Consider the following 57,671-nt stretch of genomic DNA (forward strand, 5'->3'; position numbering starts at 1 on the left):
CAAACTATTGTGAATGATGCGATTAAGGCAATTGGCATTAAACAACATTTTGACCTTATTTTATATGAAGGAATCGCCTATACCAATAACCGTATAGATGTGACTGAAGATGTACTTAAGCACCTAGAAACGGTCAGCGACAAGCAACGTTCAGAATTCAATAAATAGAACGAGTCATCACTGTGCAATTAAGTTATATCATCAATCAACTTGAGTCTTTTGGTGTTCAAGTTGATTTCGTAGGGTCTGGGCAGACTGAAATTCTGCAAGTAGCTGGTCTTGATCATGCTCAGCCGAACCATATCTCATTTTTAAATGACAAAAAATACCTTTCCTCCTTACGGGACACTCATGCAGGCGCTGTGATTCTAAGTCCCACCTATCGCGATAATTGCACAGTTGCACGTTTAATCGTGGACAATCCCTACTATGTTTATGCGTTAGTTGCGCAAATATTGAACCCTAACCCAATTGAAATTGGAATACATTGTGACTCTACAGTGGATAGCACGGCTGTGATTGCGGAAACGGCCTGTGTCAAAGCACAGGCTGTCGTGCAGTCAGGTGTTGTAATCGGTCAATCCACTTTGATTGGTAGTGGTGCGGTTATCGAGCATAACGTACAGATTGGTGAGCATTGTCGTATTGGTTCGAATGTTGTCATTTGTCATCATTGCATAATAGGCGATGGGGTGATTATTGAAGCAGGCGCGGTTATCGGTGGTGATGGGTTCGGTTGGGCCAGTCATCAAGGTAAATGGCATAAAATTCCTCAAGTTGGCCGAGTCATTATTGGTCATCATGTCTCTATTGGCAATAACGTATGTATTGATCGCGGCGCTATAGAAGATACTGTGATTGCTGATAATTGTATTATCGATAACCTGGTTCACATTGCACATAACGTTAAAATTGGTGAAGGCTCAGCGATCGCTGGTCAATCCGGTTTTGCCGGGAGTACCTCTTTGGGTGCTCACTGCACTGTCGCAGGTCAAGTTGGTTTTGCGGGACACTTGAATATTGCAGATAACATACATTTTCTCGCCAAAGCGGGTGTGACACATAATCTTGATAAGCCCGGTGCTTACGCTGGTTTTCCTGCAATACCCGTATTGGATTGGCAAAAAAACAGCGTCAGAGCACGTAATTTAGATAAAATGTCTAAACAGATTAAACGGCTACAAAAACAGCTGGATGCACTCTCTAAAGCATAAGTGCTCTTTGGACGGATTAGAGAGCAGTTGAACACGTTTCAACGAAAACTATACATTAATATTAAAAAGCAACATAAGAACTGGATTAAACCTACATGATGGACGTTAAAGATATTTTCGATTATTTACCACACCGCTATCCTTTTTTATTGGTGGATAGAGTGACTGAGTTTGAATCCGGTAAAATGTTAAAAGGCTTTAAAAACGTCACCTTCAACGAACCACAGTTCACCGGCCACTTCCCTGGAAATCCAATTATGCCGGGCGTGATGATTATAGAAGCCATGGCTCAATGTACCGGGATTCTAGCGTTTCGCAGCCAAGGTGAAAAGCCGGATGGTAGCTCATTGTATTATTTGGCCGCGGTAGACAATTGTCGCTTCAGACAGCCAGCAGTGCCGGGTGATCGTCTTGACTTTGAAGTCATTGCGTTAGGTCATAAACGAGGGATTTGGAAGTTTTCTTGTACGACTAAAATTGATGGTAAGGTGATTGCCTCAGCCGATTTGATGTGTGCTGAGAGAAAGGTTTGATATCTTGATTCACTCTACTGCCATTATTGATCCTAATGCTCATATTGCACCGGATGTTACCATTGGTGCTTACTGTGTAATTGAAGGTGATGTCACCATTGGTGCAGGTTCTACTGTCGCTCCACATGTTATTATTCAAGGTCCAACGGTGATTGGAAACAATAACCATTTTTTTCAATTTGGTTCGATAGGGGCTGCTCCCCAAGATAAAAAATATGATGGTGAGCCTACGCTATTAGTCATTGGCAATGATAATACCTTTAGAGAAAATGTCACCATTAACCGCGGTACGATTCAGGATATTGGTAAAACGGTTATCGGTAATGATAACTGGGTGATGGCTGGCGTACATATTGCCCATGATTGTATTATTGGTAATCATTGTATTTTAGCGAATGCAACGGCACTTGCAGGTCATGTTATTGTTCACGACTGGGCGATTCTAGGAGGCTATACCTTAGTTCACCAATTCTGCCAGATTGGCGAACATAGCTTTTGTGGTATGGGCAGTGTTATCAATCAAGATGTCCCTAATTTTGTGGTCGTTTCCGGCAACTTAGCCAGTCCCAGGGGGATCAATCTAGAAGGTTTAAAGCGTCGTGGTTATAGTCGTGAGCAACTTAATCTTGTCAAAAAAGCCTATCGAGTTTTGTACCGAACGGGTAATAGACTTGAACAAGCTCTTCATGAACTTGAATTATTAAACGACGATTTAGGTACCCTAGATTCTTTAAACCTTTTTCTTAAGAACTCGGAACGCGGTATTGTTAGATAAGATAGCTTTACATTCTCAGGCCAAGCTGACGATTGCAATGGTCGCTGGCGAGGCATCGGGTGATACCCTCGGTTCTGATCTCATTCTAAGTTTACAAGCACGTTATCCCAATGCACGATTTGTCGGCATTGGCGGCCCCAAGATGCTGTCTTTGGGTTTCGAGAGTTGGTTTCCAATGGAAAAACTCTCTGTAATGGGGTTTTTTGAGGTCTTAAAGCACCTTTTCGAACTGCTCAGAATCCGTAAATCTCTTATTCAAAAACTACTCAGCCTTAATCCGGATGTCTTTATTGGTATTGATGCGCCGGACTTTAACTTTAAAGTTGAGTCCGAACTTAAAAAGCATAATATCACGACGGTGCATTATGTTGGTCCTTCTGTTTGGGCATGGCGTGAAAAGCGTCTAGAGAAAGTTCGATATTCCGTTGATGGTGTCTTGGTGTTGTTTCCGTTTGAGCCTGACTACTATCATCGTTACCAAATTCCAGTTAAGTTTGTTGGTCATCCTTTAGCCAATCAATTCCCAGAAAAGCCGAACACTCATCAAGCCAGAGAAACTCTTGGTTTAAACATTGATGATTCCATTACGGCTATCTTACCTGGCTCACGCATGAGTGAGATTGAACGTATGGCGGATATTTATGTTCAAACGGCAAAGATTCTTTCCGAACTCTATCCGAGGATGATTTTTGTGATTCCATGTGTAAATGATAGGGCCCGACAGCGAATTCAGCAGGCCGTGGATCAATTTGGATCTCGTGTTAGTATACAGTTAGTGGATGGTCAGTCGCGCACTGTCCTTGAAGCATGTGATCAAGCTTTGGTTACCTCGGGCACCGCTACATTAGAGGCCGCATTGTTGAAAAAGCCGTTGGTGTTAGCGATTCAGGTTCATCCACTTTCCTATTGGATTATGAAACGTCTGGCCACGACAAAATGGATAGGTTTGCCGAATATATTAGCGAATGAATCGCTGGTTTCTGAGCTTATTCAACATCAAGCTACGCCCCAAAACATCGCTATTCAGATGGGGTGTTTGATTGCAGACAGCAATCTTAGAAAAAAACAAATAGAGGCTTTTGAGTTGCAATATAAGGCACTTAAGCAAAATGCTTCTGAGTTAGCGGCGGATGCAATTACTGAATGGGCGCACTTGAATGAACGTTAAGCAACAGCCGAACTTGTTTTCTGAAGCGACGACAACCCTATATAGGTCACTTACAGGTGAAACGGTTGGCGTGGATGAGGTGGGCCGTGGCCCTCTTATTGGGGATGTCGTTGCTGCTGCGGTCATCTTACCTGCAGGCTGTAGTTTACCGCTTCGAGATTCAAAAAAACTCTCGGAAGCAAAGCGTGAGACGCTGGCTATTCTAATAAAGGAGCAGGCCGTCGCCTATGCGATTGCAGTTGCCACGCCTCAAGAAATAGATGACATTAATATTTTGCAAGCAACGATGCTCGCTATGCGACGTGCAGTACAGCAATTGCAAGACAAGAGTGCCAAGATTTCATACCTCTACGTAGACGGCAACCGTTGTCCAAAATTGAGTTGTCCTTGTGAAGCGGTCATAAAAGGTGATGATAAAATCATGGAAATAAGTGCTGCTTCCATTTTGGCGAAGGTTTATAGAGATCAGCAAATGCGAGAATTACATGAATATTACCCGCAATATGGGTTTAATCAGCATAAAGGGTACCCTACAGTTAAACACTTGGCTGCAATTAAAGAGTTTGGCATGATTACTGGTTATAGAAAGTCCTTTAAACCCATTAAACAAATGTTACAAGCAAATTGAGTGTTCAATTTGACCAGGCCTGGTCAAATTGCTTCATTGGTGGATTATTTCTTAAGTGATTTATTTTGAGTTAAAATCAATCATCAAATGAATCTGTTAGGGTTTAAATGATGAATTTACGCATTAGATAGATAACGAGTTAAGGCGATAACAATGAGTACTACTTTAGAGCAGGCTGAAAAAACCGCACAGTTAAGTAAAAATAACCAAATGAGTTTGATGATATTTCAAGTTCAGTTTCCAAAAGAGAGTGTTCAACCGCCTTATTATGGAATGAATGTCTTTAAGGTTCGTGAAGTTCTGGAGGCGTGTGCTTATGAAATTGCGCCTATGCCGGACACGAATCCTTTGATTGAAGGAATGATTGAGTTGCGCGGTGTGTATCTCCCTGTTATTGATCTGCCTAAGTGGATGGGCTTTGAGATGTCGGCAGAAGAGCGAGAAAAATCGATTATCATCGTGTCGGATTTTAGTCGTAATTTTATCGGTTTACGCGTTTCTTATATCCATGGTGTAGAAGAAAAAAATTGGTCCGATATTCATCCTGCTGGAAACTATAATGTAGACGTTAACTCGAATCAGATTGTTAACCATACTTATTTGGAAAACAGCGAAACCTTATGTTTTATTCTTGATATAGAAAAGCTGTTAATTGAAGCCATGCCAGCTGTTGCCGAAAAGATTTTTGCCTCCGCTAATGAGGTTGCAAAAGAGGGCCACGTATTCAGTAGTGAAATGTATACAAAAACCATTTTATTTGCTGAAGACAGTAAAGCAATTCAAAAATACATGAGCATGGTTTTTACCCAACTTGGTTTAAAATCTCAAGGTTTTGATGATGGCCGGCAGTTACTTAATTACATTGAAGGGCTTGAATCCCTTGAAGACATTTCTATGGTGTTCACAGATTTAGAGATGCCTGTCGCGTCAGGGCATACGGTCATTCAAGAATTACGTGCGAATCCTCGTACTAAAAAGATGCCTATCATTGTGCATACATCAATGACGAGTGATAATAACAGTCGAGAAGTGTTAGGTATGGGGGCCGATTATTTTATTGGTAAGGTCGATACAGATTTGATTGTCGACACGATTCAAAAAGTTGAAAAGCTCATTACAAAATGATTTAGAAACAGGCTTAGATTTTAATAAAAAGTAGGTATAAAAAAAGGCGCCTGATCAGGGCGCCTTTTTTGTTACTGCTGTAAATCTAAATTAACGCTGACGCGCTTTAAATTTAGGATTTGTTTTACAGATAACATAAACTTTTCCACGACGCTTAACGATTTGACAATCTTTATGACGTGCTTTAGCTGATTTTAATGATGATAAGATTTTCATAGGATATATCCATTTATTGGGCCGAATATTTAAAACCAATTCGACTTAAGTTCAAATTTGAAGTGGCGGATTATAAAGGTTTCTAAATCAACTGTCTAGCCAAGAGGGTTAAAAAAACGTTTGTTTTACTCTATTTGATGAAATTTAAATCTAAACAGGCATTCTGCTACAGGATATTGTGTTTCATTCACGTATAATGCATCACACCTTTTTATATGAATGGACTTCTTTTTTATCATGACAGAAAGTACCACACACACTAAGACCGTCCAAAAGCCACTACTGACCATTGACGATGTGATGGGAGCTGAAGGTAAGCTTGCCGAGTTAGTTGATGGTTATCGACCAAGACAATCACAAATAGATATGTCTTATGAGATACAGGGGCTTATCGAAAAAGAGGGTACCTTATTAGCTGAAGCAGGAACGGGTACAGGCAAAACATTTGCCTACTTAGTGCCATCGTTACTGTCTGGTAAAAAAATTATTGTCTCTACGGCGACGAAAACATTACAAGAACAATTAGTACAAAAAGATTTACCGATTCTTTTTAAAGCTTGTGGGATCCCAGGTAAGGCAAAGATTCTGAAAGGGCGTGACAATTATGTCTGTCCCCAACGTCTTGAAATTACCGAAACGGCAGAGCAACACAGTCGTGAAGATTGGAAAAAGTTAGCACTGATTCGCGAATGGGTCGAGGGGAAAAGTCTCACTGGGGATAAGGCCGAGTTAGATGCTGTGGCGGAAGATGACCCGATATGGAAAAAAGTGTGTGCACGTTTAGAATTTTGTCAGGCCGCAGAATGTAATGTTGATTCAGGTTGTTTCTACCCAAAGGTGAAACAGCAAGCTTCAGAGGCACTCGTATTGGTCGTAAATCATCATCTTTTTTGTGCAGACTTATCGTTGCGTGAACAAGGGTTTGGTGAGTTATTACCAAATGCAGACGTTTACATCTTTGATGAAGCACATCGATTACCGGATATTGCTGCGCAGTTTTTGGGCTTTTCCATTACGCGAAGTCAATTAGATGAATTGGTTCGCGATGTTAAACAGGCGCAGAAAATTGAGTCGCCCGAATCTAAATCTATTTCAGATCAAGCGACACATTTGGCAGAACAAATTAAACTTCTAAATGAATCTCTCGGCAAGTGGGAAAAGCGTTGGACATGGGAGCAACTCGAATCTGAAAAAGCTTTTCATTTAGTCATGAAGCGCTTTCTGGATAGTTTATCTTTTTTGGTTGAAAACTTAAAAGCAGTGGCGGAGCGCGGTAAACAAATAACGGCAGTTTATAAAAGAGCCAAGGACTTTGAATCACAATTTAAAGACTGGTTGAACAGCAAGTCTGAGAATAAAATTCGTTGGATTGAATCTTCTCAGGCACGGTTTAAACTAAATTTAACCCCGTTAAGCGTCGCTGATCCCTTTAGTCGTCAAAGAGAGTTAATAGGCGGCAGTTGGTTATTTACTTCAGCAACATTAAGTGTACACAATAACTTCAGTTACTTTGCAAATCGCCTAGGGTTAGGAGAGTCGCAAACGAGTCACTGGGACAGTCCTTTTGATTATCCAACACAAGGGGTCGTTTATCACCCCATTGGCCTACCTGAACCTCGTAGTGAAGATTATGTAAAAGTTTGTTTGCGTGCAGCCTGGCCACTTCTAAAAGCAAGTAAAGGTTGTGCCTTTATGTTGTTTACCAGTCATAGAGCCTTGCAGGAAGCCCGTGCCATTATGGAACGACATTGGGAAGGGACGTTATTAGTCCAAGGAGATTTACCTAAATTAACGCTTTTGGAACGTTTTAAAACCACCGATAATGCGGTTCTATTAGGAACCAGCAGTTTTTGGGAGGGTGTTGATGTTAAAGGGGATGCTTTAAAATTGGTGATGATTGACCGCATTCCATTTGCTCCTCCTGATGATCCAATCGTTCAAGCCAGAGAGGCCTTTTTAAAAGAAAAGGGCTTAAATGGGTTTGCGCACTTTCAATTGCCAGAGGCGGTTATGGCTATGAAACAGGGGTCCGGCCGATTGATTCGCGATGTGACTGATAAAGGGGTTTTGATGTTGTGTGATCCTCGATTGTCATCCAAAAGTTATGGGAAGACGATTCGAGACAGTTTGCCAGATTTTCCTTGGGTGTATGATGTTGAATCAGCCATCGATAAACTAAAGTAATAATGATCAATACCTTATGACTGTTTGTTATAAAGCTCTCATAGTGCAATGAAGACCATGGTTCGATTAACATTGGAATAAAAGAATGTCAAAAACGATTTTAGCAGTAGAAACATCCACTGCGGCTTGCTCGGTAGCTTTAATTTATCAATCAAAGCTTTATCAACGCTATGAGGTATTGCCACAGAAACATGCACATCGCTTACTGGAGATGGTCAGTGAGGTGATGGATGAATCTAAGCTTAATGGCTCTTCGATCGATCTATTAGCGTATGGAGAGGGTCCAGGAGCTTTTACGGGTGTTCGCATTGCTGCTGGTGTTATACAAGGGTTAGCCCTTGGTTGGGATAAGGCGGTTGTGGCAGTCTCTTCATTGGAAGCGATGGCTGAAAGTGTCTTAACGACTCAGCGGCAGGTTTTTTTGGAAAATGGCGACCACGACAATGTCGGGCAACCTGAGATAACTTGGTGTGCCATTATGGATGCTCGAATGAAGGAAGTTTATCTGCAATCAGGTGTTTATAATAGCCAGACAGGCTATCTTAAGTCCGACTCGATTGAATTGCTCTCACCAGAAGCGGCTGAGGCACGTATTGTCGATCTTGGTGCTGAATGTATTGGGTTGGGCGATGTACAAAAAGAGTATCCAGGCCTGGTAGAATTGTTTTCAGATTGGACGGATACTTTGCCTTCTGCGACATCGATTGCAAAATTAGCTTTGAACTCTCAGCAAGAGGCTAAACATCTCGCTGAGAAAGTGCCTGTTCCACTTTATCTACGTAATCATGTTGCAGACACCATTGCGGAAAGAAAACTTAAAAGAGTTAATAATGCAGTCGAACAGTAAATATTCATTCTTTGTAAAGAGAGTGAGTACTTCTTTTAAAAGTTTAAAACAGCATTGATTCTAAACATTTCAGACGAGTTGCTTAAAAAACAAGCAGAGTAAGAGAAGCGTAAGACTTTGTTAGCTTTTTTTAAGTTAAACTTTTATTACACACAATTTTATCCACACCTTTTGTGCATAAAATGACTCATCATTACGTTATATTTGGAGCGAATACATGGCAACTTACAAGCATATTTTGATCGCGATAGATTTTTCAGAGAACAGTGATCGAGCTTTAAAGAAGGCATTGCAGTTAGCGGCTGAATCTCAAGCTAAAATAGAACTTATTCATGTAGTTGATATTCCAATATATCCAGTATTGGAAGACTTGGCGGTGATGGGGATGCCAGGACTTTGGGATGATGAAATTGCCACGAAATTAATGGCGCTTTCAACAGATAAACTAAAACAGATAGCAGATGAATATGGTATTACCAATTATAAAACGGTTGAAGGAATACCCAGTTCTGAAATAACGGTAATTGCTAACTTGAATAAAGCCGATTTGATTGTGATGGGGTTTCATGGATTGTCTGGTTTAAGGACATTAATCGGTTCTACGACCCATTCGGTTATCAATAATGCACCCTGTGATGTCTTGGCCATTAAGTTGGATTGTTAGGGTTTATTGACGTTATATTTTAAATTAATCAACAAGATTAAGTGTTTGAGAAGTTTAATATTAAATAGGAATCACTCTTTTGAAAATACAATTAGTCACCACTCAAATTTTATTAAAAGCGTTGCTGGTCATGAGCTTGACTCTTCTTTCTAATCAAGCTTTCGCCGACTCATTTAGAGTCGGTGAAACCGTATTTATTGCCTATCCTGCTGGCAACATTAAGGACGATGCTTTTATTATAGGTAAGATTCAAGGTATCAACGATGATGGCGATTATCAGATATCTGTGCTTGATTTTGTAGAGGGGCATGATTATGGTCTTTCTTGTGTGCCCATGATTAAAAAAGAAAACTCGCAAGCTGTCGTCTCTGAATATGGGCAGGGTTGGGATCTATGGCAGGATACGACAACCTTAGAAAAAGAAAAATTAGACTATTTGGTTTCTAAAGCCGATGTCATGAAGCTCGGCAAAGGTAAGCGCTTATTTATTGAACGTAATAATCTGTATATTGTTTTTGGGCGTTGGAAATCAGATGCCCCTATGTTAACGGTTGACCGGTTAACGAGGGCTGAGCAAGAAGCTGCGAGTAACCAGATGGAAGGGTTATTACCCGCACTGGCCTTGGTTAAGTTGCACAGATTGAGCTTTTATGATGAATATGGCCGTCCAAAACAACCATTTGAGACCATTGCACCATTAAACAAAGCATTGTCATCGGTGTTAGAGCTCTTTTCTAGAAATAAGATGTTGCAGCAGGTCTGGATGTCGCATGACCGAGATTGGACTAAAATTTCCAAAGATATGCAGACTTACTTTTTAGTTGAAGCGATTGATAAAATTGTTGCAGATGCAACGAAACAGCAGTATCAAGAGGGTGTTGAACAAGCTGGTGAGCATGCCTTAAACACCCTAAAGTCTTATTTGTCTCAATTGAAAAGAGATCCTGCTTGATGCTTGAATACACTTCGCAAAAAAAACGAGGATGGTATGGGATATCCAAGTCGATTCACTATGCCGTGTTTGAGTTAAATAAGGATAGAAGAAGTTATAAATGACTGCATTAAGGTAGGAGTAGCGCGAGATGAGTGAGAATCTCGCGAATCCGTTCAAGAACGTTGAAATGATTTATTTAGGGTGATGATAATAGGTATCATTTAGGTAGTCGGCCAACTGCTCAACTTCATCCTCAAACATTCCCGTATTGAGGTTGTCACTACAAAACTGCACCTTTTTGACTAGCTTAGGATAAGTATCCGTTACTTTAGGATTATATGGCTTGGCAGTATGGCAGCTCATACAATTTGCTGACTTGTGAAGTTCTGCACCTGGATGCTCTTCAGCTAATGCAACTTGCGAAGTCATTAGTAATGCGCCGGTGAGAGAGAATGTCAATTTTTTCATGGTGTCTCCTTAATAAAGTAGTTTATGAGAGTTACTTATTCATTTTACTGATTTTATTGGAAAATCTTAATCAAAAATCACATTGCTATCGTTGAATAAATTTATATAAGCAATGACTAATATTAATATAGGGTATTTTAAAATATGAGTGAGCTAACGTATATCAAAGGTAAGGATGCCTGTTTAGAAGCTTCTATTACAAATATGCAGACCATTTTACAGGCAGCAGGTTTTGATATTGTTGAAGCATCTTGGTTAAATCCTGTCGCCAATGTTTATTCTTTGCACATCCATGATGCACGTTGTCCTGGTTTGTTTACAAATGGTAAGGGTACTAGCCGTAAAGCCACCTTAGCAAGTGCTTTAGGTGAATATTTAGAGCGCCTTGCAACGAATTATTTTTTTTCAGATTACTGGTTAGAGACAGAGGTTGATCAGGCTAAAAATACCTGGCTCTATTACCCAGATGAAAAACAATTTTCAGAAGTAGACATTCGCGACTCTTTATCACCAGAATTATGGTCATTCTATGATGCTAACGATGAGCTTGAATTTGTTGATTTATTGAGCTTTAACGATAGTCAAAATGTAGCCCGTTCAGTGCGAATGAAAAATGTTCATACTGAAGAAAATGTTTATTTTCCGATGAATCTTTTCAGTAATTTATATGCCAGTAATGGTCTTTCTGCAGGTAACACAGCGACTGAAGCACAAGTGCAAGGATTGTCTGAAATTTTTGAACGTTGGGTCAAAAATAAGATCATGCGTGAAAATATCTGCCTGCCCGAAGTTCCAAACAGTGTTGTGCAAAGTTATCCTGAAATCGTCAAAATGATAGAAGGCTTAAAGCAAGAGGGCATTGCGGTTTCAATTAGAGACGGGTCCTTGGGCGGAGAATTTCCTGTCATCAGTGTGATTTTATTTGAACAGAGTTCAGGGCATTGTTTTGCCTCCTTTGGTGCCCATCCAATGTTTGAAGTGGCCTTAGAGCGCACTTTGACAGAATCGTTACAAGGTCGACAACTAGGTCATTTGGATGGCTTTCAAACCCCCGTTTTTGATGAATTTATCGTCGCAGAAGATGAGAATATTGAGAATCACTTTATTGATTCTAGTGGACTGATTCATGCACATTTTGTCTCCGATAATGCTGATTTTGATTTTGTGCATTGGGATTTTTCGGGCTCCACTGATGCTCAGTGGTCTCAGTTGTGTGACAAGGTTCAGGCGCAGGGCTGTTCCGTGTATGTGGCAAACTATAATCATTATGGTTTTGAGGCGTGCCGGATTGTGGTCCCAGGTATGTCAGAAATTTATCCAACGGATGAGTTAATTGAAAGTAATCAAAATACCGGTCGTTTATTACGGGAGCAGTTGCTGGCTTTACCAGAGACTTTAGACTACACCGCTTTGGTTGATTTGATTGATGATTTAGGCTTGAGTGATCATCAGGGAGTGGCCTCTTTAATTGGTTTAATGCCTGATCCTAAAAGCTTCTGGGCAGAATTGAAAATAATAGAATTGAAGTTTTGGTGCTATTTGGCAGCGAAAGATTATGTCATGGCATTGGAAAATCTTGAGGATGCTTTGTGTTTTGTCTCCCCGACCAATGCCTGGCTTGTGTCCTATAGAGCATTGCAGTTCGCGTTACAAATGACTGCTGAAGATGTGAAAAATAGGCATTCAATGGTTTGTTTATTTGGGGAAGCGTTAACTGACCAGGCCTGGTCGAATATAGAAGGTTCCGAAGTTTTCTGGGGTCAACCTCTAGGACTGGCGATCTTTCTGTCAAGTCAAAGACATCAGGCCTTATTACAGATATATCAGCAGACTCAAGCTGTGAAGCGCAAAGCCTTTAGTCAGTAATGTTTTTTAGCGCCTTTTTTGTAAAGGCGTTAGCTGACTGAAATGCTTTAGTGCTTGATGACTCTGATGGCTTTATTTTAAGGGGTATTAAAAGTCATAGATCAACGTTAAAAGAGTTTGAGTATCGGTCTTTTTTGCTCCCGTTGCTGGGCTATCGTTATGTCGGTACTTATAACTCGCTTTAAGGTTCATATGGTCAGCAACCTTAACTTTGAATCCAGTATTGCTTTCAATGGTGGTTTGCTGAGTACCTTTTAAGTAGGTAATGTCTTGTAGAAATGCCACTTGAGCATTGATTTGATGCGTTAAATCAACCTTTAAACGCAAGGCTGTTTGGCTCTGATCATTCTCAATGACATCATTAGTATAACTTGTAGTCTGTTGGGCTATACCTGCTTCACCAATCAACTTGGTGGATTCATTTTTAAAGAGCTGTTTACCTAAACCTAACGAAAGAATGCTTTCTAACTCAATGCCGGCAAAACGATTTTTTTCGAGTTTCCCGCCCACAAAACTGTAATAGTTACGCTCCGGATTGTAATAACGATTGTACTGAACATCGATTAAATAACGCTCTTCTGTTTGCACCTTGTTTTCAGATTTATAGTTGGCTTCAAATTTAGATTGAAGTTCATAATGGGTTTGGTTGTAGTTAAGTTTCAGTGCAGTAAAGAGGCTTGTGCTTGTAGTATTCCCACTATTGTCTGTAAATCCAAGCTCTCCTGATCCATTAAGCCCTAACGCCGGATCTGCTGCTAGGCTAGTGAATGAGGTTAGCGAAACGCTGATGAGGGTGAATGTTTTGAGTAGGGTCTTGGCTTGCATGGACATTTCCTTTCTTGTAAGGGGTTGATGTTAAGTCTTTCAGTGGTAAGGTTCGAATCACGTACAGCAAGGCATTTAGACACTCTATAGAATAGAGTTAAGCGTATTCTCAAAAAATACGGTAACGTTTCAAATTAGCCAGAATTAAAATTTCATAATGGTGGCAAATTCACGTTACTTTGAATGTCTTCAGAATTCATTGTTGGTATCTAAATGAAAGGACATGAGACGAGACCGTTTCAATAAAAGCTTAGTTTAATAAATTTATAGTGAAAAAACATGCCATTTTATACACAACAAACACAAGTTTGCTAAAATAGACTTAATTTTTCACTCAATACAATACAATACAATGGAAGACGGAAGCAGAATGAAACTTGATTTTTTAGATTTTGAACAACCCATTGCGGAACTAGAAGCGAAAATTGATGAGTTACGTCATTTAGATGGTGGAGATATGAATCTTTTACAGGACATTGCATCACTTGAAGAGAAGCGCAAGAATCTAACTGAGTCGACATTTAAAAAGCTAACCGATGTTCAAATTGCAAAAGTCTCACGTCACCCACAACGCCCTTATGCTTTAGACTACATTGCAGAGGTTTTTACCGACTTTAAAGAGTTGCATGGCGATAGGGCTTTTGCAGATGATGAAGCCATCGTTGCTGGTTTAGCACGTTTAGAGGGGCAAGCTGTTATGGTCATCTCTCAACAAAAAGGCCGCGATACGAAAGAAAAAATTCGCCGTAATTTTGGTATGCCGCGACCAGAAGGCTATCGTAAAGCTCTGCGTTTGATGAAGATGGCGGAGCGTTTTGGTTTACCGGTCGTTACTTTTATTGATACGCCGGGTGCGTACCCTGGAATCAATGCAGAGGAACGTGGACAGAGTGAAGCGATTGCGAGAAATTTGATTGAGATGGCCGAGTTAAAAGTGCCTATTATCTGTACAGTCATTGGGGAAGGTGGCTCTGGTGGCGCTTTAGCCATTGGTGTGGGTGATGTGACCATGATTATGGAATATGGTACCTACTCTGTTATTTCACCTGAAGGGTGTGCGTCTATTTTATGGAAAAATGCTGCGAATGCGGCCGATGCTGCTGAAGCCTTAGGGATTACAGCAAAACGCTTGAAAACTCTAGGGTTAGTGGATGAGATTATTCCTGAGCCATTGGGTGGTGCGCATAGAGACCATAAGCTTGCCGCCTCCAATTTAAAAGCATCACTGATTTCTCAAGTAAATCGTCTGAAAGATATACCTGTTGAAACCTTGGTGGAAACGCGTTATCAGCGTTATATGGACTACGGAAATTTCGAACTTTCTTAATCAAGTACGTCTTTTCATACTCTCTGCTCTAAAGACTGAATGTTTGAGTCTTTACGCGGAGATTAGCACGGAGTTTACAACTAGAATGCTTCGTGAATCTCTTATTGTTTCTCCTATCCAATGATTCCTGCCTCAATTTACTTACCAGAAGATTTAAGCGCTTTTACAGAGGCACTCGAATTCTTTCTAACTAAAGTAAACGCTGATACGACTGTGAGTATTGCCTTTAGTGGTGGTCTTGATTCCACTGTTTTATTACATCTTTTATCTCAGCATGAATTGGCTAAACCGTTAAAAAAACACCTTTACGCCCATTATATAGATCATGGTTTACAGGCCATATCTTTAGATTGGAAAGCGCATTGCCAGCAGATCTGTGAGTCATTCCAGGTACCTTTCAAGTCAAGTGTCATTGAAATCGAAACAAGACAAAGGCAAGGCATTGAGTCTGTCGCAAGAAAGCTTCGTTACCAGGCCCTGTCGGCACAACTACCTTGTACGGATGATGTTTTGGTAACGGGACATCATCAGCGTGACCAGGCGGAAACGCTGCTGCTTAATTTAGTGAGGGGGGCTGGCGTGGCCGGTCTATCAGCAATGCCTTATCAAAAAGAGATTGTCTCAATGCGGGGTCGTTTTCAGCATATTCGTCCTTTATTGACGGTTCCATATGAAAAATTAGTCGCTTATGCACATTACTTTCAACTGCATTGGGTCGAGGATCCTTCAAATGAATTGCTTAATTTTAAACGTAATGTGATGCGTCATGAGGTCTTACCTGTTCTGGAAGCGCATTGGCCGAATGTAGAAAAAACTATTGCTCGAAGTGCTCAGAATATGTCGGAAGCACGATTGTTATTAGATCGCATGGCAAATCGGCTTTTGCTGTCACATAAACAGTCAAACTATTTTCTGGATTTGAACTTATTTAGGGATTTGGATTGGTTAGAACAAAAGAATGTTATTCGTTCCTGGTTTTCTAAAACAGGGTCACAATCATTGACTTTAAAGCATTACGAATGGATTCGTACCGTGCTCTTCGCCAAAAGCATGAGTCGACAAAATGCATTCTCCTACCAATTGCCTCAGGGTGAATTGGCGTTCTTTAAAGACAGACTCTATTATTTACCTGAGCTGCCTAAACCTTTTACCGTTTATTTAGACGAATTTCTAAATACCATAGTGCGCTATAAAGTACAGCAGGGAGTAGGGGGTCGAATCCCATCAGAATATTCCGATATAACTCATGGTTATGAATTCATGATTAACAAAGAATTGCTATCGAAAAGTCATCTAATTGAAGTAAGAAGTCTTTCTCAAGCTGATGATTTTAATAGAAAGAAGCTTAAAGTTTTTTTTCAAAAGCACTCAATACCCGTGTGGGAAAGAAGAGTTTGGCCAGTGTTAGCCTTGCAAGGTGAATTGATTGGTGTATTAGGGTGCTCTAACTGTCTGAATTCCTTGTCAGAGCCCATTGTTGATTCTAACCAGAAGGTGATTGAAGAAGTCAAAATTAAAGTTCCTGAAGCATTGATTTGGCAACTGATGGGGTTAGTGGTCAGTATTCCTAAATGGAATGCATAAATACCGTAAAGCACTCCGCCATATCGTTAAAAGGGTGGCTGTCAAGAGAGTGTTTAACGAATAAATTACATTGCTGATAGGGCGGTTTTAGGCTATAATCTCCTCCCATTCTGATTACTCGAAATCCTCGGTTTCTAAACGTTCAATAAAGTGTGATAAATGACTAAATTTATTTTTGTAACAGGTGGCGTAGTTTCTTCTCTTGGTAAAGGAATTGCGGCTGCTTCTTTGGGTGCTCTGCTAGAGGCTAGAGGCCTTAAGGTCAGTATGCTTAAAATGGATCCGTATATTAACGTCGATCCAGGGACGATGAGCCCGCTTCAACATGGTGAAGTATTCGTAACAGATGACGGTGCGGAAACTGATTTGGACTTAGGTCATTATGAGCGTTTTGTGCAACGTCATTTTACCCGTCGAAATAGCTTTTCAGCTGGCCAGGTCTATGAAACCGTAATTCGTAACGAACGTCGTGGTGATTATTTGGGTGGAACTGTTCAAATTATTCCACATATTACCGATGAAATTAAAACTCGAATTTTAAATGCGGCCGCTGGTTTTGATGTGGTAATGGTAGAAGTAGGAGGAACGGTTGGTGATATTGAATCTTTGCCTTTCCTCGAAGCTATTCGCCAGTTAAGTTTAGAAGTAGGGCGTGATCGCTCTTTGTTTATGCATCTAACCTTATTACCTTATATCGCGGTCGCGGGTGAAGTTAAAACTAAACCAACACAGCACTCTGTTAAAGAGTTACGTTCAATTGGGATTCAACCTGATATTTTAGTTTGCCGTTCTGAAATTGCCTTGCAAGAAAGTGAAAAGCGTAAAATTTCACTTTTTACCAATGTGGAAGAGAAAGCTGTTATTAGCTCGTTAGACGCCGATACCATCTATTCAGTTCCTCGCATGCTGCATGAGCAGGGTCTGGATGACTTGGTCGTAAAGCGTTTTAATATTGAATGTACAGACATTGATCTGAGCGATTGGGATACGGTTGTTAAAGCACAACTTAATCCTGAGAAAACGGTTGAAATTGCCATGGTGGGTAAGTATGTCGATTTGACAGAAGCTTATAAGTCAGTGATTGAATCATTAATTCATGCCGGAATTCATACAAATACACGCGTTAATATTGATTATATTGATTCTGAATTGTTAGAAACGTCAGGCCTGGGTGCCATCGAAAATAAAGATGCAATTCTAGTGCCTGGTGGCTTCGGTGAACGGGGTGTTGAAGGTAAAATTTCTGCCATTCAATACGCACGAGAAAATAAAGTCCCTTACCTAGGTATTTGTTTGGGTATGCAAATGGCTGTGGTTGAATATGCTCGTCATGTGGCTGGCCTAGTCGATGCTCATAGCACTGAACTTAACCCAAACACTCCATATCCTGTCGTGGCTTTGATTACTGAGTGGACAGAAGCGAATGGTCTTAAAGTCGAGCGTGATGAAACGGCAGGCTTAGGCGGCACTATGCGTTTAGGTGGACAAAATTGTATCTTAACAGAAAGTTCTAAAATAAGAGCGGCCTATGGTGAAGCTGTTATTCGCGAACGCCATAGACATCGTTATGAAGTCAATAATGGGTATGTTGCTAGACTGGAAGCCGCAGGGCTTATTTTTTCAGGTCACTCTGAGGATGGAAGTTTAGTAGAGACCATTGAAATAGCAGACCACCCTTGGTTTGTAGCTTGTCAGTTTCACCCTGAATTTACCTCAACCCCGCGAAAGGGACATCCCCTGTTTACCGCATTTGTTGAAGCCGCAAACAGTTATAAAAAGCACTAAGGAGCGGGTATAAAATGAAATTATGTAATTTTAACGTTGGGATTGATCAGCCGCTGTTTTTAATAGCGGGTCCATGTGTCATTGAGTCGGAGCAGATGGCTCTTGATACTGCAGGTCAATTAAAAGAGATGACGGATGCTTTAGGCATTCCTTTTATCTATAAATCTTCTTACGACAAGGCCAACCGTTCTTCGACGGCAAGCTTCAGAGGTTTAGGCGTTGAAGAAGGCTTACGCATCTTGCAGAAAGTTAAAGATGAAATTGGCGTTTCTGTGTTAACGGATGTACATGAAGATTCCCCTTTAGATGAGGTTGCTTCGGTTGTCGATGTCATGCAGACGCCAGCATTTTTAGTACGTCAAACCAATTTTATTCAAAATGTGTGCCGTCAGGGGATTCCTGTGAATATCAAAAAGGGGCAGTTTCAAGCGCCTTGGGATATGGATCAAGTGGTTGCTAAGGCACGTGAAGTCGGTAATGAAAATATCATGGTGTGTGACCGTGGCACCTCATTCGGCTATAACACGCTTGTTTCAGATATGCGAGGACTGGCATCAATGCGTAGTACAGGCTGTCCTGTGGTCTTTGATGCAACGCACTCCGTACAGCAACCTGGAGGGAATGGAACCACGTCTGGTGGTCAGCGTGAAATGGTTCCCGTTTTAGCGCGTGCGGCTATCGCCGCAGGGATTTCAGGCCTGTTTATGGAAACCCACCCTAATCCGGGTAAAGCATTAAGTGATGGGCCAAATATGTGGCCATTAGGGAATCTCAAACCGTTATTGGAGACTCTTAAAGCACTTGACGACGTGGTTAAGCAGCACGGTTTTATTGAAGATACCTTAAGAGATTAAATGCTACGTATGCGTGATTTTTAATGTCACTGCGTTGTCATAATTTAACCGTAAAATAAACAGAATTTAAAATTTTAGCAATATAAGTTTAATAGGAAATAAAAGATGTCATCATTAATTAAAGATATTAAAGCTCGTGAAGTAATTGATTCTCGTGGTAATCCAACAGTTGAAGCGGATGTAATCCTTGAAGATGGTTCTTTAGGACGTGGTATTTCTCCATCAGGGGCTTCTACCGGTTCTCGTGAAGCTATCGAACTACGTGATGGTGATAAGTCTCGCTATGGTGGGAAAGGTGTTTTAACAGCGGTTAATAATATCAAAAATGACATTAAGGCTGCTTTAATCGGTCAAGATGCAACGAATCAAGCTGCAATCGATCAAATTATGATTGATCTTGATGGTACCCATAACAAAGCACGTTTAGGGGCTAACGCAATCCTAGCCGTGTCTATTGCAACAGCTCAAGCTGCTGCGGCATCAAAAGGTTTGCCTTTATTTGCCTATCTCAAGACAGATGATTATAAAATGCCCGTGCCTATGATGAATATCATCAATGGTGGTGAGCATGCTGATAACTCAGTTGATTTTCAAGAATTCATGATTGTACCTGTTGGTGCACCGACCATTTCTGAAGCCATTCGTTACGGTTCTGAAATTTTCCACGAACTTAAGTCTGTTTTAAGTAAGAAAGGGTATAACACGGCCGTTGGTGATGAAGGTGGTTTTGCTCCAGATCTTAAATCGAACGAAGAAGCGATCACGGTGATTCTTGAAGCGATTGAAAATGCAGGTTATGTTGCTGGTAAAGACATCATGATTGCCATGGATGCCGCATCCTCTGAACTTTATAAAGACGGAATGTACTACCTTGGTTCGGAAGACAAAAAATTAACATCTAAAGAGATGGTTGATCTATTATCTAGCTGGGTTGATAAATACCCAATTATCTCAATTGAAGACGGTTTAGACGAGTCTGATTGGGATGGTTTCAAATACCAAACTGAAAAAGATGGGCACCGTCTACAGATCGTAGGTGATGATTTATTTGTTACCAACCCTAAAATTCTACAAGAAGGGATTGATAAGAAGATTGGTAACTCTATCTTAATCAAAATCAACCAAATTGGTACTTTAACAGAGACCTTCGAAGCGATTCGTATGGCGAAAGAAGCAGGTTATACGGCCGTTATTTCTCACCGTTCTGGTGAAACAGAAGATACGGTTATTGCGGATATTGCCGTTGCAACAGGTGCTGGTCAAATCAAAACGGGTTCACTTTCTCGTACAGATCGTATTGCTAAATACAATCAGTTGATCCGTATTGAAGAAGCATTGGGTGCAGATGCGGTTTATCCTGGAATGGATGCCTTTTATAACTTGAAAAAGTAATTGCACAAGAAGAAGATTAAAAGGAAAATTCAGTGAAAAAGATTTATCTTGGATTGGCTTTTCTTATTTTGATTATACAAGCTCGTCTATTGTCCTCTGAAGGGGGGGTTGGCGAGCTTTTTGCGTTACATGAGCAGTTAAAAACATTAGAGATTTCACTAGAGGAGCAGAGGTTGGTTAATGCTCAACTGGGTCAGCAGGTTAAAGATTTACAGTCAGATACCGCTTCCGTTGAGACCATTGCTCGACAAACCCTCGGTATGGTTAAAAAAGGTGAGGTGTTTATTAACGTAATCGAACTTGATTCAGCGAAAGGGGGATGAGTTTTTATGATGAGTCTAACCAGGCCTGGTTGGTTCTTTATGATTTAACTTTGTAAATGTGACTTATCTTTTAGAAAAATTATGAAGTTATTTTTCAAAGAGTGATTGTGCTTTTAAGAAAATATTCACGGCACCTGTTCCTCCATTTCTAACGGGTGCACTGCTGAAAGCGAGAACGGCTTTGAGTGCTTTTAACTCTTGATTCACTAAGTTTTTAAGCACGGGATATTCATCTTTTGAGTTATAACCCTTGCCATGAATAATGCGAATGTAACGTTTTTTTAGGTGGTAAGCTTCTCTTATAAATTCATGCATTACCGTTTTGGCATCATCAAACGTTAAACCGTGAAGATCCAACTCGGCAGACACTTCAAAATCACCTTTTTTTAGTTTAGAGAGTTCTTGTAGACGGATGCCTTTTTGATGATATAAAAGCGTTTCAAAGGCACTAACAGGTTTTGAAAAAGCAACAGTTTGCCGTGTTTCAATGGCCGCGTGATCTTTTTGTGCACGTTGTCGTTTTCTGAGCTGATAAAGGGTTTCTTTAGTTTGTTGTTTAAGTTTTTTTTGGCTATATTGTGCCTTGATGTTGCCTTTTTTTATGGGAGTAACATCTGTCATGGCCGAGAGAAATGTGGATTTATCTTCTTCTGTCATCTTTGAGGCTTTATAATTCTTCAAATGGGTATGTAAATGTCAATTTTAACGCTTAATCTACAGTATAAATAAAACGCCAACGTCTGCGAAAGGTTCTATTCTACATGATGAAAATATTACTCTCCAATGATGATGGCTATTTTGCGCCTGGTATTCAACTTTTATTTACAACCCTTCAGCAAGAAATTCAATTTCAAAGTTTAGTTATTATGGCACCTGAGCGTAATCGCAGTGCTGCAAGTAACTCCTTATCCCTACTTGAACCACTGAGAGTACATTCACATTCAGTGCCTAATGGTGCATCAAACTGTCAGATCTACAGTGTCAATGGAACCCCAACAGATTGTGTGCATTTAGGTGTGAACGGCGGGTTGGGTTATCAGCCAGATATAGTGCTTTCTGGCATCAATGCTGGTGCGAATATGGGGGACGATGTCATTTACTCAGGGACGGTGGCTGCTGCTACTGAGGGGCGTTTTTTAGGTAAGCCTTCGATCGCGATTTCACTTTGTGGTGACCAACATTTTGCAACCGCTGCCCATGTTCTGGTTCATTTTTTAAAACAGATGCCAAGTATGACTTTGAGCCGTGATACGATTATCAATATCAACGTTCCTGATATTCCTCTAGAGTCTTTAAAGGGTGTGAAAGTGACACGCTTAGGCAAACGTCATGCTTCTGAACCCGTCGTGAAGCAGAACGACCCTAGAGGGTTGCCTATTTATTGGATAGGTCCCGCAGGCGAAGCCTCTGATGCAGGAGAAGGTACAGACTTCCATGCTGTTGAATCTGGTTATGCTTCAATCACACCGCTTAAAATCGATTTAACGCATTATGACATGATGAGCCAGTTATCTGACTGGGCTGACAACTATTAGAATTTTATGAAAGTGTCTATTGGAAACCATTCTTTATGACGGCCATTCAGCAAAAAGAACCCTTTTTAGTTTACCCGAATACGGCTTTTGAGCAGTATCAAGGGGTTGGAATGACCTCTCAGCGAACTCGTAACCGTCTAATTACTCGCTTAATTGAGCTTGGAGTGACCGATAAAACAGTTCTTGAAGTTATGCGAGTCGTGCCCAGGCATCTCTTCTTGGATGAGGCAATGTCCAGTCGGTCTTATGAAGATACCGCACTACCCATTGGTTATGGGCAAACCATTTCTCAGCCTTGGGTCGTCGGAAGAATGACGCAGTGGTTATTTGCAAATATAGAACAGCAACCCATTAAAACGGTGCTTGAAATTGGCACGGGGTCGGGGTATCAAACGGCTATTCTAGCTCTGCTGGCTAATGAGGTCTTTACGGTTGAACGAATAGCGCCACTGTCTAAACGAGCACAAGTCATTTTATCTCTACTTAAGTTATCTAATGTTCAATATGAAATCAGTGATGGTCACTGGGGATGGCCAAAACACCAAGCACAGGTGGGGTTCAGTCGTTCACAAGCCCCGCAGTTTGATGCGATTATTTCTGCCGCGTCGCCAGCAGAGTTGCCTCTGGAGCTTCTTCAGCAGTTAAAGATAGGCGGTCGTTTAGTCATCCCGCTGGGTGAAGAAAAACAGTTACTCTTTGGATTCGAAAAAACCACAGAGGGCATTCTTAAAACCTGTTTAGGTGAAGTGATGTTTGTCCCAATGAAACAAGGAATTGAAAGTTGAAATTATTTACAAGCCTCTACGATAAAGCGTTAATTTGGGCGAGACATCCGAAAGCAACTTGGTATTTAAGTGGGATGAGTTTTGCCGAGTCTTCCTTCTTTCCGATTCCTCCTGATGTTATGTTGATGCCAATGAGTTTGGCGACCCCTCAAAAAGCCTTTTATTATGCTTGGCTGACAACAATTTTCTCACTGTTAGGAGGGCTGTTAGGGTACGCAATTGGTTATTGGGCAATTGACTTAATACTCCCTTTCATTAACTCAATGGGTTACGCGCATAAAATGGAGCAGGTGCAGGCGTTCTTTACTGAGTACGGTGTTTGGGTTATTTTTATCGCTGGGTTCAGTCCAGTCCCTTACAAATTGTTTACCATTACCGCGGGGGCTACGAGTATGGCTTTGCTACCCTTTATGCTTGCTTCCTTTATCGGTCGCGGTGCCCGGTTTTATTTGGTCGCAGGACTCATGAAGTGGGGCGGTGCCAAAATGGAAGCTTCTATTCGTAAATGGGTCGACTGGTTAGGTTGGGGCTTTGTCCTGTTGTTGGTGATTTATCTTTTGAGCAAATATTACATGCAATAGTTTTCTCGTGAAACCGTCAGAAAGCCATCTCTGATTACATTACTCAATACATTAATTACATTAATTCAATAATAATGGAACCTATGAAACATTTATTTATCCTAACGGGTTCAAAACTCAATTTATTGCCTAAATATGGTTTACAGTTCAGCGGGACACTTTTAATAGGATGGTTGTTAACCAGTTGTAGCTCTCCAGTTAAATACGAAAGTCGAAATAATGCCTCCTACTCGCAAAATTCGGCTCAATGCATACCTTATTACACGGTTATCTCTGGCGATACATTGAGTGGTATTGCAGAACAATGCGGTGTTAACATGTACTCTTTAGCAAAACAAAATGATTTACGCCCACCTTATTTTATTTATGCTCGACAAGAGCTCAGCATGCCAGCGCCAACCCTTGCAAAAACACAGCAATCCAAACGGCAGCTTAAGTCAAGGACGAACTCTAAGGTGATGGCGCAATCAAAGGTTTCTGCGGCGCACGTGTCTAGCCCTAAGCACAAAACTAAAGCGAGCAAATGGCAGTGGCCAATGAATTCAAAGCTTGAATACCGCTTTATTCGCGATTCATCAGGCTTGTCAGTATTAGAAATTTACGGTATTCCTGGGCAGGAGATCCATACAGTCGCACCTGGTAAAGTCGTTTATGCTGGCAACGGTATTGTTAATTACGGTTGGATGGTTGTGATAAAACATGATGATGATTATATGTCTATCTATGCGCATAACAGGGCCTTACTGGTGAAAGAGGGGGCTAGAGTAAAGCGCGGTCAGAAGATAGCACTCATGGGCGCAACCGGTAATACGACAAAATCCAAGCTTTATTTAGAAGCGCGTTACCAGGGTAGAAAAATTGATATTCTCAAGGTTTTGAGAAAGTAGAATGAGTGAAGAGAGCGGTCACTCATTTTACAAGATATGATGAGTTTGATTCCGTAAGGTTTTACCACTCAGTGGCAACCATTATTTTGTCATAACCAGAGCAAGAACAACCTCTCTGTCTTCAGTCGTGAGTACATTATAGGTTCTACAAGCGGCATCGTTTGCCATCACCTCAAGCCCGACGCCTTTTGAGGCACAATAGGCAAATAATTTTGGTTCTGGAAATACTTGTTTGTCACCCGTCCCTAAAATAATCACTTCTGATTTGGTTGCTAACAGCTGGTCAAGATGGTCTGTATTGAGAGTTTCTATAGAATTGCAAGGCCATTCACTTTCCGTCGTAAACTGTGTAATAAAACAACTTTCCGTAAAGGTTAAGTTATTTACTTTCACCAGGCCTGGTTCATAATGTTTCACAGCAAATACGTTCGAATCTCGGTGTTCTGTAAATTTCATTAAAGATTATCCTTGTGTAGGAGTCTATCTTAACAAAGAGCCTACGCTTAAATGTAAAATTATCGCGCTATTAATGCGGTTTTTAGCCTCTTTTTCAATTGACGAAAAAATAGGATGCTGTATCATTATTCCTTTAATAAATCCCCCTTATATCTGTGTTCCCGAAGAGTAGATCGGTTTAGCGTTCGACTTAGGCAACACTGTAAAATTATTGAAGGCTTACCCATCGTGTCAGACGATTTTCAAAGAATAAACCGACTTCCTCCTTATGTGTTTAACATTGTGGGAGAGTTAAAAGCAGAAGCCCGTCGTAGAGGGGAAGATATTATTGATTTCGGAATGGGAAATCCAGATCAGGATACTCCTAAACACATCGTCGACAAGCTGATAGAAGTTGTCCAACGTGAAGGAACCCACCGTTATTCCGTCTCACAGGGTATTCCTCGTTTACGTAAAGCAATCTGTAACTGGTATAAAACCAAATTTGATGTGGAACTTGATTATGCAACGGAAGCGGTTGTAACCATCGGTTCTAAAGAAGGTTTAGCGCATCTCGCCATGGCGACGGTTGACAAAGGGGATACTGTTTTAGTACCTAATCCAGCGTATCCAATTCATCCTTTTGGATTTGTGATTGCCGGTGCCGATGTACGCCATGTTAAGATGACACCGGATGTTGATTTCTTTGAAGAGCTTGAGAAAGCCATTAAAGAGTCATGGCCTAAGCCAAAAATGTTAATTTTAAACTTTCCAGGTAATCCGACGACTCAAACCGTTGAGTTGGAGTTTTTTGAACGAGTGATTGCCATCGCTAAAGAACATAATATTTGGGTTATCCATGATTTAGCTTATGCTGATATTGTTTTTGATGGATACATCGCTCCCTCCATTCTTCAAGTGGAGGGCGCTAAAGACATCGCTGTTGAGTTTTATACCTTATCTAAAAGTTATAATATGCCTGGTTGGCGTGTCGGTTTTATGGTGGGTAATCCGACCTTAGTCAATGCTCTTAAACGCATTAAATCCTATCTGGATTACGGTACTTTCACCCCCATACAGGTTGCTGCTATCGCCGCTTTAGAAGGCCCACAAGAGTGTGTGCAAGAAATTTGTGATATGTATAAGCTCCGTCGCGATGTACTTTGTGAAGGATTAAATACGATTGGTTGGCCAGTGGTGCCACCGAAAGCAACGATGTTTATTTGGGCGCCTATCCCTAAAGAATATAAGGCGATGGGTTCAATTGAATTTTCTAAGAAGTTATTAACAGAAGCGAAAGTAGCGGTTTCACCTGGTATTGGATTTGGTGATTACGGGGATGACCATGTACGCTTTGGTTTAATCGAAAATGAACACCGTACTCGCCAAGCGATACGCGGTATTCGTGACATGTTTAGAAAAGATGGCTTAATCAACCAAGATTAAACAAAATTATAATCTGCTATCAAATGCATTGATAGTGAGTAGACGTTAGGAAATACCCAAATGAAAACAGTGAAAATCGGCTTATTAGGATTAGGAACTGTTGGTGGTGGTACCGTAGATATCATCAACAATACCATGCCAGAAATTCAGCGCCGCTTAGGTCAGAATATTGAAATCGTGATTATAGCCATGCGTGATTTAAATCGCTCTCGCTCTGCGGATACTACGGGCATTCAATTGACCGATATCCCAGCAGAAGTCGTCAATCATCCCGATGTGGAGATTGTGGTTGAGTTAATGGGGGGCACAGGCTTAGCGAAAGAATTGATCGAGACGGCTATTCAGAATGGCAAGCATGTCGTGACGGCCAATAAGGCATTGATTGCAGAACACGGTAACGGCTTGTTTGCATTGGCTAAAAAACATAACGTAATTGTTAATTATGAAGCCGCTGTTACGGGTGGAATTCCAGTCATTAAAGCGCTACGTGAAGGTTTGGCGGCCAATAAGATAGAATGGCTTGCAGGAATCATTAATGGTACGGGTAACTACATTCTGACAGAAATGAAAGAGCCCGGTGCTGATTTTGCCAAGGTTCTTCAGGTTGCTCAAGAGTTAGGTTATGCCGAAGCGGATCCCACTTTTGATGTAGAAGGTATCGATGCCGCCCATAAACTCACCATTCTAGCCTCCATTGCCTTTGGCATAAAGCTACAATTCGATAAAGTTTACACGGAAGGTATCAGTAAAGTATCTGCAGATGATATTCGTTTTGCAGAACAGTTGGGTTATGAGATCAAACACTTGGGCATGGCCAGTCGACTTGAAAATGGTTACTCATTACGTGTTCATCCTGCATTGGTGCCAAATACAGTCTTGATGGCCAATGTCAGTGGTGTTATGAATGCCGTCATGGCTTATGGTGACCATGTGGGAGCCACCATGTATTATGGCGCGGGTGCCGGAGCAGGGCCTACAGCGAGTTCGGTGGTTGCAGATATTATTGATGTCATTCGTTGGAAAGATCAGCCACTAGCGGATCAGGTTCCATCATTAGGTTTTGCACTCGATCAACTACAGTCAGCGCCAGTTGTTTCGGTTGAAGAGATTGAAACTTGTTATTACATACGCTGTTTTGTAAAGGATAATGCTGGTGTTTTGGTTAAAATCACCACGATCCTAGCCGACTCTAATATCAATATAGAACATCTGTACCAAGAACCTTCCACTCAAAAGCCGAGTGATGCAACCTTGGTGATGATTACGAATAAGGTAAAAGAATCGAAGCTGAATTTAGCTTTGTCAGCTTTATCGCAATTAAAAGAAGTCGATGGTGAAATCATGCGTATTCGTATTGAAACGCTTGGTTAACCAGTCAGCAAGGTTATTTTTGCAGAACAACAAAAGTCGGGCTTGCCCGACTTTTTTATAGTTGAAGATATGTGATTGGAGAGAGCAGTGACACACACCAAATCCGTTAAAACAGCTCAATCAGAGAAAACAGTGCCTGCCGTTACATTGTGGGTGCCTGATTTTTTAAATCCACTAAGAATTAAAGAGGCGTCTGATGCTTTAAGTTCTTTAAAATTACCGGTGTTACAGACTTTATTAGCCAAAGCAGATCGCTTTGAAGCCAAACCTCAGTCGCTAGATGAACAAGCCAGTTACCTTTTTCATCAACCCAAAGCGCTCGCTAAAGCCGCGATTATGGCTTCGGTAGCATTTGAAGATTACGATCCCTCAGTCTTTTGGTTACGGGTTGATCCGGTGCAGATGATTGCGGATAGAGACTCATTAGTATTGATTCCGGGAGCTGATATAGGCATTAGTGAAGCCGAATCTAGAGCCTTACTGGAAGCCTTTAACCAACATTTTGTACAGGATCAAGTCGTGCTTGAGTACGCCAGTGCAACGGCTTGGTACATGAGAATTAAGCAAGCGGTTGATATTAAAACGCATTCTATTGAATCAGTCGCTTATCAACCGGTCAATGAGCGCTATCCTTCCGGTAATGCAGCGAGTTATTGGCGTCAGCTACTCAATGAAACCCAAATGTTGTTCTATACACATCCTGTGAATGAAAGTCGCAGAGAGCAAGGGTACCCCGAGATTAACAGCGTGTGGGTTTGGGGTGAAGGCATTTTAGATCAATCTGCTGTGGTCACACGTAAAGAGGCCATGATTTGGTCTGAAGAACCTTATTTAAAAGGGTTAGCTAAGCTCTCTAAAGCACAGCAAAGTCCTTCGCCGCAAAGCTACCAGGCCTGGTTGGATGCGCAGGCACTCTTAGAACCTTCTAGTGCTCAGATAAAGCACCATTTGATTCGACTGGATAGCTTGAGTGATTCATTAGATCTGATGCAGCAAAGCGATTGGCTCTCAGCATTGCAAATCCTAGAAGAGGAGTGGTTAAAGCCTCTACAGCAAGCGCTTAAGAATCAGCAGATAGGCTCTTTATTGCTCGATTTTGGTTCTCACTATCGCTACCATCTCAAGCCTGGCCATGTACGACGTTTCTGGCGTCTTAAAATACCACTATCACAATTGTGAAGTGGCGATAATTCAATCAATTGAAAACGAATAGAGAACAATATTTCTGTATAATTTGCAGATTATTTAGATACATCACACATTTTAACAGACAGGTTCACCATGAATTTTATTGAAACGCGCGGCAATGATGGCCAAAAACCCAGTTCGATTACTTTTTCTCAAGCAATCCTAAGTCCGATGTCCTCTTTTGGTGGGGTTTATTCTCCTGAAAGGTTGCCGCAATTTGATGAAGGCTTTTTTAAAAGCCATGTAAATTCTGGCTATAAAAAACTTGCTAAAGATATCTTGGCGCTCTTTGAAGTGGATATCGCTGAATCCGTAATTGATGACGCACTCAGTTTATATGATAACTTTGATGATCCACGTAATCCTGTTCCGGTGGTTAAGGTCTATGACGACCTATATGTCAGTGAACTTTATCACGGTCCAACACGTGCCTTTAAGGATATGGCATTACAACCGTTTGGGAAGGTTTTATCGGCCGTAGCTCAAGAACGAAATGAAAAATATTTGATACTTGCCGCGACCAGTGGCGATACCGGGCCTGCTGCACTAGAAACCTTTAAAAACCGTGATAACGTGCAAGTGGTGTGTTTGTATCCAGACGGAGGTACTTCGGATGTGCAACGTCTACAAATGGTCACTGAAGATGCTAAAAACCTAAAAGTGATTGGTATTCATGGCGATTTTGATGATGCACAAACGGCACTCAAGCATCTATTAACGTCTGAGGCGTTTGCCAAAACCTTGCAGGAAAAAGATATCTCTTTATCGGCGGCAAACTCAGTCAATTTTGGACGCATTATTTTCCAGACGATATATCACATTTACAGCTATTTAGAGTTGGTTCGTCAACAAGCGATTGCACTGGGCGATAAGGTCTATCTAAATGTCCCTAGTGGAAATTTTGGTAATGCATTAGGTGGCTACTACGCTTATAAAATGGGTTTACCAGTCAAGCAGATCCATATCGCATCGAATAGTAACAATGTTTTAACAAAATTCATTACCACGGGTAAATATGACTTACGTAATGTGTCGGTTATTCCAACCACATCACCGGCAATGGATATTCTTAAGTCTTCCAATATTGAACGTATTTTGTTTGATCTTTTGGGTGCTGAAAGAACCAAAGAGCTGATGTTGCAATTAGATAATGATAAATTTTATGAGTTAAGTGCGGCAGAATTAGCCAAAGTGCAAATGATTTTTGCAGCAGACTTTTGTACGGATCAAGAAGGGCTTGATTATATTAAACAGGCGTTTGAGGTAGGTTACTTAATGTGTCCGCACACGGCGACCTGTTTTAAAGCTTATGAAACTTGTAGAGCTGATAAGTCAATTAAAACCATTGCGTACTCTACGGCAGAGTGGACTAAGTTCTCACCCGTGATTGCCAGCACCTTAACAGGGAAAGTCGTTAAACATGACCGTGAAGCCTTAGACATTATTGCCAAGAAAGCGAATGTGAAGATACCTGCACAAATTGCTGACCTGTTCTCTAAAGAGATATCTCAGAAAACCGTGATTGATAAAGAGGATATTGAAAAAGAGATTCTAAGCTTCTTGAAAGCATAAAATCTCTGCTTTCAACAACCCATCGTTTAATGTATCGTTATTTTAAAACAACCAGGCCTGGTCAAAGTTAATCTGACCCAGTCTGGTTGTTTTGTTTCTGGGCTCTAAAAAATGCTTCACTCTTCATGCCGGTGTTTATGCGACAACATTATGTGTCAAACGTGCTGAGCGGTCACTAATCTTAATTGTAGTGAGGTTCTGCCGTAGTAGGTATTCAAACTCGGTTGATAAACACACTCAATTAAATCACCTTTTGAAAAAGGGTCTAAGTCCAAGTCCGATTCTTTAGCATTAAAGTAAATTGCTGTAATGCGTTGATTATCATCTGTGAGCAACTTGAATGAGAGATGGGTTTTAGCTTGACCCACGGCTTTGATTTCACTTATTTTAAAGCGACCAGAAAACAAAGGTTTAGGCCACTCTCTACCATAGGGTTCTAATGTTTTTAATTCATCAATCAAGGCGGGAGTTAGCTGCCAACCTTGCAAGGGACCATCGGTTTCAATAACCGGTGTTGGGGCTTCATCGCCTAATTGGTTTTTAATTGCTTGTTCAAATAGCTCGGTAAACACCTCAAAATTTTCAACCGGAATCATGCAACCTGCTGCACCAGCATGACCGCCCATCGAGGCAAACAGGTCGGCATGTTGTTCAGACATCCATTGAAATGCTCCACGCAAATCAATGCTCGGAACAATGCCTCGACCACTACCAGCGATAAAGCCATCTTCCAAGTCGGTCATCGCCACGGTTGGTAAGCCGTACTGTTCGCCAATACGTGAAGCAATAATCCCTTGAATACCGGCATTGCCTTGCATTCGAACTGTCATGGTGTATTTTTCAGGATGATACAAAGAGTCGGCAATTTGTTTAGCTTGTTGTAACATGCCTTCTTGTTGAGCACGACGATTGATATTATCTGAATCCAATTGATCGAGATAGACTTGGGCTTGTTGCGCGGTCGGTGCCGTTAAGAAATGAAAGGCGGTGGTGACATCACTTACTCGACTGGCGGCATTGATGCGAGTTGCGACTTGAAACCCTAAAAATTCAGCATCATAAGGCTGTCCTTGATTATCATTTAAGAGTCGCATCGCTTGCCAAGCAGGGGACTGAAATTGATTAATAAACTGTAAGCCTGATTGAACGATTGCTCGGTTATTCGGGCTTTTAAGACTGACACTGTCGGCAACCGTCCCTAGAGCGACATTCAAGGCTAAAGCTTTTAAAGTGACACTATCAGCCGCTAGGTGACCCGCATCAATCAGGGCTTGTCTGACTTGAGACATGACAATAAAGATGACATAACACCCGGCAACGGTTTTATCATATTCACAGCCAGGTTGTTGGGGGTTGACGGTGATGGTAGCACTTTTAGGCGGTCCATCAAGTGGCATTTGATGGTGATCGGTTACACACACCTTGACGCCGGATGCTTTAAGACGTGCAATTCTCAACTCATCACTCGAGCCTTGATCAGCTGATATCACTAAAGCAATCGGTTTAGGGATATCTAAAATTCGTTCCACAACTTCGTCTGTAATGCCATAACCTGACTTACGCTCACCGATAATGTGCACCACACGAGATTCAGGGACGCCAAAATAGTTTACTAATGCGGTTTTCGCAACCCATGCTGAAGTCACGCCATCGGTATCATAATCGGTGGCCAAAACAATCACCCCGTCCTCTTGGATCGCTTGTGCAATTAGACGGGCGGCCGCTTCTGAGTTTTTTAAAGCACGAGGGTGTTGGATGTGTTTTAATTTAGGAAAAACAATTTTCTCTAAATCGGTTGTATCTTCGGTTCGATTTGCGACTAATTTAGCCTGTAAATCGGATAAACCCAAAGATTTTGCCGCTTTATAGACGGTTGGGTTTTCAGGACGTTGTACAATTTTAGGTATTTTTATCATCGTGGAATTTTAACAGAATGCAATCCGTTATATGCTTATATCTACACGGCTTTTTAAGCAGTGCAAACAGTCAAAAGGGGCGTTGGTTTGTTCGACAAGTTCAAACAGAGAATCATCAAATCTCCCACGCTTCAGAGACCTTTTTAGAGCAACCTGTCTTTACAGAAATCATTACAATGACCTACCCAATTTCGAGTCCCTTCGAGAGTGTTCAAAAAATAGAAGCTTTGTTGCAGAGACTACTGACTCGAAAAAATCAACCTATTGTCCTTATGGGGTCTTCAATGGGGGGCTTTTATGCACAATTTTTAGGACAAAAGCATAAGTTGCCCTATATTATGATTAATCCTGCTTTAAATCCTAAACCGATTTTTCGACAGAACTTAGGTGTAAGCACTAACCCTAATACAGGCGAAAAATTCATCATTGATGAAACCTATATTCAACAGTTGGACAGTTTTGATGTGGCCAAGCTTGATAAGAGCATTCCCACGCTGTTATTAATGGATGAAGGTGATGAGGTTATTGATGTGGCTACAGCCTTGATGAAGTACCAAAACAAAAACGATCTTAAAACAGACATTCATGTTTTTAAAGGTGGGGATCATGCCTTTCAACACTTGAGCGAGGCTTGGCCGCTGATTAAAACGTTTATTGACAGGTTAGATGATGGGGCAGTATATGGCTTTTAGGTTTATTAAGAACTTATATGTTATGCCCAGTTATCAAGCAATTGCCCAATCAATCCATCTTCCGTTTTAATGACTTTAGCAAGGCTTTGAATTTGAGTCGAAAGTTGTTGGTTATCAATTAAACTTGTCTCTAAACTGGTTGATGTGCTTTGTGAAGTCAATTTTTCCTCTGTCTTGAGTGAACTTGCAATGTTTTGACTGTTTTCAGACAATTTTTGAAAACCAGTCTGAATCCCTTGTATGGCTAATTGGGACGCTGAATTTGTAGGAATATTCATTAAGCTTGGCCACCTTTATCTTGTTTAGTGACCACAAAGGGGTCATTGATGTCGATGATGTACTCTATAAAAACATTGCCTAATTTTGTGCTGCCTTCTCGATCTATCTTTATGGTCACTTTATCATCTCGCCATGTGTATGCCGGATATTTTTGACTACCGCCCCAGCCTTTTTTTATCATTGACGTCGGTTGACCTACTTTCTGGATTAACTGTAGTGCAATATCTCGCGTTTGGATTTCATTGAAAGGGTGAACACTCTCTTGAGAGTAGGGACGGTACAAACGTTTGACGGAGGTAACCTTACCTGAGTTGTTATAACGAAACTGCACATAATAACTGTCTCGAATATTTGACCAGGCAAAAAACTTGTCTAGATTACGCTGTCTGACCGTGGTTCTGGCCTGTAAAAATCCACCGATATCCCAAAGATGACGACGGACAGTATCAAGATTTGCAGTGGCCAGTTCAAGTCCCAAGAACTTTATTTGGCTGATCGGTTTAACGGTTGGTTCAGCTGCTTGACTGATCTGAACGGAGGACACAAAAAACAGACACATCAAGAAAACTTGATGGCCTCGTTGAAGGGATAGACAAGCATTTTGAAAATGCTTTAAATCGTGTCTGGTTGTACGAGAGAGAGCTAGTAAATTCATTTGAGTGATAACGCCTTGATTGCATAATAGCGACTAATAAACCAAATCTTTACAGTCTACTAAGGGATTTCTATAGTTATGTCATCGGCCGTTTTTAAAAAATCTTTAACCAAGTCGGTTGGGAAAAAATCACGTAGCAGTTTGGCATTTAATTTCAGCGTGTTACCCCCCGACACTGAGGGTTGAATGGTGTTGAATTGCTGTTGCAGCACTTGTTGGTTAGCATCTGAGGGATTGTCGTTCAATTGCAGACGATTTTGAATCGCATATTGGCAGGTTTCCACTGAAGATTCAATATAGATAATGTATAAAGAACATTCAAGATCCTGTGCCAAGTTTATAAAAGGTTTTTGATGTTCTTTCTTTAAGAAAGTCGCGTCAACAATGACGTTCATTCCCTGGGATAAAATGGTTTGGCTCTGTTTTAATAGTGCTTGATAGGTCTTTCGATTCATTGAAGTCCCATAAAGCTGGGCTATTTCGGATTCGGGAACTCGATCAAGTGGGTCAATTCCGTACAGTTTCTTTCGGGTTCTATCTGAACTGATGATGATGGCATCAATAATATCGAGTAATGCATTTGCGAGATAGCTTTTACCGGAGCCTGAAACACCTTGCAAGAGAATGAGTTTAGGCTTTGAATTGCTCTGTGAATACTGACGAGCGAGACGGATGTATTCGGTTGCCGTTTGTATTTTAAGTGTAAAGTCGAGACTCTCAAGAGGCAGTTGGGCAGCGCGTAATGCGGTTATTTTTGCACGCACTAAGGTTCGATACACTTTATAGAAAGTCAGTAGTTTCAAAGCGTTGTAATCATGTGTTCGACTTAGATAGAGTGATAAAATCATTCGGTTGAGTTGTTGTTGATTTCTAAAATCCAAATCAATCAGCAAGAAAGCCAGGTCACTAATGACATCTATCCAGCGAAAATTCTCATTAAATTCAATGCCGTCAAACAGTATCGGTTGCCCATCAATGAGCGTGATATTGTCTATGTGTAAATCTCCATGGCAAGCTCTGACATAACCATCTGCTTTTCTTTGATTGATAAAGGGGCATAATTTTTCAAACTGTTGTAATGTCCACGTATGCAGTTCTGCTAGAGCCGTTGCTTGATGATCAGGCAGAGAGTCATAAAGGGTAGTGAAATTATCCAACATAGGCTGGAAAATGGTGTCAGGTGCGCCCAAGATGCTGTTCTTTTCAACACTTTCAGCATTCATGTGAAAGTCAGAGAGTTGAAATGCCAATGCCTCAACCTGCGTTGGACTTAATCCTTGATTGAGCAAGAGTCGTCCAAGAACTTGATTGGGATCAAACTGATGCATTTTAACCAAATAATCAATGGGGGCGGAATACGCTTTCTCTGCATCGAGTGTCACTTGTTGGTTGGCATCTAAGTAGATTGCAACGACCTCTAAATACAGTTGCGGTGCAAAACGTTTATTAAGTTTCACTTCCAAGTTGCAGAATTTCTTGCGGTTTTCTAATGAACTAAAGTCTAAAAAACCAAAGTTGACATTCTTTTTGAGCTTATAGGCATAAGGACCCGTCAGAAAAACAATAGAAATATGAGTTTCTATCGTTGTGATAACTTCAACAGGGTGGTTATAAGTATGCGGCAAGGAGAGTGCATTAATCAGTTCGGCTGCTCTCACTATCATAAAGCCTTCTGCTTAATGGGATTAGATCGTTGGAGTAATGTGAAGTGGATGTGATGGAGCTTCAATAGGGGACTTGGCTTGTTAAGTGGAGCAGAATCTATCTGCTAATAAGTTCAAGTCAGGTGCTTGTATGCTATAACACCCGAACTTTCTTCAGCTGAAAGATGGCTTAATTCTGGTGCATACTGCCATGTTTCAGAGTGAGTGCTCTCAAAATTTCTAATTTAAGCAACGCCTTGCTTTTCACGGATTTCTTGTTTGCGCTTCATTTCAACAGTAAGGGTCGCAGTAGGACGAGCTTCCATACGCGCTAGTCCAATCTCATCACCGCTTACTCGACAATAACCGAAGTCACCATTTTGGATGTCATTCAAAGATTTATCAATCTTGCCAATAAGCTTACGTTCTCGATCACGCGTACGCAGCACTAAAGCAAACTCTTCTTCTTGAGAGGCACGATCACTTGGATCAGCAGGGGTATCAGAGTCTCTTTGCAGGTGAGAAACAGTACTACTTGCCTCTTCGATTAACTGTGTCTTCCAAGCATTTAATTTCTGCTTAAAGTGCTCTAGCATCGCAGGGCTCATATACTCTTCATTTTTAGAAGGCTTGTAGGCCGGGTAGTTTTCAATAAAATCCATTTGTGTTTCCATTTTCTGTACTCCTAGTGCCTTTCTACGTATTCTATTATGTACACGCGCTGTAGCAGTTATTTTAACTCAAGTAATGACGTTTTTTGTATTTGTTCTTTTGAAAATTCTAATGCCCGGATAAGTGATTTTTTATGGGTAATAACTGACTTTTATATCAGCTTTATATCGAGACAACAAGATATTTTTGTAATTTGTAAGTAATAAATCCAGTAATGATCTGTGCTACAAAGTATTTTTGTCTTGAATTTCATCTGCATATCAAGCAAAATCCTTTTCAAGTTTAATCCTCAATAAAATTATGATAAAAAGAGAGAATCTTATGGCGACATTACAAGCACTTTTATTTGATGTAGATGGAACATTGGCGGATACCGAGCGTGACGGACATCGTCCAGCGTTTAATATGGCTTTTGAAGCCGCTGGATTAGACTGGATCTGGGATGAAGCACTTTATGGTGAGCTACTGGCTGTCACGGGCGGTAAAGAGCGTATCCGTTATTACCTAGAAAAATTTAATACTCATTTCAATAAGCCAGATGATTATGATAATTTCGTTAAAGGTTTACATGAATCGAAAACGGATTTCTATACGTTGTTGATGCAGGAAGGAAAAATCCCTTTACGTTCAGGTGTAGAACGTTTGATTGCCGAAGCAAGAGCAGAAGGTATGCGTATGGCGGTTGTGACCACCACTACGCCTGCTAATGTAACGGCTCTATTGGTCAATACGTTAGGTCCAGATTCAGAGAGTTGGTTTGAAGTCATCGCTGCAGGGGATATCGTGCCTGCTAAGAAACCTGCGCCAGACATCTATATCTGGGCCTTGGAACAAATGAATTTGACGGCTGATGATGCGATTGCATTTGAAGATTCTTTTAATGGCTTTAAGTCTTCACAAAGCGCAGACCTTAAAACGATTATTACGATTAATGAGTACACCAAAGAAGATGACTTTGGTGGTGCTGAGTTAGTATTGAACCAAATGGGTGAAACAGATGATGCATTCATTGTGTTGGATGGTGATGCTCAGGGACATACTTATTTGGACTTAGCGTTAGTGAGAAAGATACACGCGTCTTAATAGTATGATTTAAAGCACTAGATCACTATTAGAAGCTTATTACAGTAAATCAAAAAACAAAAATCCCGTAAACGAACCAGGCCTGGTTCGTTTACGGGATTTTTTTAAGGTTTTTTCAATATTATTTTAATGTAAGCGCCGTGTTTTCAAAATGAATACCTTCCCAGCCAAACTCCATAAAATTACGAATATTCAGATGATCTTTGTGGTCAGGGTGTTTTAAAACATCTTCTGTATAAAAACGCCCAAACGCATTCAATGTCGCTTGTGGTGATAAACCATTCAATTGACCAAAAGCAAATATTTTACAGGATCCATTGTTGGTATTCTCTGTATTGATTATTTGACCATTCTTGAATTCACATGGATGAAAAATGTATTCATTTTCAATGGTTTGCATAGTTGTATTAAAGTCTACTGGACCTCGATTTAGTTGCTCAATGAGTTCAATAGTTGTATTGTAATGGGTCATGACGGCCTCTGCTATAGTTTATTTTACGATGAATTATTTTAAATTCGGGGATACGTTACGGATAGTTAGAGCGATCTCTTTCAATCAGTCGAGTGACGCCAAAAGCCGCTTCCCAGGACATTGGATAACTCAGCTTTAAAGTTGAATAATGGTTATTTTGTAAACGTTCTGCTCTGAGTGACATCCAGAGCTTATTCTGTACGCCGCCACCTACCGCATAAACACATTTCAAATGACAACCCAGAGCATTAAGCTTTTCATAAGCCAGTTGTTCAACGTGAATAAGTCCGTGAATCAAACCCAAGAAATAGCGTTGATGCTCAATCGAAGGTGCTTGAAGATTCAGTTTTTGGGTCGGTTTTAAGGGCATTTTAGGTTGCAAATTTGAATCTGCAATAGGAAATCGTTCTCCAACTTTGGTCAGGGGGTAATAGGCCATTTGTTCGGTTTCCGATAAGATCAATCCAGACGATTGAATCGCTTTTATTAAGGCCGCCATTTGCCTCATTGAATATTGTTCCGTTAATATTGCACCACCCGAATTAGAGGCTCCACCCACTAACCAATTGTTTTTCAGCCGATGACTGTAGATGCCAAATTCACTTGAAAAAATAGGCACGTCTGAAATCACTTTAATGGCTAATGTTGAACCTAATGAGATCACGACATCCCCAATTTGATCGGCACCAGAAGCTAAAAATCCAGCAATACTATCGGTGGTGCCGGCGTGCAAGGAGGTTGATTCTGAAAAACCATAACGCGCTGTAATCTTGGCGTTTAAACGCCCTAAATTTGTACCTGGCTTAACAACCTCGGGGAGTGTTAACTGGTTATTCTGAGAATGTAAAAGCTTCTTAACCCAATCTGGCCAGGCCTGGTTAATGGAGTCATAACCGATTTTAAGAGCGTTGTTTTCATCCGTTGTATTTATTTGGCCGCTCAAAAAACAGTTGAGGTAGTCAATTTGATGGCAGATATAGATTGGCGGATCATGCGGAATGGTCGTGTTCGAACGGCTCTGAATGACGATTTCTTTATTTAGCTTTAGCCTTTTGAGTAACACAAGAACCTTCGCCAAGCTGCTTGAAGTACCATTAGCACCACTTTTTGGGTTGTATCCTGGAGTTTGACTAATTTGTTTTGCTTCTTCAACGGCTTGTAGGTCGTTATACATTAACGCTTCGGTCAAAGGTTCTCCCTGTTGGTTACAGAGCAATACCGTTGAAGAGGTGGCATCCAGTATCAGGTTTGTAATACGGCTTAAATCAAACCCTTCAGAGAGTTTACAGAGTAGTTGATTGATTCCATCGATCCATAGTTTAGGGTTTTGTGTTGAACTTTTATTGAGCTCATTCTTAATGGGCGATTCCAGCGTGACTGATGCACTGTATAATATTAATTCTTTCTCTTGACGTTGTTCAGTAGGGCCTATCTTACGATCGTCGTAGGAAGATTCCTGTTTAACGATGCAGCCCCTTAAACCTGATGTACCGACATCAATCCCCAATACAATCTTTGATTTTGGAATCATCTCTAAACCCTTGTTGGGTCTGTTCAATGTGCGATGTGGACTGTTTTCTGAGTTTTCTACAGACATTTGTCTCATGGCTCAATAAAGTTAATGTAAAGGTAGGTGCTGCAGGGAAATTCAAATCACAATTATAGAATAATCGGTATGTTATTTTCCAAAAAACAATGCTATTTAAACATGAATTGACTGGAAATAGCCTTTGCATAAAAGGTACAATCTGATAATGTTTTTTTTAACCCTTTTACTATGAAGGTTGATTCTATGTATTTAAAAATAAATACTTAATCCTTTCATGTTTCGGAGCGATTATAGATGAATGAGTTACAACAAGTTTTACTTGTGTTTGCTGTCGTTGTTATTGCCGGGTTGTATTTTCTAAGCCGAGGTCGTTCAACAGGTTCTAAGAAAAAAACAACATCAACGGCCCAATCAGATTCAGATCCGCAACAACAAGTTCAAGCCTCGAAAGCACTGAATGAACTTGGAAATGCTCACATCCCCGTTTCTAAATTGACCCATGCGCGTTTGACGAGAGCTGAGGATTTAGAAGAAGAGCAGCAAAAAGAGTATAACCATGGTCAAGTCATGCTCTCTTTCGGTGAAGACTTTGATCTACCAGCGCATACACCTCATGTGACAACAGCGCATATTTCTGAAACAGATGCCGCAGAACCGACTAAAAGTGTCGCGCAAGGGAACGATGTCAAACCTATGGTATCGCCAGAGGAACTGAGCAAGATACAAGACGTCGTTGATTCTGACATTTCCCTATTAGGTACAAATGAAAAGGGTGGCAAACACCACCGCCTAGTCGTTGAAGACCCCGGCATGAATTCGGCGGATTTCCATTATGCGGCGCCAGAATATGAAAAACCAACCTTTGGTGTGCCTATCGAAGAGTTAGGTAAGTCCCCAGGGGTCGCTTCTGGTGAGAAGCAAGAGTACGAAGTCTATGCCATATTAGTGATGAGCACAGTGCAGGAGTTTTCCATGCCTCAGTTGAATCACGCTTTATTGGGTGTCGGTTTGATTTTTTCAGACCAAGGCATTTATGTAAAGCAGGATAATATGGGGAATGAGATCATTAAAGTTGCCAATCTGTTGGAACCAGGCTATTTTCCCAAAGAAGGCCATGAAGATTATGCTACTCCAGGAATTGCTATGATCCTTGAATTGCCTTCGACTGTTCGAGCACCAGCGGCTATGCATGACTTGATTATGATGGCACGTAAGGTTTCTCAACGTTTAGAAGGCAGACTTTATAATATGGAACGTCAAATTATGAAAGAGTCGGATCTGCAGGCAATGCGAGATACTGCGGTAGCTTATGAGTCAGAGCCTCTTTAGTGATTCTGATATACTGTTTGAATACCTAGACTGCATTTTAAACCGATTAAACTGTTACTGCCTTTCCGTAAAACATTGCAAAAAGCCCCTAAATCATGCCGATTGAATCCATTCAAAAGACCCTCCAAGACTTGAAGAAAATATTAGCAAGGCATGATAATGCCTATTATGTTTTAGATAAGCCTGAAATCAGTGATGCACAATATGATCTGCTGTATCAACGGTTGCTCCAAATTGAAAAGGCGCATCCAGAATACATTACCTCGGACTCGCCTTCACAGCGTGTTGGGGGCCAACCTTCCGGACACTTTAAAACGGTCAAGCATGCAGTACCGATGTTTTCACTTGAAAATGCGTTTAATCAAGAAGGTTTAGTGGATTTTGAACGCAAAGTGAACGATAAACTTGCTGCCGAGATTATTAGACAAGACTCCTTAGTGGCCTATGCAGCAGAACCTAAAATGGATGGTTTAGCGATTAATATTCGTTATGAATCCGGTAGATTGGTACAAGCGGTTACGCGTGGTGATGGTTCCGTTGGCGAAGACGTTACTCATAATGTACGCACCATTCGTTCAATACCTTTGGAGCTACTAGGAGTGGGTTGGCCTTCCATCTTAGAGGTCCGTGGTGAAATTTTTATGTCTAAAACCGTATTTAAGCAGCTTAATGAGATCAGTCTTCAGAAGGGTGAAAAACCGTTTGCAAATCCACGTAATGCGGCGGCCGGCACGCTACGACAACTGGACCCGAGAATAGCTTCGCAAAGACAATTAAGTTTATATCTCTATGGTTGGGGGGAGATCAGTGGAGATTGGTCTTTACCTGCTCAGTATCATCAGACGATTGAACAATTTAAAACTTGGGGATTACCGACTAATCCAGACGCGAAAGTGGTTTATGGCGCTAGTGGAATGGCCGATTATTATGATCAATTACAAGTTAAACGCAAAGATTTACCTTACGAAATTGATGGTATTGTCTATAAAGTGGATGTTTTAGCATTTCATAGCAAACTTGGCTTTACCGCTAAAGCACCCCGTTGGGCGATAGCCAGAAAATTTCCAGCAGAAGAAGTGTGGACAAAGCTGCTTGATGTCGAAATTCAGGTGGGACGTACCGGTGCTTTAACACCTGTGGCGCGCTTACAGCCAGTAAGTGTGGGGGGAGTGATGGTTGCCAATGCGACGTTACATAACCTGGATGAGATCGCGCGCAAAGATGTTCGTATCGGTGATACGGTCATTGTGCGACGAGCGGGTGATGTGATTCCTGAAGTCGTGGGTCCCGTCTTAAGCGAACGCGAAGATTCTGTCCGCCTATTCAGTATGCCAAACCGTTGTCCTGTATGTGATTCAGCTGTTATTAAAGAACATGATAAAGCCGTGTACCGCTGTACTGGAGGTCTATTTTGTCCTGCGCAACGCAAACGTGCTTTACAGCACTTTGTCTCTCGTAAAGCATTCGATATACAAGGTTTGGGCGATAAGTTGATCAATCAATTGGCTGATTTAAATTTGGTTCGCCATCCCGATGATCTATTTTCGCTGACGATTGAAAGTTTGTTAGGGCTTGATCGAATGGCTGAAAAGTCCGCTTTAAAGGTAATAAGCGCGATTAAGGCAGCAAAAGAAACGACCTTAGCACGCTTTATTTATGCATTAGGCATCCCAGAAGTAGGTGAAGTAACGGCCAAACACCTTGCTAATCACTTTGTAACCCTGGACAATATCCTAATAGCCGATAAAGATGCTTTATTAGAGGTTTCGGATGTAGGGGAAATTGTGGCTGAAAACATAGTGACCTTTTTTCAGCAACCTCATAACCAGGAGGTTATCAACGGTTTGAAGATGGCTGGAATTTATTGGCCTACACCACAAGCCCAAAAGAAGACGGTTGACTCGCCTTTTGCTGGCAAAGTAGTGGTGTTGACGGGTAGCTTAATGCAGATTTCAAGAGAAGAAGCCAAGCTTTTGTTAGAAGGACTCGGCGCTAAGGTGACGGGCAGTGTTTCAGCTAAAACAGATTATGTCATTGCCGGTGAGAAAGCGGGTTCTAAACTTACTAAAGCCGAATCTTTAGGGATTCCGGTACTATCAGAACATGAATGGATTGAAATGTCGGGAGTGACAAATGGTTAGACCTCGTAATGTAAATAGAGTTAAAAAAGAGCATGAAGTACGTGACTGGGAACAAGAAGAGTTTGATAGCCGCACTCAAATAAAAAATGCAGCACAAGCCGTGACTGATTTGGGCGATAGAGTTGCCGCATTGACGGATAATGAAATTAAGAAATTTCAGTTTCCTGAAAAATTCACTGAAGCCATTTTTCTTTATAAATCAATGGGACAAGGTCCGGCTTTAAAACGCCAAAAGCTTTTCATCGGTAAAATGTTGCGTCAGGATGAACCCTTGCTGATACTGATTAAGGAAAAGTTAGCTGAAGCAGAAGGTAAAATCAAACAGCAAAATGCACACTTTCATAAGTTAGAGCAGTGGCGAGATCGCATGATTGATGGTGATGATGATGTCTTGAGTGAGTTTATGACACATTATCATAATGCAGATAGGCAGCAGTTGCGTCAATGGATTCGCAATTCACAAAAGGAGCAAGAGCAGGGGAAACCTTCTAAGTCAGCTAAAGAGTTGTTTAAGTATTTGAAAGCTTTAGAGTGGTAGAGTAAGGCGCATTGATAAGTTTTAATGCAGCCTTTCACGACAAACTTATTACCTGTATCAGAATGACCAGGCCTGGTCATTTTTTATTTAGATCTCTTTTCCAGTTTTAAATCGCCATTCAAATAAAACTAAACCTAAAATAACGATTCCTGTTCCAAACCAAAGGCTTAGGGTAAGAATTTCATTATTTAAATAATGTCCAATCAGTAACGCGAATACAGGTGTTATCACTGGAATTAAGGCGACTTTCATCGCATCGACATGGCGAAGCAAGTAAAAATACAGCAAAAACCCAATCACCGAACCTACGCTAGCGGCATAAAGTATGGCCGCACTTTCGCGTGCCTGTAGTTCGGGCCAATTGAATAGTGCTGTAGGGTCTATAATCAGATGTCCAATGACCGTCATCCATAAAGCACCAATTACGAGATGTAGGGCAGGTAAGTTTGTGCCACAGCGCTTGACTAACACTGAACCTAACGAGTGGAGCGTGACCGATATTAAAGCGACCAAGATTGCGATAAGTTGCAGTCCAACTAACTTAGATTCTAAGTTCGGGGCAAAAATAATCCATAATCCAAATAGGCTTAAGCCTATGGCGCTGATTTTACGGAGTGTTAACTTTTTGTCTGGCAATAAATAATGGGCCATCACTCCCGTCATAACAGGCGTCATAGCGAAGATAATCGCAATCCAGCCAGAAGGTAGGTATTGAGCTGACCAGTACATTAACGTCATACCACCAAAAATTGGTAGGGCAGCCATCGCATAAATTTTGATTGCATCAAAATCCAATCTAAAAGAAACTTGTTTTGATTTTTGCCACCACAACAAGGGCAGAATGATCAAGGCACCTAATAATGTACGGGCAGCTACCGCAAAAAACCAATCGGTTTCTCCACTCCAGACAATAGCCAAAGGGGTTGTTGTCCAGATCAGTACAACAAAAATATATGCAAATATGACAGCCATTGAATTCCTGGTTGAAAAAAAGAGGGGGTCGAACGATTGGCCTTAAAAACTGTCGATTGGTGCTAGCGGACTATGAATACATTCCAACTATAGGGGTGTAAATATACCTTGCAGCCTATCTTTTTTAACCTCTGCGGCATTGAAGAGTTGGCCGTTCATACAGATATAAACGCCAGCAGGTGCGAGCTGCGCCGCCATTAGGGAGGCACCCATATTAAAGCTCGCATCTGAGTGTTGTAACATGAAAGGGCGCATCGCACCGGTTAAAACGATGGTTTTTACCGCTAAATGTTCATCTGTAAGCTGCGTTAATAATAGTCGTGCGGTTTCGACCATGGTATCCGTGCCGTGAGTGATGACGATGTTTTGGTATTCTGAATCTGAACAAGCTTGGCTGATAAGCTTTCTATCCAAATCTGTCATTTCTAGACTGTCTTTTTGCATTAAGAGTTGCGTCTTAATATCTAGGGTACTATGGGCCTCTTGTAACAGTTGAGGTAGATGCGTCATGGGGAAGACGAGATCCCCCGTAGTCTCTTGGTATTGCTTATCAAGAGTCCCACCGGTGATGAAGAGTTGAAGTGGTTGATTGGTTAACATAGCGTGTTTAAAATCCGAGTGATTATCGTAAGGTTGCTAACGCTGACTAAAAAGCGCTAAGCTTTCATTAAGGTTGTCTTAAAATACCCGTTACAATTCCTAGGATTTCAATATCGGCATTGTTTAGAATGATTGGTTGCATATCGGGATTTGCAGGTTGGAGACGAACTCCCGTTTTTTCAATGTAGAGTTTTTTCATGGTGACCTCTTCATTATTGATTCGTACCACAACAGACTCACCATTCTCAGCGGAAGAACGGCGTTCAATAATAACGATATCACCATCTTCAATATTTTCGTCAATCATCGAATTACCCTTAACGCGTAAAGCAAAGGTCTCTTTTTTAACCATGCAAGAGGGGACAGAAATCGTGTCATAATCCATCTCAATCTGGATAGGCTCACCGGCTGAGGTCCAACCTAGTATAGGTATTTCCACGAACTCGGCATTGACCATTTCTAACGGATCGGCCGTTTGAAGTTGCATTTTTTGATTACGTTTCGGGATTAAATAAGCAATATTGGACATGATTTAGGCCTTCTTGAAGAGCGCTATACGATTAAAATTGATTCACGGGAATAGGTAAAACTTGTTTAAAAGGTTTGACTTCAACTCTTTCATAAACACCGGCTTTCACGTACGGATCAGCTGCAGCCCATTGTTGCGCACATTCAAGAGACTTAAACTCAGCGACAATCAAGCTACCGCTAAAACCAGCGTCCCCAGGAGCCGTGCTATCCGTCACTGGATTAGGCCCCGCTAAAATTAAACGGTGACTTTCATTAAGTTCTTTTAAACGCGCCACATGTTCAGGGCGCACTTTATCTCTTAAAGAAAGACTGTTAGGTACATCATAAGCAAAAATTGAATATAACATTATGTTTTTCCTTTTCTTTTAAAGCTCTTTTGACTCTTTAGTGTCCGGAGTAACGGGAGGTTGTACTTTTATGTTATCAACAATGTCCATGTCATTGCCGTCTAAAAGTAATTCGCCTTCCGCTTCGGAATCGGACTCTTGCATATACTTATTGATGTAAATTCCTTGAATGATAATAAAGACCAAGGTCATACCCATTAAACCAAACAGTTTGAAATTCACCCAGGTATCCGTTTCAAAATTAAAGGCGACATATAGATTGGTCGCTCCCGAAAGAATAAAGAAGGCAATCCATAACCAACTCAAACGTCCCCAAACTAGCTCAGGCAATTGAATCATCTGGTCCATCATGCGTTGAATAATAGGTTTTTTACCAATATAGTGACTGCCCAGGAACGCTAAGGCAAAGCCCCAGTTGACAATCGTTGGTTTCCACTTAATAAAATCTTCGTCTTGTAAGTAAAGTGTCAGGCCACCCAACACGAGAATCAGAACTAAGGTGATAATATGCATTTTCTCAACACGTTTATTTTTAATATAAAAATAAAGTACTTGAGTAATTGAAGCCACGATGATAACCGCCGTGGCGGTGTAGATATCATACATTTTGTAGGCGATAAAAAAGAGTACGACAGGAAATAGGTCAAATAGTAATTTCATTAGGATTCTTATAATTGGTTTTTTATGGTAATTTATACGATTCTATATGGGTTTACACTCGATTAAAAGCAATGGATACATAAATAAAACATGAAAGTAGATTTCCACTGCCATACCACGGCATCAGATGGTGCATTAACACCTTCAGAAATCATTGATTTAGCCGTGCAGTACAATGTTGAGTGTCTTTCAATCACGGATCATGATACAACGGCAGGATACGAGTCAGCATTAGAGTATGCCAAACAACAAGGGGTGCAACTAATTGCAGGCGTTGAGGCTTCCTGTAGTTGGCGAGGTCAGACAATTCATATCGTTGGTTTGGATTTTGATGTAAAGCACAAGGTTTTCCAAGCGGGTCTTGCTGAAATTCGTGCTATGCGTTGGGATAGGGCCAATCAAATGATCGATAAACTCAATCAGCGTCCTAACTTTAATTTAACCAATCTCGGTGACAAAATTAGACAACGAGTCGGTCCTGGTATTGTGGGTCGAAGTCATTTTGCCCAATTATTTATCGAAGAAGGTTTGGTCAGCAATACTCCACAAGCTTTTGATAAATACCTTAAAAGAGGTCGTGTCGGCTACGTTAATAGTGACTGGCCAGCCCTCGAAGCCGTTGTCGGTTGGATTACCGCTGCAGGCGGTGTTGCCGTCATAGCACATCCAAAAGTCTATAAGTTTACCAGTCGAAAGCTGAATATGCTGATTGCTGATTTTAAATTGGCGGGAGGTCAGGGGATTGAAGTCGTGAATCAATCACGACCTTCTTCCGACATTATTGGGATGGCGGATAGAGCAAATGCACATGGTTTGTACGCCTCTCTAGGATCGGACTTTCATCGACCAGAGCACACATGGCGTGGATTAGGATGGTTAGCCCCGTTACCTGAAAAAACCACTCCTATTTGGGCGTTATTTAAAACGCCAATCAAAGGACTTGAAAAGCAGAAATGAATACTTCCATTAAGCTTAGTCATGGCGGCCAGTTAACCACTTGTAAACTCTGAAATTATGTCTAATAAACCAGGTATAATTCCCAAATATTAGAAGTTACATTTAAAATCTAAATTGACAGGCTAATCACATATTAATTAATGGTTATTCGTTTGGTGTGATTTTTCGTATCAATGATTACCTGTTGAATACAGTAAAGACATTTAGGAATATCCGTGGCAAAAATTTTACCCAAAAATTGTTTTTACATCAGCGTACATGCAGAAAATCCACAAGATCGTTTATTAAAGCAAGTCGTGGACATTCTTAATCAAGGTGGCGTTATCGCCTATCCTACCGAGTCGGGGTATGCATTAGGCTGTCTATTGGATAGTAAAAAAGGGATTGATGTCATTCGGGAAATCCGCCGCTTAGATGAACAACATGAGTTGACACTCATGTGTCGTGATTTAAGTAATTTATCTGCCTATGCGACGGTTGGAAATGTCCAATTTCGTTATCTGAAAAGCCATCTTCCCGGCCCGTATACCTTTATTTTGCCTGCCAGTAAAGAAGTTCCGAAACGCTTGCAAACGCCGAAACGAAAGACCATTGGATTGCGTGTAACTTCAAATATAGTCACTAATGCCTTGTTGGCTTATTTTGACAAACCTCTAATTACCGCTTCGTTGATTCTACCCGGCGATGAGCACCCTATGACGGATGGTTGGTCTATTCAGGAGGCATTAGCGCATACTTTAGACGCCGTCTTAGATGGTGGGTTTAGTGGTTTTGAGCCCACTACCATAATTGATTTTACCGAAGACGAACCAGTATTGGTTCGCCAAGGTCAGGGAGAGTTTTTAACATGATGGGATTTGATGAATTAACCTTAATCCAGAAGATCGCGGTTTGGGCAATGCCGGTTATTTTTGCGATTACTTTGCATGAAGTCGCACATGGTTGGGCGGCCTCAAAATTTGGTGATCAAACAGCCCGTATGCTAGGACGCTTAACATTAAACCCAATCAAACACATTGATCCTCTTGGTACAATTGTAGTGCCGGTTGCTTTACTGGTGATGGGTGGTTTTGTATTTGGTTGGGCGAAAGCGGTACCGGTCGATACTCGTAACTTTAAAAATCCAAGTCGTGATATGGCATGGGTTGCTGTCGCGGGCCCAACAGCAAACTTGATCATGGCGATTGCCTGGGCTGTGATTGCCAAAATTGGCCTGATGCTTCAAGTCAGCACGCCTGATGTAGGCCAGTTTATGGTTTATACCGGTATCGCGGGTGTCAGTATTAATCTGATTCTCTTGGTCTTGAACCTGCTGCCAATCCCTCCGCTGGATGGCAGCCGCGTTGTATCGGCTTTTCTCCCTAAAAAATTGGCTTGGCAATATAATCGCATTGAATCATTTGGTTTTATTATCCTTGTCGGTTTGATGATAATGGGCATGTTAAGCCCGCTATTAATTGGTCCTTATACTTTTTTTAAAACGGCTATCTTTGCGTTAGTCGGCATTTAACATTTAATTAATCACGATGTGACATCGTTACCTACCCTAAAAGAGAAGCACATGACAACTCCCGAGCAAACCGAAAAGCGTACTGCAAAACCAACTCCACAACCAGGCGAGAAGCTACAGAAAATCTTAGCTCGAGCTGGCTTTGGTTCTCGACGCTCCGTAGAACCTTTGATTGAAGAAGGTTCGGTGAAAGTGAACGGACGTGTTGCTAAATTAGGTGATCGAGCGGATGCTACAAACGATCGTATTCAAGTGAAAGATCAATTGATCAAAGAGTCTCGTTTAGAAAAACAACCGACTCAAGTCATCCTCTATAACAAACCAGAAGGTCGTGTATGCAGTCGTGAAGACGATAAAGGTAGAGAAACCATCTATACACAACTGCCACGTATTTTTAATGGGCGTTGGATAAGTATTGGACGTTTGGATTTGAACACCAGTGGACTGCTTATTCTGACCAATAACGGTGAATTAGCCAATCGTATGATGCACCCATCCTATGAGTTGGAACGTGAGTATACGGTACGCGTATTTGGTGAGGTCAAAGAAGAGACCATAAAATTAATGATGAAAGGTGTGGAATTAGAACCAGGTCTAGTGGCTAAATTCACGCATATTCACAAAATGCAAACTCAGGATGAAGGTCAAAATAACTGGTATCGTGTCACTTTAAAGCAAGGTCGGTACCGTGAAGTTCGTCGTTTATGGGAATCTCAAGGCCATCCTGTCAGTCGTCTTCACCGTGTTCGTTACGGCACTTTCACCATCCCAAAAAGCTTGCGTAAGGGTAAAACAGAAGAGCTTAGTTGGAAGCAAATTAATCAGCTTTTAAAGTCGGTTGATATGCCTGAAGAGGCGCGCCCAGATATGCGTTACAACCAAGGTAGTGTGCGTACAACAGTAAGACAAGCATCGGCGATCAATAAACAGCTAAACCGTAAACAAAAAACAATTCATGATCTTAGTGATGGCACGTTCAAAAAAAGACGCTAAGGTTCTCTTGAGCCCTCTTTATCACATTTAAACGCTCGTTTTTTAGCCTTTTTTGAATGCTAACGATATTTAAACCAGGCTTTGCACTCGACTTTAAAAGCAATTTGACCAGGCCTGGTCATTTTCAACAACCATTCATTTCTAAAATCCCGTCTAGTAAACTGGATCGATCCTCTTTATCGACTTAATAAAGACGATCTCACCAGTAGATCCCGTGTCTGAACGGCTTGTGGATGTCTTCCACTTCCAGCTGCTCCCACTCTTAACATCCACTAATATTCCAGATATAGAGACTAAATCGCCATTTCGAACTCTTTTTAACGCTTCTGCAATGGCATCGTTTTCAGGGATCATATGCATATTACTGCTGTTCTGCATGATCTCTTCTTTGGTAATCGGCATACTGTCCGACGTCCATTTATACCAACGGCCATCTTGTGAAATGTCAATCTGTTCTAGGATACTTTCATCTGACATAGGCCCCCATCCCAACACAAAATCAACAGGTGAAACCCTGGCTTCGTAATCAAAATAATAGCGTTCAACTGAAATGACTTTTGCGATGACATCGAAACTTGCACGGGGGGTCAGTGTGTAACCATTAAACCTAAAAGGATCAATTGAAATATTCTCTTGAGAAGGCGAGCCACTCGCAAAAGCTCCCGGTCCCATTTTAGGGGCATCGGGAATATAATAGAAGTGCCGCCAAGCCAACAGTAAAACGATAAGGAGTACGATTTTTTTCATGGTATTGACTCCATCAATAAGTAAGTTCTTTTAACAAAGATAAAGTCCTTAATCGGCATGCTAATAGCCTTCTAAACTGCATCTTTAGTTTGGCAGTCTTTAATAATGCGGAGGCGGAACTTCATCTTCAGGACTTTTGATGCCACCTTGTCCAGCCTCTTGTCTTAACGCTTTGAGATAATCAGATAGCAGCGTCATTTTGTTTTGAAGATTTTGAATCTCCATATGTTGTTGCATAATGGTTTTTTCCATGGCCTCCAAGCTATCTTCTTGAAAGGCCTGGTTCATTTCAAGCGTTTGAATCCTGTCGATTAAATCTTGTCGTGGTTCTTGATGACTTGAGGCTGTTATTGTCTTATTTGAATTCATGTTACGTTAACCATTTAGTACTGTTCGTAGGGTTGCTTGGCATTTCCATAAGGGTGACACGATCTGCTGTCGCAGACGTTAAATGCACAAGACAGCTTCTTAACTCGTCTCTTCTAAAGAAATGGCACTTCCAAGGCTCTTTTGCTTGGCTTCGTTTCAGACGTTGTTGAAGCTGTGATTGAGAGCTTACTTTAACGCCATTAATGGAGATTAACTCATCACCTGCTGACAAACCGGCTTGGTGTGCAGGTCGGTCATGCCAAACATGGGTTATTTTCACCGTTTTTTGTATGGTATCAGATACATTTGCACCGAATTGTAGCTCGACAGAATCATCTTCAGGAGGAATACGTCCGCCAAAATCTGTTAATGAGGTAGGTTGGCGTAAATTAAATTCAATACCGACACCTTTAAATAAGGTCTCAAAGGGCAGATCTTCTGTGCCGTGTAAGTAACGGTCGAAGAAGTCTGTCAAGTCCACTCCTGAAACCTCCGAACAGAGTGCTTCAATTTGACCTTCTTGCAAACCAATAGCCGTTTTACCAAAGTGTTGCCATAAATGCAGTAGAACATCATCCAGTGACTTCTGTCCTTGGGTCTGTTGACGAATCGTTAAGTCTAAACCTAAAGCAATCAGGCTGCCTTTGGTGTAGTAACTGATGATCGCATTTGGCGCATTTTCATCCTGCTGGTAGAATTTCGTCCAAGTTAATAGACTCGATTCAGCCACTGACTGTAGAAAACGCCCAGGCATGCGGTAGACACGTGTCATTTGTTTGCCTAACACATTTAGGTAGGTCTCATTATCGATGAGCCCTGCACGTTTTAAGATTAAGCCATCATAGTAAGAGGTAATGCCTTCAAACCACCATAATTGATTGGTGTAAACGGGTTCACTTAAATCTGCTTTTTGGTAAATTTCAGGTTGAATTCGTTTAACGTTCCAAGTATGAAAATACTCATGGCTGCATAACTCCAAAAACTGCAGATAACCATCTGTTGCCTTTTTCATACCTTTATAGGGTAGGTCATCACGACTGCACATCAAAGCGGTTGAATTTCGATGCTCTAGACCACCATAATCACTGCCGGTCACCATGACTTGAAAAAGGTAACTTTCCATCGGTGCAGGTTCACCGAATAGTTTGATTTCATATTCGCATATCTTAATAAGATCAGTCTTGAGGCGATCTTCGTCCAAGTCAAAAAGTCCAGTTAGTACGACTTTATGTGGGACGCCACAAGCTTTAAAATCAATTTCAGTGTAGGTGCCCAATTCAAAAGGGTGGTCTATTAACGAATCGTAGTTCGGCGCAGAGTAAGTTCCAAAACCGAATTTGTTAACATTCTGAGAGGGTAACCCTGTGGCTATTTTCCAGTGGCTGGCTTTAGTGAATGCCGTGCCAAGCAACTCTAATGAACACGATTTTTGTCGTTGTCCATCGACGGCTAAAAAAACTGAGGTGCCATTAAAGAAGGCATGACTTTCATCAAAATGTGCTCCTCTTACAGATAGATCCCAAGCATAGACTTGATAACGAATGGTGACAGGCTTGCCATTACTCGCAAACTGCCATGTGGACTTTTCAATTAAAAACAGCTCGATTTGCTCTTTTTTGGCATTCATGGCCTTTACATCAATCAGGTGTTTTGAAAAGTCCCTAATCAAATAACTACCTGGAATCCAGTTAGGTAGACGGACTTGTTGCAAAGGCTGAAGTGGCGCCTCAATAGTCAAAGTGACTTCAAATAAGTGTCCCTTGGGATCGATGGGCGTAATGCTGTATTGAATCGCATGATTTTGATTTTCTGGCGGAGAAAGAGTCATGGTCACCTAATTTGTCTATTGGAGTGGTTGAATTATAGTGTGTTTGCTCTTTAAACACAGAATACTTTTGACTTGATTATACAGGGGTTAGCACTGAAAAATACCAGCTTAAAGGGCTTTGAAGTGAGAGGTAATCATTACAAATAACAAGACTGTTTTTCTGAAATAGACTCTGCTAGAGCTCGCGATTGTAATTATGCCTAATGGGAAGGTGTAGACCCATCATGATAGGGATAAAGGCACGCGTAAAATCAGGTAGGGATGTTTTATAAAGCATGCTGAGTATGGCCGATTATGGATTAACGCTCAATATGGCGGTGCAATAAACAGCGCATTACTGCTGGACTGGCCGTGTGCCCATCTTTATCTTGGTTTTGATATTAACCGTTTTATTGACGGCTTGCTTAATCAAGCAAAGTTTGCAAAAAGTGGTTGATTCATCCTGTTAATCTTCAGTAAAATTCACCTAAAAAACCACGACACCGTTTATAATACGGCCTTTATCCTACTTATTAATTAAATGGTGTTCCCTGTGATTCGTACTCGCTTTGCTCCTAGCCCAACGGGCTATCTCCATATTGGTGGTGTTAGAACCGCACTTTATTCTTGGTTACATGCCAAAAAACTAGGTGGGGAGTTCACGTTACGTATTGAAGACACCGATTTAGAACGTTCAACTGAAGAGTCTGTCAATGCCATTCTTGAAGGCATGAGTTGGCTAGGTTTAGATTACGACCAAGGACCTATTTATCAGACGCATCGTTTTGAACGTTATAACGAAGTCATTCAAGATCTATTCAAAAAGAATTTGGCCTATTACTGCTACGCGACACCAGAAGAGTTGGATATCATGCGTGAAGCACAAAAAGCCGCAGGCGAAAAACCTCGTTATGATGGTCGTTACCGTGATTTTACGGGTGAACCACCGGCAGGTGTTAACCCGGTGGTCCGTTTTAAAAACCCGATTGACGGTGTTGTCGTGATTGATGACTTGGTAAAAGGGCAAGTGACCGTTGCTAATAAAGAATTGGATGATTTGGTCCTTGCCCGTTCTGATGGTACGCCAACCTATAATTTAACGGTCGTTGTCGATGATTGGGATATGGGAATGACTCAAGTCATTCGTGGAGACGACCACCTAAATAATACGCCACGCCAAATTAACCTTTATAAAGCGATTGGAGCAGAGGTCCCAGTATTTGCGCATATTCCAATGGTGTTAGGAGAAGATGGCAGTCGATTATCAAAACGTCATGGTGCTGTCAGCGTCTTGCAGTATAAAGAAGAGGGCTTTCTGCCCGAGGCATTATTGAACTATCTAGTTCGATTGGGCTGGTCACATGGCGATCAAGAAATTTTTACTATAGACGAGATGATTGAGTATTTTGACTTGAATAATGTCAATAGCTCGCCTTCTACTTTTGACCACACCAAACTAACCTGGGTGAATGAACAACATATTAAAGTTGCCAGTCCAGAGCATCTTGCACGTTATGTAGCACCTTTTATAGCTCAGCTGGGTTGTGATTTATCACAGGGTCCTGAGTTAGTTGACGTAACTCATTTATTAAGAGATCGCGCTAAAACCTTAATTGAGATGGCCGCTGGGGCAGTATATTTCTATCAGGACTTTGAAGTCTTTGAAGCAGGAGCCGCAAAAAAACATCTTCGTCCTGTAACGGAAGAAGCACTGAGAATGCTTTTGGAGAAATTTGAAGGCCTCACGGACTGGAAAACAGAATCAATTCATGCCGCAATTGATGCAACAGCAGAAACGCTTGAGTTGGGAATGGGAAAGGTAGGGATGCCATTGCGTGTTGCAGTAACGGGTGGAGGGCAATCTCCTGCGATTGACGCCACGGCTGAATTAATTGGTAAACCACGTTGTATTGCCCGTATCAACCTAGCCTTAGACTATATTCAAACAAGAAAAGCTGCGCAATAAGAAAAATCGTCCAAAGTTTGTCAAAGCTTAATATTTGACAAACTTCTTAGTGGAAAATAGAGGGAGCCAGTTTTTTAATGGACTTCCTTTTTTTATTCTTTTTTTTCGAAAGACTAGAAGGTTGAATGGTTATTTTAGGTGTGAGCAGGGGTTTTATGAATGCTCTTAAAGTAAAATTCAATCGCTTAGCGATGTTTTGGGAAGTTTTACAAAAAAGTCACTTCTTTTTGTAAATTAAGGCTTGACGATAAGAGCCAACTCTATATAATACGCCACATCAGCTCGAGGGGCTATAGCTCAGCTGGGAGAGCGCAACACTGGCAGTGTTGAGGTCAGCGGTTCGATCCCGCTTAGCTCCACCAAGTTTGATAACTGTAGTCTCAGCGAAGACCCTCTAGGCCGGGTTGCTAAGTAGCTGATACAACTATTGATTTTTAAGATATGTTTACATAAATTTAAAATCACATTATGTGTGTCCTGTTCGTCTAGTGGCCTAGGACACCGCCCTTTCACGGCGGTAACAGGGGTTCGACTCCCCTACGGGACGCCACAATTTGCGGGAATAGCTCAGCGGTAGAGCACAACCTTGCCAAGGTTGGGGTCGCGAGTTCGATCCTCGTTTCCCGCTCCATATTTAAGTGGGTTGAAAAGAGTACACTAGGCCGTACGTTGACTTTCAATCGACTGTTTGTTGAGATACAAACACAGTAAAACGAGTTGTTTATTCAACCCGTTTTACACATCAGCAAGCTAAAATCCAGCTTAGAGATAAGCTGAATTTTAGCAGCTAGCTTAGTCTTATTTGTTTCTAGTTCAAGTCGGAAGTAGGGCGCATTCGAAAGTATGTGACCGACAACCAATGCCGAAATAGAGTCAAAATGACCAAGAAAGTGCTACCAAAACGTCCTGTTCGTCTAGTGGCCTAGGACACCGCCCTTTCACGGCGGTAACAGGGGTTCGACTCCCCTACGGGACGCCACATTCTAAAACCCGCAACAAGTTTTCTTGTTGCGGGTTTTTTTATGTCCATTGCAAAATGAAAGTTCCTTTTCATCCAGCCTAGTTAAGCTGATGATAAAGATGCTTTAGGATTTAGATACTTAAAAAGTGTGGGTTACTCAAGTCTCTACTCTATACAGTCTCAATAGAGACGGACTCAATATTTTGAATTCTTTCTAACTGATCTAGCAAATCGCCTAATTTTATTTTTAGGTCGAGCTCCAGTGTTAAATCCATTTCCACTGAGCGTTCTTCACTCTCTGTTTTGGTCTGCGAAGAAATTACATTAATATCTAGTTCAGTTAAAACGGCCATGACATCACGTAATAACCCTTTTCTGTCAAAAGCAACAATATGTAAATCGGCTTCGTAAATTGGAGATTCGGCACTTTGTTTGCTCCAAGAAACTTCAATCAAGCGTTGCAACTCTTCATGTGACATATTGAGAATGTTTGCACAGTCACTTTTATGGATGGTGATACCACGGCCTCTGGTGACATAACCAACAATATCCTCTCCAGGTTGTGGCTCACAACAGGGCGCTAAATTCGTTTTAAGGTGCACGGCACCAACAACATATGCAACACTCTCATTGGTTACGTTATGCTCTTCATCACCATTAAAGCCAAAAGATTTCTGGCCGCCATGAGACTGTTGTTTAGGTTTGAGAAAACGCTGTAGCGCATTGGCAATTTGGCGTTCATTTAACCGTCCCTTACCAATGTCTTCATAAAATAGTTCGCTGTCGTCATATTTAAAGCGTGAAATAACCTCAGATACGTTGATAGAATGGGCATGTAACCGTTTGATTTCACGGTTAAAAACTAACTCACCAGCAATAATGTTTTCGGTTCGGTTCTGTTTGTTGAGCCAAGCTCTAACCTTATTGCGTGCACTGCTACTGGTCAAATAACCTAAGTTTGGATTTAACCAGTTACGGCTAGGATGCCCATTTTTAATGGTTAATACTTCAACCTTATCACCGGTCTTTAACGCGGTGCTGAGTGTTTTAATACGTCCGTTTATTTTCGCGCCTCGGCAACGGTGGCCTAATTCAGTATGAATGTTATAAGCGAAATCAAGAGGAGTCGCACCTTGCGCTAAGGTAATGATGTCATTAGTAGGGGTCATAACAAAAATATGCCTACTTTGAAGTTCAGTACTGATCTCTTTAAATATCTCTGGATCATCAGTATTTTCAAGCAGTTGGCGAACATTGGAAATGCTACGTTCTAGCTTTTCATCAAAGCTTTTTCCACCTTCTTTATAGCGCCAATGCGCAGCAACACCATATTCAGAGTTATAGTGCATTTCAGGCGTTCTAATTTGAATCTCAACCGTTCTACCTTCCGGGCCAATAATAACCGTGTGTATTGATTGGTACCCATTATCTTTAGGGGAGGCAATATAGTCATCAAACTCTTTTTTGACATAGCTCCACTGACTATGGATTGCTCCGAGCGCCTCATAACAATCTTTAATTGAATCAACATAAATCCTTACGGCTCTTAAATCATAGAGCTCTTCAATAGGAAGTTCTTTACGCTGCATTTTCTTCCAAATGCTATAGATATGCTTGGGTCTTCCTGAGATATTTGCCTTAACACCGTGCTTCTTGAGTAAATTATTCAAAGTCTCCAGCACTTTTTCAATGTAATTTTCACGTTCATTACGCTTCATTTTCAATTGAGAGGCAATTTCTTTATAGGCCACTGGATGCAAGAATCGAAAG

Annotated in this window: 57 protein-coding genes and 4 tRNA genes (2 of these 61 only partly in view); 40 read left to right on the top strand and 21 right to left on the bottom strand. The window is 41.2% G+C overall.

The window, feature by feature from the left end; translation table 11 throughout:
* From F612_RS0102630 to F612_RS0102660, 7 genes are all read left to right on the top strand, one after another.
* Positions 1-168, top strand: the final stretch of a protein-coding gene (locus tag F612_RS0102630) for an OmpH family outer membrane protein (RefSeq protein ID WP_157760446.1). The gene continues 369 nt to the left of window position 1, outside the view; 168 of the gene's 537 nt are visible here — the last part of the coding sequence; its start codon lies beyond the left edge, outside the window; its stop codon occupies positions 166-168.
* Positions 169-182: 14 nt separating this feature from the next.
* Positions 183-1,214, top strand: coding sequence for a UDP-3-O-(3-hydroxymyristoyl)glucosamine N-acyltransferase (gene lpxD / locus F612_RS0102635; RefSeq protein ID WP_019556199.1), 1,032 nt, complete (start codon positions 183-185; stop codon positions 1,212-1,214).
* Positions 1,215-1,309: 95 nt separating this feature from the next.
* Positions 1,310-1,747 (top strand): 3-hydroxyacyl-ACP dehydratase FabZ, encoded by a 438-nt coding sequence (gene fabZ, locus F612_RS0102640; RefSeq protein WP_019556200.1) that lies wholly within the window; start codon positions 1,310-1,312, stop codon positions 1,745-1,747.
* A 4-nt stretch (positions 1,748-1,751) separates the two neighbouring features.
* Positions 1,752-2,522, top strand: a complete 771-nt coding sequence (gene lpxA, locus F612_RS0102645) for an acyl-ACP--UDP-N-acetylglucosamine O-acyltransferase (RefSeq protein WP_019556201.1) — start codon at positions 1,752-1,754, stop codon at positions 2,520-2,522.
* Positions 2,512-3,690 carry a lipid-A-disaccharide synthase gene (gene lpxB / locus F612_RS0102650; protein ID WP_019556202.1) on the top strand — a complete coding sequence of 393 codons (1,179 nt, stop codon included), beginning with the start codon at positions 2,512-2,514 and terminating at the stop codon, positions 3,688-3,690. The genes lpxA and lpxB overlap by 11 nt, the downstream gene beginning before the upstream one ends.
* Entirely contained in the window at positions 3,680-4,318 is a 639-nt protein-coding gene (rnhB, locus tag F612_RS0102655) for a ribonuclease HII (RefSeq protein WP_019556203.1), read from the top strand. Before lpxB ends, rnhB begins: the two co-directional genes overlap by 11 nt.
* 153 nt (positions 4,319-4,471) lie before the next feature.
* Complete coding sequence (locus F612_RS0102660; RefSeq protein WP_019556204.1) at positions 4,472-5,443, top strand: chemotaxis protein CheV; 972 nt, start codon at positions 4,472-4,474, stop codon at positions 5,441-5,443.
* Between the two features lie 90 nt (positions 5,444-5,533).
* Here F612_RS0102660 and ykgO read toward each other — a convergent pair whose 3' ends face one another.
* Positions 5,534-5,659, bottom strand: coding sequence for a type B 50S ribosomal protein L36 (ykgO, locus tag F612_RS0102665; RefSeq protein ID WP_019556205.1), 126 nt, complete (start codon positions 5,657-5,659; stop codon positions 5,534-5,536).
* Positions 5,660-5,896: 237 nt separating this feature from the next.
* On the opposite strand from ykgO, the gene F612_RS0102670 reads away from it, so the two are divergent.
* From F612_RS0102670 to F612_RS0102685, 4 genes are all read left to right on the top strand, one after another.
* Complete coding sequence (locus tag F612_RS0102670; RefSeq protein ID WP_019556206.1) at positions 5,897-7,843, top strand: ATP-dependent DNA helicase; 1,947 nt, start codon at positions 5,897-5,899, stop codon at positions 7,841-7,843.
* 85 nt (positions 7,844-7,928) lie between these two features.
* On the top strand, positions 7,929-8,690 hold the full coding sequence (gene tsaB / locus F612_RS12855; protein WP_019556207.1) for a tRNA (adenosine(37)-N6)-threonylcarbamoyltransferase complex dimerization subunit type 1 TsaB: 762 nt from the start codon (positions 7,929-7,931) through the stop codon (positions 8,688-8,690).
* A gap of 217 nt (positions 8,691-8,907) precedes the next feature.
* Positions 8,908-9,354, top strand: coding sequence for a universal stress protein (locus tag F612_RS0102680; protein ID WP_019556208.1), 447 nt, complete (start codon positions 8,908-8,910; stop codon positions 9,352-9,354).
* A gap of 79 nt (positions 9,355-9,433) precedes the next feature.
* The gene (locus F612_RS0102685) at positions 9,434-10,306 is read left to right on the top strand and encodes a hypothetical protein (protein ID WP_019556209.1); all 873 of its coding nucleotides are present in this window, start codon (positions 9,434-9,436) and stop codon (positions 10,304-10,306) included.
* Positions 10,307-10,480: 174 nt separating this feature from the next.
* Here F612_RS0102685 and F612_RS0102690 read toward each other — a convergent pair whose 3' ends face one another.
* Positions 10,481-10,756: a cytochrome c gene (locus F612_RS0102690; protein ID WP_019556210.1), complete on the bottom strand. Its 276-nt coding sequence runs from the start codon at positions 10,754-10,756 to the stop codon at positions 10,481-10,483.
* A gap of 144 nt (positions 10,757-10,900) precedes the next feature.
* On the opposite strand from F612_RS0102690, the gene ycaO reads away from it, so the two are divergent.
* A complete protein-coding gene (gene ycaO / locus F612_RS0102695; RefSeq protein ID WP_019556211.1) occupies positions 10,901-12,622 on the top strand; it encodes a 30S ribosomal protein S12 methylthiotransferase accessory factor YcaO in 1,722 nt (573 codons plus the stop codon).
* Between the two features lie 87 nt (positions 12,623-12,709).
* On the opposite strand, the gene F612_RS0102700 is transcribed toward ycaO, so the two are convergent.
* Positions 12,710-13,447, bottom strand: a complete 738-nt coding sequence (locus F612_RS0102700; protein WP_019556212.1) for a DUF481 domain-containing protein — start codon at positions 13,445-13,447, stop codon at positions 12,710-12,712.
* A gap of 370 nt (positions 13,448-13,817) precedes the next feature.
* Between F612_RS0102700 and F612_RS0102705 the strand changes: the two genes are divergently transcribed.
* The 6 genes from F612_RS0102705 to F612_RS0102730 all read left to right on the top strand — a co-directional run bounded on the left by F612_RS0102705 (position 13,818) and on the right by F612_RS0102730 (position 20,712).
* Positions 13,818-14,774, top strand: a complete 957-nt coding sequence (locus tag F612_RS0102705) for an acetyl-CoA carboxylase carboxyltransferase subunit alpha (RefSeq protein WP_019556213.1) — start codon at positions 13,818-13,820, stop codon at positions 14,772-14,774.
* 120 nt (positions 14,775-14,894) lie between these two features.
* Complete coding sequence (gene tilS / locus F612_RS12860) at positions 14,895-16,358, top strand: tRNA lysidine(34) synthetase TilS (protein WP_019556214.1); 1,464 nt, start codon at positions 14,895-14,897, stop codon at positions 16,356-16,358.
* A gap of 159 nt (positions 16,359-16,517) precedes the next feature.
* A complete protein-coding gene (locus F612_RS0102715; RefSeq protein WP_019556215.1) occupies positions 16,518-18,143 on the top strand; it encodes a CTP synthase in 1,626 nt (541 codons plus the stop codon).
* 14 nt (positions 18,144-18,157) lie between these two features.
* Entirely contained in the window at positions 18,158-18,997 is an 840-nt protein-coding gene (kdsA, locus tag F612_RS0102720) for a 3-deoxy-8-phosphooctulonate synthase (protein ID WP_019556216.1), read from the top strand.
* A 105-nt stretch (positions 18,998-19,102) separates the two neighbouring features.
* Positions 19,103-20,389 carry a phosphopyruvate hydratase gene (gene eno, locus F612_RS0102725; protein ID WP_019556217.1) on the top strand — a complete coding sequence of 429 codons (1,287 nt, stop codon included), beginning with the start codon at positions 19,103-19,105 and terminating at the stop codon, positions 20,387-20,389.
* A gap of 32 nt (positions 20,390-20,421) precedes the next feature.
* Entirely contained in the window at positions 20,422-20,712 is a 291-nt protein-coding gene (locus tag F612_RS0102730) for an FtsB family cell division protein (protein WP_019556218.1), read from the top strand.
* Positions 20,713-20,799: 87 nt separating this feature from the next.
* Here the strand turns inward: F612_RS0102730 and F612_RS12065 are convergent, their stop codons facing one another.
* Positions 20,800-21,369, bottom strand: coding sequence for a Smr/MutS family protein (locus tag F612_RS12065; RefSeq protein WP_019556219.1), 570 nt, complete (start codon positions 21,367-21,369; stop codon positions 20,800-20,802).
* 107 nt (positions 21,370-21,476) lie between these two features.
* Between F612_RS12065 and surE the strand changes: the two genes are divergently transcribed.
* From surE to F612_RS12865, 4 genes are all read left to right on the top strand, one after another.
* On the top strand, positions 21,477-22,247 hold the full coding sequence (gene surE, locus F612_RS0102740; protein ID WP_026329591.1) for a 5'/3'-nucleotidase SurE: 771 nt from the start codon (positions 21,477-21,479) through the stop codon (positions 22,245-22,247).
* 35 nt (positions 22,248-22,282) lie between these two features.
* Complete coding sequence (locus F612_RS0102745) at positions 22,283-23,032, top strand: protein-L-isoaspartate(D-aspartate) O-methyltransferase (protein ID WP_019556221.1); 750 nt, start codon at positions 22,283-22,285, stop codon at positions 23,030-23,032.
* On the top strand, positions 23,029-23,613 hold the full coding sequence (locus F612_RS0102750) for a YqaA family protein (protein ID WP_019556222.1): 585 nt from the start codon (positions 23,029-23,031) through the stop codon (positions 23,611-23,613). Before F612_RS0102745 ends, F612_RS0102750 begins: the two co-directional genes overlap by 4 nt.
* An 83-nt stretch (positions 23,614-23,696) precedes the next feature.
* Positions 23,697-24,500, top strand: coding sequence for a peptidoglycan DD-metalloendopeptidase family protein (locus tag F612_RS12865; protein WP_019556223.1), 804 nt, complete (start codon positions 23,697-23,699; stop codon positions 24,498-24,500).
* An 81-nt stretch (positions 24,501-24,581) separates the two neighbouring features.
* On the opposite strand, the gene F612_RS0102760 is transcribed toward F612_RS12865, so the two are convergent.
* The gene (locus F612_RS0102760) at positions 24,582-24,956 is read right to left on the bottom strand and encodes an Mth938-like domain-containing protein (protein ID WP_019556224.1); all 375 of its coding nucleotides are present in this window, start codon (positions 24,954-24,956) and stop codon (positions 24,582-24,584) included.
* A 228-nt stretch (positions 24,957-25,184) separates the two neighbouring features.
* On the opposite strand from F612_RS0102760, the gene alaC reads away from it, so the two are divergent.
* From alaC to thrC, 4 genes are all read left to right on the top strand, one after another.
* Positions 25,185-26,381 (top strand): alanine transaminase, encoded by a 1,197-nt coding sequence (alaC, locus tag F612_RS0102765; RefSeq protein WP_026329593.1) that lies wholly within the window; start codon positions 25,185-25,187, stop codon positions 26,379-26,381.
* A 60-nt stretch (positions 26,382-26,441) separates the two neighbouring features.
* The gene (locus tag F612_RS0102770) at positions 26,442-27,752 is read left to right on the top strand and encodes a homoserine dehydrogenase (protein ID WP_019556226.1); all 1,311 of its coding nucleotides are present in this window, start codon (positions 26,442-26,444) and stop codon (positions 27,750-27,752) included.
* Positions 27,753-27,839: 87 nt separating this feature from the next.
* Positions 27,840-28,931, top strand: a complete 1,092-nt coding sequence (locus F612_RS0102775) for a hypothetical protein (protein WP_019556227.1) — start codon at positions 27,840-27,842, stop codon at positions 28,929-28,931.
* A gap of 102 nt (positions 28,932-29,033) precedes the next feature.
* Entirely contained in the window at positions 29,034-30,512 is a 1,479-nt protein-coding gene (gene thrC, locus F612_RS0102780) for a threonine synthase (RefSeq protein WP_019556228.1), read from the top strand.
* A 155-nt stretch (positions 30,513-30,667) separates the two neighbouring features.
* Here thrC and F612_RS0102785 read toward each other — a convergent pair whose 3' ends face one another.
* Complete coding sequence (locus F612_RS0102785; RefSeq protein WP_019556229.1) at positions 30,668-32,428, bottom strand: single-stranded-DNA-specific exonuclease RecJ; 1,761 nt, start codon at positions 32,426-32,428, stop codon at positions 30,668-30,670.
* Between the two features lie 17 nt (positions 32,429-32,445).
* On the opposite strand from F612_RS0102785, the gene F612_RS0102790 reads away from it, so the two are divergent.
* On the top strand, positions 32,446-33,120 hold the full coding sequence (locus tag F612_RS0102790; RefSeq protein WP_019556230.1) for a YqiA/YcfP family alpha/beta fold hydrolase: 675 nt from the start codon (positions 32,446-32,448) through the stop codon (positions 33,118-33,120).
* Positions 33,121-33,140: 20 nt separating this feature from the next.
* On the opposite strand, the gene F612_RS0102795 is transcribed toward F612_RS0102790, so the two are convergent.
* The 4 genes from F612_RS0102795 to dksA all read right to left on the bottom strand — a co-directional run bounded on the left by F612_RS0102795 (position 33,141) and on the right by dksA (position 36,371).
* The gene (locus tag F612_RS0102795; RefSeq protein ID WP_019556231.1) at positions 33,141-33,398 is read right to left on the bottom strand and encodes a hypothetical protein; all 258 of its coding nucleotides are present in this window, start codon (positions 33,396-33,398) and stop codon (positions 33,141-33,143) included.
* Positions 33,398-34,054: a hypothetical protein gene (locus F612_RS0102800; RefSeq protein ID WP_019556232.1), complete on the bottom strand. Its 657-nt coding sequence runs from the start codon at positions 34,052-34,054 to the stop codon at positions 33,398-33,400. Before F612_RS0102800 ends, F612_RS0102795 begins: the two co-directional genes overlap by 1 nt.
* A 59-nt stretch (positions 34,055-34,113) precedes the next feature.
* Positions 34,114-35,718: a bifunctional aminoglycoside phosphotransferase/ATP-binding protein gene (locus tag F612_RS12075; RefSeq protein WP_019556233.1), complete on the bottom strand. Its 1,605-nt coding sequence runs from the start codon at positions 35,716-35,718 to the stop codon at positions 34,114-34,116.
* Positions 35,719-35,942: 224 nt separating this feature from the next.
* Positions 35,943-36,371: an RNA polymerase-binding protein DksA gene (gene dksA / locus F612_RS0102810; RefSeq protein WP_019556234.1), complete on the bottom strand. Its 429-nt coding sequence runs from the start codon at positions 36,369-36,371 to the stop codon at positions 35,943-35,945.
* Between the two features lie 319 nt (positions 36,372-36,690).
* Here dksA and F612_RS0102815 point away from each other — a divergent pair, with 319 nt between their 5' ends.
* Complete coding sequence (locus F612_RS0102815; protein ID WP_019556235.1) at positions 36,691-37,452, top strand: HAD family hydrolase; 762 nt, start codon at positions 36,691-36,693, stop codon at positions 37,450-37,452.
* A gap of 121 nt (positions 37,453-37,573) precedes the next feature.
* On the opposite strand, the gene F612_RS0102820 is transcribed toward F612_RS0102815, so the two are convergent.
* A complete protein-coding gene (locus tag F612_RS0102820; RefSeq protein ID WP_019556236.1) occupies positions 37,574-37,924 on the bottom strand; it encodes a HopJ type III effector protein in 351 nt (116 codons plus the stop codon).
* 55 nt (positions 37,925-37,979) lie between these two features.
* Positions 37,980-39,521 carry an FGGY-family carbohydrate kinase gene (locus tag F612_RS12080; RefSeq protein ID WP_157760447.1) on the bottom strand — a complete coding sequence of 514 codons (1,542 nt, stop codon included), beginning with the start codon at positions 39,519-39,521 and terminating at the stop codon, positions 37,980-37,982.
* A gap of 246 nt (positions 39,522-39,767) precedes the next feature.
* Here F612_RS12080 and F612_RS12870 point away from each other — a divergent pair, with 246 nt between their 5' ends.
* The 3 genes from F612_RS12870 to yjgA all read left to right on the top strand — a co-directional run bounded on the left by F612_RS12870 (position 39,768) and on the right by yjgA (position 43,481).
* Positions 39,768-40,802 (top strand): cell division protein ZipA C-terminal FtsZ-binding domain-containing protein, encoded by a 1,035-nt coding sequence (locus tag F612_RS12870; RefSeq protein ID WP_019556238.1) that lies wholly within the window; start codon positions 39,768-39,770, stop codon positions 40,800-40,802.
* A gap of 95 nt (positions 40,803-40,897) precedes the next feature.
* Positions 40,898-42,943 carry an NAD-dependent DNA ligase LigA gene (gene ligA, locus F612_RS0102835; protein ID WP_019556239.1) on the top strand — a complete coding sequence of 682 codons (2,046 nt, stop codon included), beginning with the start codon at positions 40,898-40,900 and terminating at the stop codon, positions 42,941-42,943.
* Positions 42,936-43,481, top strand: a complete 546-nt coding sequence (gene yjgA, locus F612_RS0102840; RefSeq protein WP_019556240.1) for a ribosome biogenesis factor YjgA — start codon at positions 42,936-42,938, stop codon at positions 43,479-43,481. The genes ligA and yjgA overlap by 8 nt, the downstream gene beginning before the upstream one ends.
* Before the next feature lie 87 nt (positions 43,482-43,568).
* Here yjgA and F612_RS0102845 read toward each other — a convergent pair whose 3' ends face one another.
* From F612_RS0102845 to F612_RS0102865, 5 genes are all read right to left on the bottom strand, one after another.
* Positions 43,569-44,453: a DMT family transporter gene (locus tag F612_RS0102845; RefSeq protein WP_019556241.1), complete on the bottom strand. Its 885-nt coding sequence runs from the start codon at positions 44,451-44,453 to the stop codon at positions 43,569-43,571.
* An 87-nt stretch (positions 44,454-44,540) separates the two neighbouring features.
* Entirely contained in the window at positions 44,541-45,053 is a 513-nt protein-coding gene (locus tag F612_RS0102850; RefSeq protein ID WP_019556242.1) for an asparaginase domain-containing protein, read from the bottom strand.
* A gap of 67 nt (positions 45,054-45,120) precedes the next feature.
* Positions 45,121-45,582: a transcriptional repressor LexA gene (gene lexA / locus F612_RS0102855; RefSeq protein ID WP_019556243.1), complete on the bottom strand. Its 462-nt coding sequence runs from the start codon at positions 45,580-45,582 to the stop codon at positions 45,121-45,123.
* 31 nt (positions 45,583-45,613) lie between these two features.
* The gene (locus tag F612_RS0102860; protein ID WP_019556244.1) at positions 45,614-45,931 is read right to left on the bottom strand and encodes a YciI family protein; all 318 of its coding nucleotides are present in this window, start codon (positions 45,929-45,931) and stop codon (positions 45,614-45,616) included.
* 18 nt (positions 45,932-45,949) lie between these two features.
* Complete coding sequence (locus F612_RS0102865) at positions 45,950-46,591, bottom strand: septation protein A (protein WP_019556245.1); 642 nt, start codon at positions 46,589-46,591, stop codon at positions 45,950-45,952.
* Positions 46,592-46,681: 90 nt separating this feature from the next.
* On the opposite strand from F612_RS0102865, the gene F612_RS0102870 reads away from it, so the two are divergent.
* From F612_RS0102870 to F612_RS12095, 4 genes are all read left to right on the top strand, one after another.
* On the top strand, positions 46,682-47,548 hold the full coding sequence (locus F612_RS0102870) for a PHP domain-containing protein (RefSeq protein ID WP_019556246.1): 867 nt from the start codon (positions 46,682-46,684) through the stop codon (positions 47,546-47,548).
* Positions 47,549-47,763: 215 nt separating this feature from the next.
* Positions 47,764-48,399 (top strand): L-threonylcarbamoyladenylate synthase, encoded by a 636-nt coding sequence (locus F612_RS0102875; protein ID WP_019556247.1) that lies wholly within the window; start codon positions 47,764-47,766, stop codon positions 48,397-48,399.
* On the top strand, positions 48,396-49,058 hold the full coding sequence (locus tag F612_RS0102880) for a site-2 protease family protein (protein ID WP_019556248.1): 663 nt from the start codon (positions 48,396-48,398) through the stop codon (positions 49,056-49,058). The genes F612_RS0102875 and F612_RS0102880 overlap by 4 nt, the downstream gene beginning before the upstream one ends.
* 51 nt (positions 49,059-49,109) lie before the next feature.
* A complete protein-coding gene (locus F612_RS12095; RefSeq protein WP_019556249.1) occupies positions 49,110-50,051 on the top strand; it encodes a pseudouridine synthase in 942 nt (313 codons plus the stop codon).
* A gap of 153 nt (positions 50,052-50,204) precedes the next feature.
* Here F612_RS12095 and F612_RS0102890 read toward each other — a convergent pair whose 3' ends face one another.
* The 3 genes from F612_RS0102890 to F612_RS0102900 all read right to left on the bottom strand — a co-directional run bounded on the left by F612_RS0102890 (position 50,205) and on the right by F612_RS0102900 (position 52,995).
* Complete coding sequence (locus F612_RS0102890) at positions 50,205-50,798, bottom strand: hypothetical protein (RefSeq protein WP_019556250.1); 594 nt, start codon at positions 50,796-50,798, stop codon at positions 50,205-50,207.
* A 99-nt stretch (positions 50,799-50,897) separates the two neighbouring features.
* The gene (locus tag F612_RS0102895) at positions 50,898-51,167 is read right to left on the bottom strand and encodes a SlyX family protein (RefSeq protein WP_019556251.1); all 270 of its coding nucleotides are present in this window, start codon (positions 51,165-51,167) and stop codon (positions 50,898-50,900) included.
* Between the two features lies 1 nt (position 51,168).
* Complete coding sequence (locus F612_RS0102900; protein WP_019556252.1) at positions 51,169-52,995, bottom strand: M61 family metallopeptidase; 1,827 nt, start codon at positions 52,993-52,995, stop codon at positions 51,169-51,171.
* Positions 52,996-53,527: 532 nt separating this feature from the next.
* Between F612_RS0102900 and gltX the strand changes: the two genes are divergently transcribed.
* The 5 genes from gltX (at position 53,528) to F612_RS0102925 (ending at position 55,919) form a co-directional block, all read left to right on the top strand.
* Positions 53,528-54,940 carry a glutamate--tRNA ligase gene (gene gltX / locus F612_RS0102905; protein ID WP_019556253.1) on the top strand — a complete coding sequence of 471 codons (1,413 nt, stop codon included), beginning with the start codon at positions 53,528-53,530 and terminating at the stop codon, positions 54,938-54,940.
* A gap of 286 nt (positions 54,941-55,226) precedes the next feature.
* A tRNA-Ala gene (locus tag F612_RS0102910) sits at positions 55,227-55,302 on the top strand.
* A gap of 112 nt (positions 55,303-55,414) precedes the next feature.
* Positions 55,415-55,490, top strand: a tRNA-Glu gene (locus F612_RS0102915).
* Between the two features lie 6 nt (positions 55,491-55,496).
* Positions 55,497-55,571 (top strand) — tRNA-Gly (locus F612_RS0102920).
* A gap of 272 nt (positions 55,572-55,843) precedes the next feature.
* Positions 55,844-55,919 (top strand) — tRNA-Glu (locus tag F612_RS0102925).
* A 152-nt stretch (positions 55,920-56,071) separates the two neighbouring features.
* Here the strand turns inward: F612_RS0102925 and F612_RS0102930 are convergent.
* Positions 56,072-57,671, bottom strand: partial view of a RelA/SpoT family protein gene (locus F612_RS0102930; protein WP_019556254.1) — the 3' portion only. 560 nt of this gene lie beyond the right edge of the window; the window shows 1,600 of its 2,160 coding nt (coding positions 561-2,160); the start codon falls outside the window, past its right edge; its stop codon occupies positions 56,072-56,074.

Source organism: Thiomicrorhabdus arctica DSM 13458 (assembly GCF_000381085.1).
Lineage (GTDB): Bacteria > Pseudomonadota > Gammaproteobacteria > Thiomicrospirales > Thiomicrospiraceae > Thiomicrorhabdus > Thiomicrorhabdus arctica.

Excerpts from the sequence above, each read along its gene's own strand:
- F612_RS0102895 (WP_019556251.1), bottom strand. The coding sequence starts at position 51,167 with ATGAATTCAAATAAGACAATAACAGCCTCAAGTCATCAAGAACCACGA.
- F612_RS0102700 (WP_019556212.1), bottom strand. The coding sequence starts at position 13,447 with ATGCAAGCCAAGACCCTACTCAAAACATTCACCCTCATCAGCGTTTCG.
- F612_RS0102785 (WP_019556229.1), bottom strand. The coding sequence starts at position 32,428 with ATGATAAAAATACCTAAAATTGTACAACGTCCTGAAAACCCAACCGTC.
- fabZ (WP_019556200.1), top strand. The coding sequence starts at position 1,310 with ATGATGGACGTTAAAGATATTTTCGATTATTTACCACACCGCTATCCT.
- tilS (WP_019556214.1), top strand. The coding sequence starts at position 14,895 with ATGATTCCTGCCTCAATTTACTTACCAGAAGATTTAAGCGCTTTTACA.
- F612_RS0102860 (WP_019556244.1), bottom strand. The coding sequence starts at position 45,931 with ATGTTATATTCAATTTTTGCTTATGATGTACCTAACAGTCTTTCTTTA.
- F612_RS0102770 (WP_019556226.1), top strand. The coding sequence starts at position 26,442 with ATGAAAACAGTGAAAATCGGCTTATTAGGATTAGGAACTGTTGGTGGT.
- F612_RS0102660 (WP_019556204.1), top strand. The coding sequence starts at position 4,472 with ATGAGTACTACTTTAGAGCAGGCTGAAAAAACCGCACAGTTAAGTAAA.
- F612_RS12065 (WP_019556219.1), bottom strand. The coding sequence starts at position 21,369 with ATGACAGAAGAAGATAAATCCACATTTCTCTCGGCCATGACAGATGTT.
- F612_RS12080 (WP_157760447.1), bottom strand. The coding sequence starts at position 39,521 with ATGTCTGTAGAAAACTCAGAAAACAGTCCACATCGCACATTGAACAGA.
- yjgA (WP_019556240.1), top strand. The coding sequence starts at position 42,936 with ATGGTTAGACCTCGTAATGTAAATAGAGTTAAAAAAGAGCATGAAGTA.
- ycaO (WP_019556211.1), top strand. The coding sequence starts at position 10,901 with ATGAGTGAGCTAACGTATATCAAAGGTAAGGATGCCTGTTTAGAAGCT.
- F612_RS0102715 (WP_019556215.1), top strand. The coding sequence starts at position 16,518 with ATGACTAAATTTATTTTTGTAACAGGTGGCGTAGTTTCTTCTCTTGGT.
- F612_RS12870 (WP_019556238.1), top strand. The coding sequence starts at position 39,768 with ATGAATGAGTTACAACAAGTTTTACTTGTGTTTGCTGTCGTTGTTATT.
- F612_RS0102850 (WP_019556242.1), bottom strand. The coding sequence starts at position 45,053 with ATGTTAACCAATCAACCACTTCAACTCTTCATCACCGGTGGGACTCTT.
- F612_RS0102880 (WP_019556248.1), top strand. The coding sequence starts at position 48,396 with ATGATGGGATTTGATGAATTAACCTTAATCCAGAAGATCGCGGTTTGG.
- F612_RS0102680 (WP_019556208.1), top strand. The coding sequence starts at position 8,908 with ATGGCAACTTACAAGCATATTTTGATCGCGATAGATTTTTCAGAGAAC.
- F612_RS0102900 (WP_019556252.1), bottom strand. The coding sequence starts at position 52,995 with ATGACTCTTTCTCCGCCAGAAAATCAAAATCATGCGATTCAATACAGC.
- rnhB (WP_019556203.1), top strand. The coding sequence starts at position 3,680 with ATGAACGTTAAGCAACAGCCGAACTTGTTTTCTGAAGCGACGACAACC.
- tsaB (WP_019556207.1), top strand. The coding sequence starts at position 7,929 with ATGTCAAAAACGATTTTAGCAGTAGAAACATCCACTGCGGCTTGCTCG.
- kdsA (WP_019556216.1), top strand. The coding sequence starts at position 18,158 with ATGAAATTATGTAATTTTAACGTTGGGATTGATCAGCCGCTGTTTTTA.
- ykgO (WP_019556205.1), bottom strand. The coding sequence starts at position 5,659 with ATGAAAATCTTATCATCATTAAAATCAGCTAAAGCACGTCATAAAGAT.
- dksA (WP_019556234.1), bottom strand. The coding sequence starts at position 36,371 with ATGGAAACACAAATGGATTTTATTGAAAACTACCCGGCCTACAAGCCT.
- F612_RS0102690 (WP_019556210.1), bottom strand. The coding sequence starts at position 10,756 with ATGAAAAAATTGACATTCTCTCTCACCGGCGCATTACTAATGACTTCG.
- F612_RS0102815 (WP_019556235.1), top strand. The coding sequence starts at position 36,691 with ATGGCGACATTACAAGCACTTTTATTTGATGTAGATGGAACATTGGCG.
- F612_RS0102890 (WP_019556250.1), bottom strand. The coding sequence starts at position 50,798 with ATGAAAAAAATCGTACTCCTTATCGTTTTACTGTTGGCTTGGCGGCAC.
- F612_RS12095 (WP_019556249.1), top strand. The coding sequence starts at position 49,110 with ATGACAACTCCCGAGCAAACCGAAAAGCGTACTGCAAAACCAACTCCA.
- thrC (WP_019556228.1), top strand. The coding sequence starts at position 29,034 with ATGAATTTTATTGAAACGCGCGGCAATGATGGCCAAAAACCCAGTTCG.
- eno (WP_019556217.1), top strand. The coding sequence starts at position 19,103 with ATGTCATCATTAATTAAAGATATTAAAGCTCGTGAAGTAATTGATTCT.
- F612_RS0102790 (WP_019556230.1), top strand. The coding sequence starts at position 32,446 with ATGCAATCCGTTATATGCTTATATCTACACGGCTTTTTAAGCAGTGCA.
- lexA (WP_019556243.1), bottom strand. The coding sequence starts at position 45,582 with ATGTCCAATATTGCTTATTTAATCCCGAAACGTAATCAAAAAATGCAA.
- F612_RS12075 (WP_019556233.1), bottom strand. The coding sequence starts at position 35,718 with ATGATAGTGAGAGCAGCCGAACTGATTAATGCACTCTCCTTGCCGCAT.
- surE (WP_026329591.1), top strand. The coding sequence starts at position 21,477 with ATGAAAATATTACTCTCCAATGATGATGGCTATTTTGCGCCTGGTATT.
- F612_RS0102670 (WP_019556206.1), top strand. The coding sequence starts at position 5,897 with ATGACAGAAAGTACCACACACACTAAGACCGTCCAAAAGCCACTACTG.
- F612_RS0102760 (WP_019556224.1), bottom strand. The coding sequence starts at position 24,956 with ATGAAATTTACAGAACACCGAGATTCGAACGTATTTGCTGTGAAACAT.
- ligA (WP_019556239.1), top strand. The coding sequence starts at position 40,898 with ATGCCGATTGAATCCATTCAAAAGACCCTCCAAGACTTGAAGAAAATA.
- F612_RS0102870 (WP_019556246.1), top strand. The coding sequence starts at position 46,682 with ATGAAAGTAGATTTCCACTGCCATACCACGGCATCAGATGGTGCATTA.
- F612_RS0102800 (WP_019556232.1), bottom strand. The coding sequence starts at position 34,054 with ATGAATTTACTAGCTCTCTCTCGTACAACCAGACACGATTTAAAGCAT.
- F612_RS0102865 (WP_019556245.1), bottom strand. The coding sequence starts at position 46,591 with ATGAAATTACTATTTGACCTATTTCCTGTCGTACTCTTTTTTATCGCC.
- F612_RS0102795 (WP_019556231.1), bottom strand. The coding sequence starts at position 33,398 with ATGAATATTCCTACAAATTCAGCGTCCCAATTAGCCATACAAGGGATT.
- F612_RS0102820 (WP_019556236.1), bottom strand. The coding sequence starts at position 37,924 with ATGACCCATTACAATACAACTATTGAACTCATTGAGCAACTAAATCGA.
- F612_RS0102845 (WP_019556241.1), bottom strand. The coding sequence starts at position 44,453 with ATGGCTGTCATATTTGCATATATTTTTGTTGTACTGATCTGGACAACA.
- F612_RS0102705 (WP_019556213.1), top strand. The coding sequence starts at position 13,818 with ATGAAACTTGATTTTTTAGATTTTGAACAACCCATTGCGGAACTAGAA.
- F612_RS12865 (WP_019556223.1), top strand. The coding sequence starts at position 23,697 with ATGAAACATTTATTTATCCTAACGGGTTCAAAACTCAATTTATTGCCT.
- F612_RS0102745 (WP_019556221.1), top strand. The coding sequence starts at position 22,283 with ATGACGGCCATTCAGCAAAAAGAACCCTTTTTAGTTTACCCGAATACG.